The 54439-nt window shown below is 60.3% G+C and carries 57 protein-coding genes (2 of these 57 running past the window's edge); 33 read left to right on the top strand and 24 right to left on the bottom strand.

Annotated elements, in window-relative coordinates; genetic code table 11:
* On the top strand, window positions 1-450 hold the 3' portion of the coding sequence (locus ACYZUC_RS30435) for a class II 3-deoxy-7-phosphoheptulonate synthase (protein WP_008031425.1). Its footprint begins 897 nt before the window's first position; 450 of the gene's 1347 nt are visible here — the last part of the coding sequence; its start codon lies beyond the left edge, outside the window; its stop codon occupies window positions 448-450.
* 104 nt (window positions 451-554) lie between these two features.
* On the opposite strand, the gene ACYZUC_RS30430 is transcribed toward ACYZUC_RS30435, so the two are convergent.
* Both ACYZUC_RS30430 and ACYZUC_RS30425 read right to left on the bottom strand, forming a co-directional pair.
* On the bottom strand, window positions 555-1784 hold the full coding sequence (locus tag ACYZUC_RS30430) for a winged helix-turn-helix domain-containing protein (RefSeq protein ID WP_461992394.1): 1230 nt from the start codon (window positions 1782-1784) through the stop codon (window positions 555-557).
* 64 nt (window positions 1785-1848) lie between these two features.
* The gene (locus ACYZUC_RS30425) at window positions 1849-2064 is read right to left on the bottom strand and encodes a DUF1127 domain-containing protein (protein ID WP_157709631.1); all 216 of its coding nucleotides are present in this window, start codon (window positions 2062-2064) and stop codon (window positions 1849-1851) included.
* Between the two features lie 95 nt (window positions 2065-2159).
* Between ACYZUC_RS30425 and ACYZUC_RS30420 the strand changes: the two genes are divergently transcribed.
* Window positions 2160-3014, top strand: coding sequence for a LysR substrate-binding domain-containing protein (locus ACYZUC_RS30420; protein WP_461992391.1), 855 nt, complete (start codon window positions 2160-2162; stop codon window positions 3012-3014).
* Here ACYZUC_RS30420 and ACYZUC_RS30415 read toward each other — a convergent pair.
* Window positions 3004-3753, bottom strand: coding sequence for a sulfite exporter TauE/SafE family protein (locus ACYZUC_RS30415; RefSeq protein WP_461992389.1), 750 nt, complete (start codon window positions 3751-3753; stop codon window positions 3004-3006). The two genes, ACYZUC_RS30420 and ACYZUC_RS30415, sit on opposite strands and share 11 nt — an antisense overlap.
* A gap of 110 nt (window positions 3754-3863) precedes the next feature.
* Here ACYZUC_RS30415 and ACYZUC_RS30410 point away from each other — a divergent pair, with 110 nt between their 5' ends.
* The 4 genes from ACYZUC_RS30410 (at window position 3864) to ACYZUC_RS30395 (ending at window position 7148) form a co-directional block, all read left to right on the top strand.
* Entirely contained in the window at window positions 3864-4820 is a 957-nt protein-coding gene (locus tag ACYZUC_RS30410) for a LysR family transcriptional regulator (protein ID WP_008031414.1), read from the top strand.
* A 69-nt stretch (window positions 4821-4889) separates the two neighbouring features.
* Window positions 4890-5351, top strand: coding sequence for a MarR family winged helix-turn-helix transcriptional regulator (locus tag ACYZUC_RS30405; RefSeq protein WP_008031411.1), 462 nt, complete (start codon window positions 4890-4892; stop codon window positions 5349-5351).
* A 331-nt stretch (window positions 5352-5682) separates the two neighbouring features.
* Window positions 5683-6102 carry an organic hydroperoxide resistance protein gene (locus tag ACYZUC_RS30400; RefSeq protein WP_008031409.1) on the top strand — a complete coding sequence of 140 codons (420 nt, stop codon included), beginning with the start codon at window positions 5683-5685 and terminating at the stop codon, window positions 6100-6102.
* A 32-nt stretch (window positions 6103-6134) separates the two neighbouring features.
* Window positions 6135-7148 carry an alpha/beta hydrolase gene (locus tag ACYZUC_RS30395; RefSeq protein WP_461992386.1) on the top strand — a complete coding sequence of 338 codons (1014 nt, stop codon included), beginning with the start codon at window positions 6135-6137 and terminating at the stop codon, window positions 7146-7148.
* Window positions 7149-7304: 156 nt separating this feature from the next.
* On the opposite strand, the gene ACYZUC_RS30390 is transcribed toward ACYZUC_RS30395, so the two are convergent.
* On the bottom strand, window positions 7305-7874 hold the full coding sequence (locus ACYZUC_RS30390; RefSeq protein ID WP_007943632.1) for an elongation factor P: 570 nt from the start codon (window positions 7872-7874) through the stop codon (window positions 7305-7307).
* Window positions 7875-7922: 48 nt separating this feature from the next.
* A complete protein-coding gene (gene earP / locus ACYZUC_RS30385; RefSeq protein WP_461992384.1) occupies window positions 7923-9080 on the bottom strand; it encodes an elongation factor P maturation arginine rhamnosyltransferase EarP in 1158 nt (385 codons plus the stop codon).
* A 124-nt stretch (window positions 9081-9204) separates the two neighbouring features.
* On the opposite strand from earP, the gene ACYZUC_RS30380 reads away from it, so the two are divergent.
* Together ACYZUC_RS30380 and ACYZUC_RS30375 are read left to right on the top strand one after the other, a co-directional pair.
* On the top strand, window positions 9205-9615 hold the full coding sequence (locus tag ACYZUC_RS30380) for a hypothetical protein (RefSeq protein ID WP_461992382.1): 411 nt from the start codon (window positions 9205-9207) through the stop codon (window positions 9613-9615).
* A gap of 2 nt (window positions 9616-9617) precedes the next feature.
* Complete coding sequence (locus tag ACYZUC_RS30375) at window positions 9618-10100, top strand: GreA/GreB family elongation factor (RefSeq protein ID WP_461992381.1); 483 nt, start codon at window positions 9618-9620, stop codon at window positions 10098-10100.
* Window positions 10101-10107: 7 nt separating this feature from the next.
* On the opposite strand, the gene cysB is transcribed toward ACYZUC_RS30375, so the two are convergent.
* From cysB to ACYZUC_RS30350, 5 genes are all read right to left on the bottom strand, one after another.
* Window positions 10108-11082, bottom strand: a complete 975-nt coding sequence (cysB, locus tag ACYZUC_RS30370) for an HTH-type transcriptional regulator CysB (RefSeq protein ID WP_008031398.1) — start codon at window positions 11080-11082, stop codon at window positions 10108-10110.
* A gap of 113 nt (window positions 11083-11195) precedes the next feature.
* Window positions 11196-11699 (bottom strand): universal stress protein, encoded by a 504-nt coding sequence (locus tag ACYZUC_RS30365; RefSeq protein ID WP_461992378.1) that lies wholly within the window; start codon window positions 11697-11699, stop codon window positions 11196-11198.
* Between the two features lie 94 nt (window positions 11700-11793).
* Window positions 11794-12699, bottom strand: coding sequence for a 5'-nucleotidase (locus ACYZUC_RS30360; protein ID WP_414910748.1), 906 nt, complete (start codon window positions 12697-12699; stop codon window positions 11794-11796).
* Between the two features lie 25 nt (window positions 12700-12724).
* On the bottom strand, window positions 12725-13681 hold the full coding sequence (locus tag ACYZUC_RS30355; RefSeq protein WP_461992376.1) for a putative 2-dehydropantoate 2-reductase: 957 nt from the start codon (window positions 13679-13681) through the stop codon (window positions 12725-12727).
* Entirely contained in the window at window positions 13678-14064 is a 387-nt protein-coding gene (locus ACYZUC_RS30350; protein ID WP_461992374.1) for a thioredoxin family protein, read from the bottom strand. The genes ACYZUC_RS30355 and ACYZUC_RS30350 overlap by 4 nt, the downstream gene beginning before the upstream one ends.
* Between ACYZUC_RS30350 and ACYZUC_RS30345 the strand changes: the two genes are divergently transcribed.
* Window positions 14063-14506, top strand: a complete 444-nt coding sequence (locus ACYZUC_RS30345) for a PilZ domain-containing protein (protein WP_461992372.1) — start codon at window positions 14063-14065, stop codon at window positions 14504-14506. The two genes, ACYZUC_RS30350 and ACYZUC_RS30345, sit on opposite strands and share 2 nt — an antisense overlap.
* A gap of 162 nt (window positions 14507-14668) precedes the next feature.
* Window positions 14669-15745, top strand: a complete 1077-nt coding sequence (locus ACYZUC_RS30340) for a 3-deoxy-7-phosphoheptulonate synthase (protein ID WP_150631053.1) — start codon at window positions 14669-14671, stop codon at window positions 15743-15745.
* 60 nt (window positions 15746-15805) lie between these two features.
* Here the strand turns inward: ACYZUC_RS30340 and ACYZUC_RS30335 are convergent, their stop codons facing one another.
* The gene (locus ACYZUC_RS30335) at window positions 15806-16093 is read right to left on the bottom strand and encodes a GNAT family N-acetyltransferase (protein WP_008031384.1); all 288 of its coding nucleotides are present in this window, start codon (window positions 16091-16093) and stop codon (window positions 15806-15808) included.
* Between the two features lie 644 nt (window positions 16094-16737).
* On the opposite strand from ACYZUC_RS30335, the gene oprI reads away from it, so the two are divergent.
* Complete coding sequence (gene oprI, locus ACYZUC_RS30330; RefSeq protein WP_003172710.1) at window positions 16738-16989, top strand: outer membrane lipoprotei OprI; 252 nt, start codon at window positions 16738-16740, stop codon at window positions 16987-16989.
* Window positions 16990-17112: 123 nt separating this feature from the next.
* Here oprI and ACYZUC_RS30325 read toward each other — a convergent pair whose 3' ends face one another.
* From ACYZUC_RS30325 to ACYZUC_RS30315, 3 genes are all read right to left on the bottom strand, one after another.
* Complete coding sequence (locus tag ACYZUC_RS30325) at window positions 17113-18084, bottom strand: L,D-transpeptidase family protein (protein WP_461992369.1); 972 nt, start codon at window positions 18082-18084, stop codon at window positions 17113-17115.
* Between the two features lie 944 nt (window positions 18085-19028).
* Window positions 19029-19322: a hypothetical protein gene (locus ACYZUC_RS30320; protein ID WP_003226812.1), complete on the bottom strand. Its 294-nt coding sequence runs from the start codon at window positions 19320-19322 to the stop codon at window positions 19029-19031.
* A gap of 56 nt (window positions 19323-19378) precedes the next feature.
* Entirely contained in the window at window positions 19379-19984 is a 606-nt protein-coding gene (locus tag ACYZUC_RS30315; protein WP_461992366.1) for an arylesterase, read from the bottom strand.
* Window positions 19985-19994: 10 nt separating this feature from the next.
* Between ACYZUC_RS30315 and ACYZUC_RS30310 the strand changes: the two genes are divergently transcribed.
* Genes ACYZUC_RS30310 through greB form a run of 3 tightly spaced genes read left to right on the top strand, consistent with a single transcriptional unit; the run spans window position 19995 to window position 23714 of the window.
* A complete protein-coding gene (locus ACYZUC_RS30310) occupies window positions 19995-20678 on the top strand; it encodes an ABC transporter ATP-binding protein (RefSeq protein ID WP_226299940.1) in 684 nt (227 codons plus the stop codon).
* A complete protein-coding gene (locus ACYZUC_RS30305; protein ID WP_461992363.1) occupies window positions 20678-23182 on the top strand; it encodes an ABC transporter permease in 2505 nt (834 codons plus the stop codon). Before ACYZUC_RS30310 ends, ACYZUC_RS30305 begins: the two co-directional genes overlap by 1 nt.
* A 34-nt stretch (window positions 23183-23216) precedes the next feature.
* Entirely contained in the window at window positions 23217-23714 is a 498-nt protein-coding gene (gene greB, locus ACYZUC_RS30300) for a transcription elongation factor GreB (RefSeq protein ID WP_008031876.1), read from the top strand.
* Between the two features lie 3 nt (window positions 23715-23717).
* Here greB and ACYZUC_RS30295 read toward each other — a convergent pair whose 3' ends face one another.
* From ACYZUC_RS30295 to ACYZUC_RS30285, 3 genes are all read right to left on the bottom strand, one after another.
* The gene (locus tag ACYZUC_RS30295) at window positions 23718-24026 is read right to left on the bottom strand and encodes a class I SAM-dependent methyltransferase (RefSeq protein WP_223437624.1); all 309 of its coding nucleotides are present in this window, start codon (window positions 24024-24026) and stop codon (window positions 23718-23720) included.
* A gap of 248 nt (window positions 24027-24274) precedes the next feature.
* Window positions 24275-24709, bottom strand: a complete 435-nt coding sequence (locus tag ACYZUC_RS30290) for a DoxX family protein (protein ID WP_008031879.1) — start codon at window positions 24707-24709, stop codon at window positions 24275-24277.
* Between the two features lie 105 nt (window positions 24710-24814).
* Complete coding sequence (locus ACYZUC_RS30285; protein WP_461992360.1) at window positions 24815-26236, bottom strand: MltF family protein; 1422 nt, start codon at window positions 26234-26236, stop codon at window positions 24815-24817.
* 235 nt (window positions 26237-26471) lie between these two features.
* Here ACYZUC_RS30285 and ACYZUC_RS30280 point away from each other — a divergent pair, with 235 nt between their 5' ends.
* The gene (locus ACYZUC_RS30280; RefSeq protein ID WP_253404270.1) at window positions 26472-27278 is read left to right on the top strand and encodes a TatD family hydrolase; all 807 of its coding nucleotides are present in this window, start codon (window positions 26472-26474) and stop codon (window positions 27276-27278) included.
* Between the two features lie 124 nt (window positions 27279-27402).
* On the opposite strand, the gene ACYZUC_RS30275 is transcribed toward ACYZUC_RS30280, so the two are convergent.
* Window positions 27403-28632, bottom strand: coding sequence for an acyl-CoA dehydrogenase (locus ACYZUC_RS30275; RefSeq protein WP_008031886.1), 1230 nt, complete (start codon window positions 28630-28632; stop codon window positions 27403-27405).
* Between the two features lie 152 nt (window positions 28633-28784).
* Here ACYZUC_RS30275 and ACYZUC_RS30270 point away from each other — a divergent pair, with 152 nt between their 5' ends.
* The 3 genes from ACYZUC_RS30270 (at window position 28785) to ACYZUC_RS30260 (ending at window position 31361) form a co-directional block, all read left to right on the top strand.
* Window positions 28785-29714 (top strand): LysR family transcriptional regulator, encoded by a 930-nt coding sequence (locus ACYZUC_RS30270; protein ID WP_008031887.1) that lies wholly within the window; start codon window positions 28785-28787, stop codon window positions 29712-29714.
* Between the two features lie 221 nt (window positions 29715-29935).
* Complete coding sequence (locus tag ACYZUC_RS30265) at window positions 29936-30334, top strand: MerR family transcriptional regulator (RefSeq protein ID WP_150631041.1); 399 nt, start codon at window positions 29936-29938, stop codon at window positions 30332-30334.
* Window positions 30335-30461: 127 nt separating this feature from the next.
* Entirely contained in the window at window positions 30462-31361 is a 900-nt protein-coding gene (locus tag ACYZUC_RS30260) for a hydroxymethylglutaryl-CoA lyase (protein ID WP_192229214.1), read from the top strand.
* Window positions 31362-32028: 667 nt separating this feature from the next.
* On the opposite strand, the gene ACYZUC_RS30255 is transcribed toward ACYZUC_RS30260, so the two are convergent.
* The gene (locus tag ACYZUC_RS30255; protein ID WP_461992356.1) at window positions 32029-33726 is read right to left on the bottom strand and encodes an AMP-binding protein; all 1698 of its coding nucleotides are present in this window, start codon (window positions 33724-33726) and stop codon (window positions 32029-32031) included.
* A gap of 295 nt (window positions 33727-34021) precedes the next feature.
* Between ACYZUC_RS30255 and ACYZUC_RS30250 the strand changes: the two genes are divergently transcribed.
* From ACYZUC_RS30250 to ACYZUC_RS30235, 4 genes are all read left to right on the top strand, one after another.
* The gene (locus ACYZUC_RS30250; RefSeq protein WP_017339825.1) at window positions 34022-35185 is read left to right on the top strand and encodes an isovaleryl-CoA dehydrogenase; all 1164 of its coding nucleotides are present in this window, start codon (window positions 34022-34024) and stop codon (window positions 35183-35185) included.
* Window positions 35186-35197: 12 nt separating this feature from the next.
* Complete coding sequence (locus ACYZUC_RS30245) at window positions 35198-36805, top strand: carboxyl transferase domain-containing protein (protein WP_461992354.1); 1608 nt, start codon at window positions 35198-35200, stop codon at window positions 36803-36805.
* A gap of 124 nt (window positions 36806-36929) precedes the next feature.
* On the top strand, window positions 36930-37745 hold the full coding sequence (locus tag ACYZUC_RS30240) for a gamma-carboxygeranoyl-CoA hydratase (protein WP_461992352.1): 816 nt from the start codon (window positions 36930-36932) through the stop codon (window positions 37743-37745).
* Window positions 37745-39694 carry an acetyl/propionyl/methylcrotonyl-CoA carboxylase subunit alpha gene (locus ACYZUC_RS30235; protein ID WP_461992350.1) on the top strand — a complete coding sequence of 650 codons (1950 nt, stop codon included), beginning with the start codon at window positions 37745-37747 and terminating at the stop codon, window positions 39692-39694. The genes ACYZUC_RS30240 and ACYZUC_RS30235 overlap by 1 nt, the downstream gene beginning before the upstream one ends.
* A gap of 39 nt (window positions 39695-39733) precedes the next feature.
* On the opposite strand, the gene ACYZUC_RS30230 is transcribed toward ACYZUC_RS30235, so the two are convergent.
* Complete coding sequence (locus ACYZUC_RS30230) at window positions 39734-40381, bottom strand: LexA family protein (protein WP_461992348.1); 648 nt, start codon at window positions 40379-40381, stop codon at window positions 39734-39736.
* 130 nt (window positions 40382-40511) lie between these two features.
* Here ACYZUC_RS30230 and ACYZUC_RS30225 point away from each other — a divergent pair, with 130 nt between their 5' ends.
* Window positions 40512-40853, top strand: a complete 342-nt coding sequence (locus ACYZUC_RS30225; RefSeq protein WP_461992346.1) for a DUF6124 family protein — start codon at window positions 40512-40514, stop codon at window positions 40851-40853.
* A gap of 487 nt (window positions 40854-41340) precedes the next feature.
* Window positions 41341-42492, top strand: coding sequence for a M14 family metallopeptidase (locus tag ACYZUC_RS30220; protein WP_008031906.1), 1152 nt, complete (start codon window positions 41341-41343; stop codon window positions 42490-42492).
* A 117-nt stretch (window positions 42493-42609) separates the two neighbouring features.
* On the opposite strand, the gene ACYZUC_RS30215 is transcribed toward ACYZUC_RS30220, so the two are convergent.
* Window positions 42610-43155 carry a cytochrome b gene (locus ACYZUC_RS30215; RefSeq protein WP_461992344.1) on the bottom strand — a complete coding sequence of 182 codons (546 nt, stop codon included), beginning with the start codon at window positions 43153-43155 and terminating at the stop codon, window positions 42610-42612.
* The gene (locus ACYZUC_RS30210) at window positions 43152-44237 is read right to left on the bottom strand and encodes a catalase family peroxidase (protein WP_461992342.1); all 1086 of its coding nucleotides are present in this window, start codon (window positions 44235-44237) and stop codon (window positions 43152-43154) included. The genes ACYZUC_RS30215 and ACYZUC_RS30210 overlap by 4 nt, the downstream gene beginning before the upstream one ends.
* Before the next feature lie 157 nt (window positions 44238-44394).
* Here ACYZUC_RS30210 and ACYZUC_RS30205 point away from each other — a divergent pair, with 157 nt between their 5' ends.
* Both ACYZUC_RS30205 and ACYZUC_RS30200 read left to right on the top strand, forming a co-directional pair.
* Window positions 44395-44901 (top strand): RNA polymerase sigma factor, encoded by a 507-nt coding sequence (locus ACYZUC_RS30205; RefSeq protein WP_223452571.1) that lies wholly within the window; start codon window positions 44395-44397, stop codon window positions 44899-44901.
* Window positions 44898-45650 carry an anti-sigma factor family protein gene (locus ACYZUC_RS30200; protein WP_461992340.1) on the top strand — a complete coding sequence of 251 codons (753 nt, stop codon included), beginning with the start codon at window positions 44898-44900 and terminating at the stop codon, window positions 45648-45650. Before ACYZUC_RS30205 ends, ACYZUC_RS30200 begins: the two co-directional genes overlap by 4 nt.
* Before the next feature lie 113 nt (window positions 45651-45763).
* On the opposite strand, the gene ACYZUC_RS30195 is transcribed toward ACYZUC_RS30200, so the two are convergent.
* Window positions 45764-46600, bottom strand: coding sequence for an IclR family transcriptional regulator (locus ACYZUC_RS30195; protein WP_008031920.1), 837 nt, complete (start codon window positions 46598-46600; stop codon window positions 45764-45766).
* A 242-nt stretch (window positions 46601-46842) separates the two neighbouring features.
* On the opposite strand from ACYZUC_RS30195, the gene ACYZUC_RS30190 reads away from it, so the two are divergent.
* The 7 genes from ACYZUC_RS30190 to ACYZUC_RS30160 all read left to right on the top strand — a co-directional run bounded on the left by ACYZUC_RS30190 (window position 46843) and on the right by ACYZUC_RS30160 (window position 54168).
* Window positions 46843-47862 carry an ABC transporter ATP-binding protein gene (locus tag ACYZUC_RS30190; RefSeq protein WP_461992337.1) on the top strand — a complete coding sequence of 340 codons (1020 nt, stop codon included), beginning with the start codon at window positions 46843-46845 and terminating at the stop codon, window positions 47860-47862.
* Window positions 47859-48728 (top strand): ABC transporter permease, encoded by an 870-nt coding sequence (locus ACYZUC_RS30185; protein ID WP_461992335.1) that lies wholly within the window; start codon window positions 47859-47861, stop codon window positions 48726-48728. Before ACYZUC_RS30190 ends, ACYZUC_RS30185 begins: the two co-directional genes overlap by 4 nt.
* A gap of 6 nt (window positions 48729-48734) precedes the next feature.
* Window positions 48735-49529 (top strand): ABC transporter permease, encoded by a 795-nt coding sequence (locus ACYZUC_RS30180; protein WP_192229204.1) that lies wholly within the window; start codon window positions 48735-48737, stop codon window positions 49527-49529.
* A 7-nt stretch (window positions 49530-49536) separates the two neighbouring features.
* Window positions 49537-49827 (top strand): (2Fe-2S)-binding protein, encoded by a 291-nt coding sequence (locus ACYZUC_RS30175; protein ID WP_461992333.1) that lies wholly within the window; start codon window positions 49537-49539, stop codon window positions 49825-49827.
* Between the two features lie 808 nt (window positions 49828-50635).
* Window positions 50636-51991 (top strand): FAD/NAD(P)-dependent oxidoreductase, encoded by a 1356-nt coding sequence (locus tag ACYZUC_RS30170; RefSeq protein ID WP_461992331.1) that lies wholly within the window; start codon window positions 50636-50638, stop codon window positions 51989-51991.
* On the top strand, window positions 51988-53103 hold the full coding sequence (locus ACYZUC_RS30165) for an NAD(P)/FAD-dependent oxidoreductase (RefSeq protein ID WP_461992329.1): 1116 nt from the start codon (window positions 51988-51990) through the stop codon (window positions 53101-53103). Before ACYZUC_RS30170 ends, ACYZUC_RS30165 begins: the two co-directional genes overlap by 4 nt.
* Before the next feature lie 18 nt (window positions 53104-53121).
* A complete protein-coding gene (locus ACYZUC_RS30160; protein ID WP_461992327.1) occupies window positions 53122-54168 on the top strand; it encodes an ABC transporter substrate-binding protein in 1047 nt (348 codons plus the stop codon).
* 135 nt (window positions 54169-54303) lie between these two features.
* Here the strand turns inward: ACYZUC_RS30160 and ACYZUC_RS30155 are convergent, their stop codons facing one another.
* Window positions 54304-54439 carry the final stretch of a Csu type fimbrial protein gene (locus ACYZUC_RS30155; RefSeq protein ID WP_461992325.1) on the bottom strand. 839 nt of this gene lie beyond the right edge of the window, so 136 of the gene's 975 nt are visible here — the last part of the coding sequence; the start codon falls outside the window, past its right edge; the stop codon is at window positions 54304-54306.

Genomic DNA, 54439 nt, shown 5'->3' with positions numbered 1-54439 from the left:
ATTCGCCTGATCGACGTGCTCAACCCGGACAACGATCCAGGTCGCTTGAACCTGATCGCACGGATGGGCGCGAACAAGGTTGGCGATCATTTACCGCAGCTGATCCGCGCGGTGCAGCGTGAAGGCAAGCAAGTGCTTTGGAGTTCCGATCCGATGCACGGCAACACCATCAAGGCCAGCAGCGGCTACAAGACCCGCGACTTTGCGCAGATTCTTGGCGAGGTGAAGCAGTTCTTCCAGGTGCACGAAGCCGAAGGCACCTATGCCGGCGGCATTCACATCGAGATGACCGGGCAGAATGTTACCGAGTGCATTGGCGGTGCGCGACCGATCACCGAGGACGGGTTGTCGGATCGGTATCACACCCATTGTGACCCGCGGATGAATGCGGATCAGTCGCTGGAATTGGCGTTTTTGATTGCCGAGACGTTGAAACAAGTCCGCCGTTAAACCGCGTTGCGGCCTTCGCGGGCAAGTCGGATCGCCGCACCGCTCGCTCCTACAAGGGATCGCGAAACCCTGTAGGAGCGAGGCTTGCCCGCGAAGGCGTCAGCTCAGGCACCGCCAATACCGGCCAATGCCACCCGCAACCGCCCCGCACTCGCCCGCGGGCAATTCAACTGCACCCGCTCCAATCCCAGCCAATCCGCCATTCGCCGCAAATTCACCGCCAACGCCAGCATCCCTTCCTCATCCAGCCCCGGCTCTTCCTCATGCACTGCATGCACCGCCAACCGCCCCAACGCCCGCTCCGCACGCAAATCCACCCGCGCGGCAATCCGCTCGTTGTATAAAAACGGCAACACGTAATAGCCGTAGACCCGTTTGTCCGGCGGCGTATAAATCTCCAGCCGATAGCGAAAATCGAACAAACGCTCGGTACGGCTGCGCTCCCAGATCAGCGAATCGAAGGGTGACAACAAGGCACTGGCCTCGACCTTGCGCGGCACTTTCGGCTCTGGCAAACAAAAGCCCGGTTGCCGCCAACCCTGAACTTCACAGGTCAGCAGATCCCCGGCTTCCACCAGCTCCGCAAGGCGCGGACGCGCATCACCCGGGCTGAGACGAAAGTAATCTCGCAGGTCTTTTTCCGTCGCCACACCCAAGGCATTCGCGGCGTGCAACAGCAGCCCGCGCTGGGCCTCGTCCTCCGCGAGCAACGGTTGCTGCAGAATCGCCGCAGGAATCACCCGCTCAGGCAAATCATAGAGCCGCTCGAATCCACGCCGCCCGGCCACGGTCACTTCCCCGGCGGCGAACAACCATTCCAGCGCATGCTTCTCCGCGCTCCAGTCCCACCATGGTCCTGCCCGCTCTTGACGGGTCGAAAGGCTGCCGGCGCCCAGCGCTCCGAGTTCTTCAACCGAGGCCAGCACCCGCCGGACAGTGTCCTGTTGCTCACGCCCGAAACGTGCCAGTTGCTGATAGATATCTTCGCCACGACTCGCGCGCTGCATGCGCCAGCGCATCAACGGGTACATCGACAACGGCAGCAACGAGGCTTCATGGCCCCAGTATTCGAACAGCGTGCGTCGCCGGCCCGAACTCCAGGCAGCCTGGTCGAGTAAGTCGGATGAGTAATTGCCGAGGCGGGAAAACAAGGGAAGGTAGTGCGAACGCACCAACGCATTGACCGAATCGATCTGCAAGATGCCCAGCCGCTCGATCAGGCGATTGAGCTGCACCGTTTTAATCGTCGCTGGCGGCTGGCGCCCGTTGAACCCTTGGGCGGCCAGCGCCAGGCGTCGAGCCTGTTTGATGGAAAAGGACAGCGTTGCGGGCATGAGCATCTCCTTGTCTGCTCGCAACCTACCTCACCGAGAGTCGGTTTGTGTAGTTGTGGCTTACTCATTTGTGCATCGGGTCATTCCAGAAGGGTTTGACCGACTCGAACTCTACGTCCGCACGGCTCATGCCGATGTCCTTCAGCGCTTCGTCGCTCAGACTCGCCAGCAACTCGCGTTCCCGGTGAAGTTCGTACCAGCGACTGAATTTATGCAGCAGATCGGACACCAGGTGCACCGAGTGTTTTTCTACGGCTGGATACTCATGTTGACCTTTCATCTTGTTGCCCTCCGTTTGGATGGCTCCAGTCTCGCCCCAGGTCTAAGATCAATCCAACGAATGTTTCTGATGTCACATATCTCGGAGATTGATGAATGTCAGCCTTCCCAAGTATCGACACCGAAGTGCTGCGTACCTTTGTTGCCATCGCCGATCAGGGCGGTTTTACCCGCGCAGGGGAATTGGTCAACCGCACGCAGTCCGCCGTCAGCATGCAAATGAAGCGGCTGGAAGAGGACGTGTTGCAGCGCCAACTGTTCCAGCGTGACGGACGGCAGGTGCGGCTGACCGCTGAAGGCCAGGTGCTGCTGGGTTACGCCCGGCGCATCCTCAAGTTGCACAGCGAGGTGTTCAACACCCTGCGCGAGCCGCACATGGTCGGCACCGTGCGGATCGGCACCCCGGACGATTACGTGATGCGTTTTCTGCCGGGGATTCTGCGGCGATTCGCCCAGTCCTATCCGCTGATCCAGATCGAGGTGCATTGCGAATCGTCAAAACAACTGCTGATGCGTCAGGATCTGGACCTGTCCATCGTCACCCGCGAGCCGGGCAATGAAATTGGCGAGTTGTTGCGCAAGGAGCGCTTTGTCTGGGCCGAGGCGCAATGCTACAGCGCCCATGAGCAGACGCCGTTGCCACTGGCGATGTTCAACAGCGATTGCTTCTGCCGCTTATGGGCCTGCAATGCCCTGGACGCCATGGGTCGCGATTATCGCGTGGCCTATAACAGTGACAGTCTGTCGGCGATCATGGCGGTGGTCAGCGCCGGCTTGGCGGTGACCGCGCAACTGGAAAGCCTCGTCACTCCCGACATGCGCATCCTCGGTGAAGCCGAAGACCTGCCCTTGCTGCCCGAAGCAAGCATCATGCTGGTGCGCAACCTGCACAATCCGTCACCGATTACCGAATGCCTGGCCGAACACATCGTCGACGGCTTCAAACTTTAAACGCGAGCATCACCGCGCACAGCACCAGGAAGCCACAGAACAACCCGCGCAGGAGGCGCTCCGGCATGGCGTGGGCGATCTTCACGCCCCAACTGATGCTCAGCAGTCCACCCACGGCCAACGGCACGCCGATCATCCAGTCCACTTGATGATGCACGGCATAGGTGACCAGCGTGACGCCTGTGCTGGGTAATGCCAGTGCCAGCGACAACCCTTGGGCCACCACTTGGCTGGTGCCGAACAGGCTGGTCAGCACCGGCGTTGCCACCACCGCCCCACCCACGCCAAACAATCCGCCCATGGTCCCGGAGGCCGCGCCGAGCACACCCAGCCATGGCCAGGCGTAATTCATCTGCGAAGAAGCCGGCGCATTGGCGTAGAACATTCGCAACAGGTTGTAGGCCGACAGCGCGATCAGGAAGGCGACAAATCCGACGCGCATGGTTTGCGCATCAATACCCACGGCCCAGATGGAGCCGGCCCAGGCAAAGCAAAACCCCATCGAGGCCAAGGGCAGCGCGTGACGCATTTCGATTTTGTTGCGCTGGTGATATCGCCATAGCGCCAGCATCACGTTAGGGACGACCATCACCAACGCGGTGCCCTGGGCAATTTGCTGATCAAGACCGAACAACACGCCGAGCAACGGAATCGCGATCAGACCGCCGCCAATGCCAAACAAGCCGCCGAGGGTTCCCAGGGCTGCGCCAAATACCAGGTACATCAAAAACTCGATCACGGCCGATTTCCTTTTATCTCAGGCCATTCATCCTACGCAGTCGGCGCTGGCGGGGAAACGCACAGCAACGCACAATGGCTGTGCCAACTTCGCATAAGCATTGATACGCCATGAACCCTAATCAATTGACCGAGCAACTCGGGCTGTTCCTCGACGTGCTGGAAACCGGCAGCTTTTCCGCCGCCTCTCGCCGTCATCCACTGACCCCTTCGGCTGTGGCGCGGCGCATCGACAGCCTGGAAAGCGCAGTCGGCAGCCAGTTGTTCATCCGCAGCACCCATGCCGTCCGCGCGACCCCGGCCGGCGTGGCGTTTGCCGAGCGTGCGCGGCGGATCGTGGCGGAATTGCAACTGGCCCGCGCTGAGGCGGTGTCCTTGAGCAGCGCGCCGGAAGGCTTGATCCGGATCGACGCGCCCGCCGCGTTCGGCCGACGGCATCTGGCGCCGGTGATCGCTGATTTTCTGATGCTCTACCCCGGCCTCGACGTGCAACTGCACCTGATTGACAGTTTTGTCGACATGCAGGGTTTGAACCTGGGCAAGGTCGATTTGGTGTTGCGTGCCGGGCAAATGGCCGATACCCGGCTGGTGGCCACGCCGCTGGCGAGCATGGTGCGCATCGCCTGCGCCAGCCCCGCTTACCTGCAACGCCGAGGCGTGCCGACCGATCCAGCGCAGTTGAGTGATCACGACGGCCTCGACTGGGACGGCCTGGCGCCACCGTTTGCCTGGCGTTTCGAGCAAAACGCAGAAATGCATTTGCATCGTCCCGGGCGCATCCGCATGAGCGCCAACAATGCCGAGGCGCTGGTCTGCGGTGCGCTGGCCGGGCTCGGTATCGCGCATTTGCCGACCTGGTTGACCAGTGAATACCTGTTGCGCGGCGAACTGCTGCCGCTGTTCTGTGAACACGGCCTGCCACCGCCGGAAACCACCGGCATCTATGCGTTGCGCCTGGAGCAACAACCCAACCCGAGGAGTCGTTTATTGCTGGAGTACCTGAAAGTCCGTTTCAGCCCTGTCCCGCCATGGGATCTGGCGCTGCGAACCAATCTGGACCGGCACTAGGGCAGAATTATCTGGCGCATTAAAGATTCGCCCGCTAGATTCATGAAGATCACTGATCAAGGCTTTGAGATGAACACCGAACGCGACACCACGGATAACTGCGACGACCTGCTGCTGGACAACCAGGCCTGCTTCGCCCTGCACTCCACTTCACTGCTGATGACCAAGGTCTACAAGCCGCTGTTGCAAGCGCTGGGCCTGACCTATCCGCAGTACCTGGCGATGATGGTGTTGTGGGAACGGGACGGTTTGACCGTAGGCGAAATCAGCACGCGTTTGCTGACCGATCCCGGCTCGTTGACCCCGCTGCTCAAGCGCCTGGAAGTCGAAGGCTTGCTCAGCCGCACTCGCAGCCGTGAGGACGAGCGAGTGGTGATTGTCGAGCTGACTGAACAGGGTCGCGCGTTGCGGGACAAGGCCCGGGGCGTGCCCCAGTGCATCCTCGGCGCCAGCGGCATGACGCTTGAGCGGCTGCAAAAACTGCAAGCGGAGCTGCAAGTGCTGCGCAGCAATCTGCAGGACAGCCTTTAAGCGATCACCTGATAGATCGCGTTATCGTTCTTCGCGGGCAAGTCGGATCGCCGCACCGCTCGCTCCTACAGGTCATGTGCGGTCTGTAGGAGCGAGGCTTGCCCGCGAAAGCATCCTCGACGCCATAAAAAAATTCCTGCCTATCACTCCCACACCAAAGCCTCTACATCAAGCCTCTCCCCGCCGAATGCATACCCTGCGCATGCTTTCAGGAAAACTTTTTAAAAATTTATCTTGCGCACTAATTATTAGCGCGATACATTCATCTCGCACTTACTTAGCGCGCAAACATTTAGCGCAAATCACTCAAACCTGAAACGAGGCCTACATCATGCAAACTCTCTACACCGCAATCGCAACCTCCACTGGCGGCCGTGACGGTCGTGCGGTTTCCAGCGACAATATCCTCGACGTCAAACTCGCCACTCCAAAAGAACTTGGCGGTGCTGGGGGCGCGGCCACCAACCCAGAACAACTGTTCGCTGCCGGTTACTCGGCTTGCTTCATCGGCGCGCTGAAATTCGTCGCCAGCCAGACCAAACGCAGCATCCCGGCCGACGCCTCGATCACTGCCCACGTCGGCATCGGCCAGATTCCTGGCGGCTTCGGTCTGGACATCGACCTGCACATCAGCCTGCCGGGTCTTGAACAAGCCGATGCGCAAACCCTGGTCGACGCGGCCCACCAAGTCTGCCCGTACTCCAACGCCACCCGTGGCAACGTCGAAGTGCGCCTGCACGTAACCGTCTAACCGTCGACTCCAAGACCGAACAGGAAACCAACATGAACACTTTCAGCAAAGTCTTGACCGGTACCCTTCTCGCCCTGTCCATCCACAGCGCATTCGCGGGCGACGGGGTTGAACACAACACCCAGGCGTTCCTCGATGTCCTGAATGCCGGCACCGGCAAACCGATGGAACAGCTTTCACCGAAAGATGCCCGGGCCATTTTGGTCGGCGCGCAAGCCGGGGTGAAACTGACGCTGCCAAAAGCAGACGTCAGCCAGAAGACCATTCAAGTCGACGGCCAACCGCTCAGCCTGACCATCGTCCGGCCGGCCGGGGTCAAAGGCGAGCTGCCGGTGTTCATGTTCTTCCACGGCGGCGGCTGGGTGCTGGGGGACTTCCCGACCCACGAGCGGCTGGTTCGGGATCTGGTCACGGGTTCGGGGGCGGCAGCGGTGTTCGTCAACTACACCCCTTCGCCGGAAGCGCATTACCCGGTGGCGATCAACCAGGCTTACGCGGCCACTAAATGGGTGGCCGAGCACGGCAAAGAGATCAACGTCGACGGCAAGCGACTGGCCGTGGCCGGTAACAGCGTCGGCGGCAACATGGCGGCCGTGGTTGCGCTGATGGCCAAAGACAAAGGCACCCCGGCGATCAAGTTCCAGGTGCTGTTGTGGCCGGTGACCGATGCGAGCTTTGAAACGGCGTCTTACAACCAGTTTGCCGAGGGGCACTTCCTCACCAAAAACATGATGAAGTGGTTCTGGGACAACTACACCACCGACGCCAAGCAACGTAACGAGATCTACGCCTCACCGCTGCGGGCGACCACCGCACAACTCAAGGGCTTGCCACCTGCGCTGGTGCAGACGGCCGGTGCTGATGTGCTGCGCGATGAGGGTGAAGCCTATGCGCGCAAACTGGATGAGGCCGGTGTGCCGGTCACGGCGGTGCGTTACAACGGCATGATTCACGATTATGGTTTGCTGAACGTAGTGAGCCAGGTGCCGGCGGTGCGCTCCGCAATGCTGCAAGCATCCGAAGAACTGAAGCAACACTTGAAATAGTAACGTCCCTGTAGGAGCGAGGCTTGCCCGCGAAAGCGGTGTGTCAGAAAAGACGCCTTCGCGGGCAAGCCTCGCTCCTACAGGGGTTGGTGTGTAGTTTGCAGGCACAAAAAAGCCCGACTCAATGGTCGGGCTTTTTCATTCCTGAAGCAGTGCTTATTTAGCACGGCCTTTGTAGGAACCGCCTTCGCGGGTATCGATCTCGATCATGTCGCCGATTTCGATGAAGTCAGCAACCGACAGCTCGGTACCGTTCTTCAGTTTGGCAGGCTTCATTACCTTGCCGGAAGTGTCGCCGCGAGCGGAACCTTCGGTGTAGTCAACCTGACGCACGATAGTGGTCGGCAGTTCTACGGAAACCAGACGCTCTTCGAAGAAGATCGCTTCGCAAACATCGGTCATGCCTTCTTCAACGAAAGGCAGAACGGCTTCGATGTCTTCAGCGTTCAGTTCGTACATGGTGTAGTCGGTGGTGTCCATGAACGTGTAGGTGTCGCCGCTGATGAAGGACAGGGTCGCTTCTTTGCGGTCGAGGATTACGTCGTCCAGTTTGTCGTCAGCGCTGTAAACGATCTCGGTCTTGTAACCGGTCAGCAGGTTTTTCAGCTTGGTCTTCATGATCGCGCTGTTACGACCGGATTTGGTGAATTCAGCTTTCTGAACCAACCATGGATCGTTTTCGAGACGGATCACGGTACCGGGTTTCAGTTCTTTACCAGTTTTCATTGCGAATATCCGAATTTGGATGGGATTTACAAAAATCTAGGCCGCGTATCATATCCAATTTACATAAAACTGTACCAGCGCTGCGGCAAGATCAGCCTGCAAAGCCTGTTCCAGACACCACGCTTCGGCGTGTTTTTGCAGTTCTGGCCAGTGTTTACGGGTCGTAGCCCAATGGCCGGACATATCATGCCCGGCATTCCACTCTCGCCAAAGACCGCTGATCGCCTCGCGGGCAGGCGCAGACAGGCCTTTTGTGTAGAGCGTGAGAAAGGCTTCGAGCTTGTCCAGGTGAATGTCTTCGTCCTGCCGATAGATGTGCCAGAGCAGCGGCCGCCCTGCCCATTGCGCGCGGACAAACGAATCTTCGCCGCGCACGGCGTTGAAATCGCAGCACCAAAGCAGGTGATCGTATTGATCCTGTCGGACGAACGGCAGCACTTGCACGGTCAAGGCATCGCGTACATGCACCGCGTCAGCCGCCAAACCCTCGACACCGAGCCAACGTTCGACATCACCGAGAATCCGCCCTTCGGGCACCAGCAGATGCGTGGGCACTGGATCGGCGGCCATGACATCCAGCCAACTGGCCAGGCCGGCATTTTCGTAGGCGAACAGCGAAATCAACTGCGCGCCTTGCGCACGATCAATCCCTAAACCTTGCAGGAATGCGCGCTGAGCCTCGGGGTCTTGCTGAAATTGCCGACGCCGTTCCAGCAATCCGCTTTCACGCAGCAAGCCACCGGTGCCCTTTTGGAACCCCGGAAAGAAAAAGAATTTCTGCACGTTTTTGTACTTCACCGACGGCAAGCCGTGGCAGCCAACGACCCAATCCTCAGCGCTCAGGTAGTCGAGGTTCATCCACAGCGGCGGCTTCTCCCGCGCCGCCATGGCCTCCATATAAGCACTCGGCAACTGGCAGGCGAACGCGGCGATTACCACATCAGCCGCGTCAGTCGGCTGCCAGTCGGCCGTCCACTGGCGCACCTCGACGCCCTCCTGCCACTGCTGTGAAAGGTTGAGATCAATGGCTGGGCACAAACGCTCGAAGGCCCGCAGATCATCGACCCACAAACGCACGTCCACCGCATGTTCGGCCACCAATTGGCGGGCCAGGCGCCAGGTCACACCGATGTCGCCAAAGTTATCGACCACGGTGCAAAAAATATCCCAGCGCCTGCGGTTTTTCATTTGAGGCAGTTCAGGCATTCCAGGCTCCCGTTGGCAAAGGCGCCGATTGTCCGCATAAATTACCCCGTGCAGAAGAGCCGACGGCGATTAATCTTCATGCGACAATCGCCACTCGCCCGCGACCACCCGCCAGGAGGCAGTCATGCCCTACCGTCCCAATCCGCGCCGCCGCTTGCCGATCCAGCTCAATGCCCTGCAACTGACGGGCAGTATTGCTCTCGGTATATGGCTGGGTTTCCTCGCGATCGCACTGACCTGCTGGCTCGCCTCGCGCCTGTTGTTCAGTGAGCAACTGGCGCCCGTCGCGCAAGCGGTGGAGCAATTGGCCAAGCCGCCGATGGTGGTGCAACCGGTGCCGGACATTCCGCCGCAGAGCCCGATTTTCCAGCAGTACGAAGAGAACCTGCGCAAGAACGAACAGGCACAACGGCTGGATCAGGCGCGCAGCAGCAACCGCAATCTGTCGAACCCCAATTGCCAGTTCTGGCTGCAACAGGACCGCACCGCACCGAGCGAAAAAAGCCGCGCCAATGTCCTGCAATTCTGCGATTGATCATGAATAAAAAGACTGTCCACCAACTGATTATCGACAAGCTGCGGATCGATCTCGACATTGCCGAGCGTGCCGCGCAAACCGCTTACGAAACGGCGACCCACGAAGAAAACATCGCCGAAAACAAGTACGACACCCTGGGCCTGGAGGCGTCATATCTGGCGGCCGGGCAGGCAAAGCGCGTGGAGGAAATCAGGCAGTCACTGACGCTGTGCCAGAACCTGACGCTGCGGCCTTATGATGACCAGCGCGGCATCGAAGTCGGCGCCCTGCTCGGCCTCGAAGACGAAAAGGGACGTGAGCAATGGCTGTTCCTGGCGCCCGACGCGGCGGGTTTGAAGGTCGATCTGGTGGGGCAATGGATTACCGTCATCACCCCTCGCTCGCCACTGGGCAAAAGCCTGCTGGGCAAGTTCGAAGGGGACGAGGTGGAGATTCTGGTGGCGGGTACTCGGCAACAGTTTTCTGTTACCGAGGTGGTTTAGCGGGAGATCAATGAACCGGCAGTTCGACGCCGTCGAACAGCTCTTCCAGTTCCTGCTTGTTGTGGCACTGAATGGCTTTGGCCATGACTTCGCGGGTCAGGTGCGGGGCAAACTTCTCGATGAAGTCGCACATGAAGCCACGCAGGAAGGTGCCGCGACGGAAACCGATTTTGGTGATGCTGGATTCGAACAATTCGCTGGCATCGAGCACCACCAGATCATTATCGAGTTTGGTATCGACCGCCATTTTCGCCACGATGCCCACGCCCAACCCCAGGCGAACGTAAGTCTTGATCACGTCGGCGTCGGCGGCGGTGAACACCACTTTCGGCGTCAGGCCGCGATGGCTGAAGGCTTCGTCGAGTTTCGAACGGCCAGTGAAACCGAATACATAAGTCACGATCGGGTATTCGGCCAGCGCTTCGAGGGTCAGCTTCGACAGCTTGGTCAACGGGTGGCCCTGAGGCACGACCACGCAGCGGTTCCAGCGATAGCACGGCATCATCACCAGGTCACCGAACAGCTCCAGCGCTTCAGTCGCGATGGCGAAATCGACGGTGCCGTCAGCGGCCATTTCGGCGATCTGCATCGGCGAACCCTGGTGCATGTGCAGCGCAACGTCCGGGTATTGCTTGATGAAATTGCTGATCACCGGTGGCAACGCATAACGCGCCTGGGTGTGCGTGGTGGCGATCGACAGGGTGCCTTTCTTCTCGTTGGAGAATTCCTGGGCGATCTGCTTGATGCTTTCAACCTTGCGCAGAATCTCGCCGGCGGTGGTGATGATGCGCTCGCCGGCCGGGGTGACGCGGGTCAGGTGCTTGCCGCTGCGAGCAAAAACCTCGACGCCCAATTCGTCTTCCAGCAGACGGATCTGCTTGCTGATGCCCGGTTGCGAGGTGTAAAGGCTTTGGGCTGTAGCGGAAACGTTGAGGTCGTGGTGCGCCACTTCCCAGATGTAGCGCAATTGTTGAAGCTTCATATGAATCCCTCAAAGCAGGTAGACGCCACGGGCATCAGCGACGGTATATAACTATATTAATGGTTTGAAGAATAAATCTAGAACTTTTTTATCAAACTGCCACTATTCGTGGACTAGCGGTCCCCTTGGCGACGGCGTTCCACCAGCGGCACCAGATAGACCGGGACCCTAGCCAACTGCAACACCCGCGCTGCGGTCCGGCCCAAAGGCGTTTCCGCGCCAGCACCATGGCTATGACTACCTACGATCAACAAATCCACGGAGAGTTTCTGCGCCTGTTCGAGAATCACCTGCGACGGATCGCCCTGAAGCACCCGCACCGCTTGTATCCGCTCCAGATCCTGCTCCCCTTCATCCCCCAGTTCTTCACGAAAACTGTCGAGCACGCGCTGCTCGATATTGGCGATCACGGTGTTCAGGCCCTGACTGTGAAACTCGTTCAGCGCCTGCTCATCGAGGTAACTCTGAAGCACCGATTCGGCAAACAGCCCCATGGGTTCAACCGCGTGCACCACATACAGGTCGGCATTGAATGTTCGAGCCAGCGCCAGGGCATGCTGCATCACCAAAGGGGCGTACAGGCCGAGGTCAGTGGCATAAAGCATCGAACGAATCATATGACCTCCTCGAGTGCCAACATGGCGGAGATTGATTCAGCTTAGCAGTGCCTTGGCGAGTGCGACGTCCCGCGTAACGCGTTGAACGGCGGGCTTAAACCTTTTGCTCATTGCTTATGCCATGCGGCACATGGCCGGTAGCGACCACCTCGCGGGCCAACTCGCAATGACCGGCCTGATCGTCGAAAAACACGTCAGCGGCAAAGGCTTCAAGGAAAGCGGATTTGGTCAGGCCACCCAGAAACAGCGATTCGTCCAGACGAATATCCCACTCGCGCAGGGTCCGAATCACCCGTTCATGAGCCGGTGCAGAACGCGCGGTGACCAGCGCGGTACGGATCGGGCAGGCGTCCTCCGGGAACTCGCGCTGCAACAGATTGAGCGCCGCGAGAAAGCCCTTGAACGGCCCTCCGCGCAAAGGCTCGCGGGCGCTTTCGCGTTCGCTGGCCTGGAACGCTTCAAGGCCGCCGGCCTGATAAACCCGCTCCGACTCGTCGGAAAACAGCACGGCGTCACCGTCGAAGGCAATCCGCAACTCATCGCTGGCCGCACGGCTGGCGCCGCCCGACAGAATGGTCGCTGCCGCGAATCCGGCATCCAGTGCGCTGCGCACGTCTTCGGCATGGGTCGACAGGAACAGGTCACAACCAAACGCCTTGAGGTACGGATAGGGACTGCGCCCGCCGACAAATGCCGCGCGCGAAATCGCCAGTCCGTAATGGTGAATCGAGTTGAACACCCGCAGCCCGGTGTCGGCGCTGTTGCGCGACACCAGGATCACCTCGACCCTGGCGCGGCCGAGGCTGGCGTTCAGGTTCAAGAGTTTTTCAACGAGAGGGAATGCATCGCCGGGCTCGAGGATTTCGTCTTCGTGCTCGATCTGATATTGCCGATAAGCCTCGACGCCGCTCGACAAATAAACCTTGTGGCTTTCGCTCAGGTCGAACAGCGCACGCGAAGAAATCGCCAGTACCAGTTTGTCGTCAATCGTCTTTGCCATGCCCTTCCCCCTCGGGTTGATCGACTCAGGTGTTGCGTCGATCGATAAAACTCAAACTGCGATACAGCGCTTCGATTCTCGGCAATTCGCGCCCGGCAGCCTTGGCCGCCGCCAGTGGCCGGGCGTAAATGGCCGCCAGTTCCAACGGTCGCTTGTGCAAAAAGTCGTGGTGCATGCTCGGCCAGTAGTCCGGCATTTTCTCGGTCATCATGAACAGATAATCGGCATAACCGGCCGGCATGTCGTGACCGCAGGCCTTCGCGCCCAGGACCACTTCGGCCATCAAGACCTTGATCAGTTCGCGGCTGTCGGCGTCGGCCATCAACGCTGTGGTACCCGCACCGAGCAGAACCGAGAGGCCGTTGTAAGGAATATTCCAGACCAGTTTTTGCCAGCGCGCCTGTTGCAGGTTCGCCATGGCCTGGGAATCGATACCGGCGCTGCGGAACAACCCGGCACCCTCCTCGACAATCGCCATGCGCGCCTGCTCATCGCCAGCGGGGCCACTGTGGTAGCCGACGTTCACCGCGCCGAGGGCCTGATGGGTGATCGCGCCCGGGCCGGTGCGATGCACGCAGATCAGACATAGCCCGCCGAGCAGGTGCAGCGTATCGGGAAGCAATGCCCGCAGACTGTCTTCGACGTCCAGGCCGTTTTGCAGCAACAGCACCCTGGCATTCGGCGCTGCGGCTTGAATGATCGCTGGCGCCAGATCGGCATTGCTGGTGGTCTTCGCGCCCACCAGCAGCCAGTCGCAGGGCGGCATGTCTTCGGCCGACGAATAGGCCTGAACCGGATTCAACGTCAGCGCGCCATGCGGTGCACTGTCGACGTGAAGTCCGTGCTCGGCCACCGCCGAAAACTCGCTGCGCAGCAGAAAGTGCACATCGAAGCCGGCACGCGCCAGCATGACCCCGTAAAACCCGCCGATCGCACCGGTTCCGATAATACCGATGGTCGGTTTGGCAACTGCAGCCGTCATGGCAACTCCTCTGCTGTTCTCGTCAACGCCTGACCGACGGCTTCATTCAGCTCGGTAGCGGTCAGGCGTGATCTTAGTGCCCCGAAGAACTCACCGTCGCGCACCACAAACAGCGCCGGCAAATGAAAGACCTGATAACGCTCGACCACCCCGCCGTTGTCCCCGGCATCGATCCAGCACAAGCGATCGACATCCAGAGCGAGCCTGGGCAATTGCTCTCGGGCAAAACGGCAACTAGCGCAGCCGACGCTGGTGAAAACAACCAGCGAAACGCCGCTCATCGCCAGCAACCGTTGGTCGGCGTCGAAATCGGTCAGTGCCAATTCGACCACTATACTGGGGGAAACAATGTCAGATGGCCGACACATGGAGTCCGTGCTCATGGGACGTTTTATTCCTCATCCTGACGATGTACCCGTCGAATTAACGTTGCTGAAACCTGAGTGTATTTCACGACGACAGCTGCACACTATCAGCCTCGGGGGCATGGCTTGCAATTACCACCGCGCCTGGCGCCACGGTACGGCGCTGGAGGTTCGCATACCGACCTTGAACCCCGATATGCGTTTTCTGGGCTACGTGGCCTGGTGCTTGCGGCGCAAACACGGTTATCTGGTGGGCATTGCCTTTGTTGACGAGCAGATGATGTTCAGCGCCCGAATGGGCGAACAGGTGTGTCAGATTGAGCGTTACTGTCGCCTGCATGACGCCCACGACGACCTGCAGGAAACCCAGGCGCTGGCCCTCGAATGGGTCCAGCAGCACGCCGACGAGTTCTCCCACGACACGGTTCGCAAGGCATTTGCGCAGGCGGTACTGGATTAAGGGACGTTATCAATTCGTTGCGAATGGCCCTTAAACCGCTGTCTGCCCATTGTCGAGCCACGGTGTAACGCGCTAAGGTTCCGCTCCCCGACGCGCTTAATTTGCTGTGCTCCGCCGCGCGGGTTCGCTGGCGGCCGGCACCCGTGACCTGACGAGTAAACGATGGCTGATTTACCGATCAACGACCTAAACGTCGCCTCCAACGAGACGCTGATCACTCCTGACCAGCTCAAGCGTGATATCCCTCTGAGCGACGCTGCCCTGCGCACCGTCACCAAGGGTCGCGAAGTCATTCGCAACATTCTCGATGGCACCGACCACCGCCTGTTTGTCGTCATCGGGCCGTGCTCGATCCACGACATCAAGGCTGCCCACGAATACGCCGAGCGCCTGAAAGTGCTGGCCGCGGAAGTGTCCGATACGCTGTATCTGGTCATGCGCGTGTATTTCGAGAAGCCACGCACCACTGTCGGCTGGAAAGGCTTGATCAACGACCCGTACCTGGACGACTCCTTCAAGATTCAGGACGGTCTGCACATTGGTCGTCAGTTGCTGCTGGACCTGGCCGAAATGGGCCTGCCGACCGCGACCGAAGCCCTTGACCCGATCTCTCCGCAATATTTGCAGGACCTGATCAGCTGGTCGGCCATCGGCGCGCGCACCACCGAATCCCAGACTCACCGCGAAATGGCTTCCGGCCTGTCCTCGGCGGTCGGCTTCAAGAACGGCACCGACGGCGGCCTGACCGTTGCGATCAACGCCCTGCAATCGGTTTCCAGCCCGCACCGCTTTCTGGGGATCAACCAGGAAGGTGGCGTGTCGATCGTTACCACCAAGGGCAATGCCTACGGTCACGTGGTGCTGCGCGGCGGCAACGGCAAGCCGAACTACGATTCGGTCAGCGTCGCACTGTGCGAACAAGCGCTGAACAAAGCGAAGATCAAGCCCAACATCATGGTCGACTGCAGCCACGCCAACTCCAACAAGGACCCGGCCCTGCAACCGCTGGTGATGGAGAACGTCGCCAACCAGATCCTCGAAGGCAACCAGTCGATCATCGGCCTGATGGTCGAAAGTCATCTGAACTGGGGCTGCCAGGCGATCCCGAAAGACCTCGCCGACCTGCAATACGGCGTGTCGATCACCGACGCCTGCATCGACTGGTCCGCCACCGAAAACACCTTGCGCAGCATGCACGCCAAGCTCAAGGATGTGCTGCCTAAACGTGATCGCACCTGATCACTGTTCAGCGCACACAAAAACGCCGGGCTTAACCCGGCGTTTTTTTATGTGTTCGTTTTACTGGCTCAGCTTGGCCGCATGCCGCTGGTGGCGCTCCATGTAGCGCTCCACGTAGGAACACGATGGAATCACGGTGTAGCCCATTTCCTCGGCGTACTCCAGCGCCTTCTCGGTCAAGGCTGCCGCAATGCCGCGACCACGCAATGCATTGGGCACGAAGGTGCGATAGATATCCAGAGTCTGTTTCCCCAGATCCATATAGGTCAGGTAGGCACGATGACCGTCCACATTGGTCTCGAACTGATGACCTGCCTGGTCATGGTTGATGGACAACGCCTCGCTCATCACAACTCCTCTGCGGGTCTTGAATTCTGACCCCTACCTTACCGATGTTTTTCCGGCGAAGGAACATCTACGCCACCCCCGTGCCTGAATGGACACCGAGAAGAGCTGCACCGATCTCGCGCAACCGAGCACGTATCAAATAGTAGGCACCATTGGCATAAATGCTCAAGGTGCGCTCGTCATCACGCTGGGTTGGGCGGGTGCTGCTCCGGGTTACGCAGGGACGGCTCGACCGAAGCGCTCTGCGGGTCGATAGCCTGAACATCGCCGGATGTTGAGACTTAAGACGAGCGCCCCTCTATTAAGTCACCTCAACTAGGCGAAAGAGTTTGAGAGGTGTCGCGCAAATTCCGAACAAAAGTGTAGACGAATCCATCTAGACAGACTTTAGCCAAGATGGAGAAAACAGTCCTGCCACCGGGAACTTTTTCGTGCCAACTCGCTCAGCTCGGGCCTCGCAGCTGGATATTTTTTAATCAATCGCAAGTAAAAGTTGCTCGAAAAAGAATCAACGCCTACAATTTTTTTTGCTTCTTGCTTTACGTCAGTTTACTTACGACAAGTAATGGGTAGTATGTACGCCGGCTATTTCCTCACTCTGAGGAGACAGCTACTTTAATAGAAAGTCCTTGAAGGGGAACACGATGAACAACGTTCTGAAATTCTCTGCTCTGGCTCTGGCCGCAGTTCTGGCTACCGGTTGCAGCAGCGTATCGAAAGAAACCGAAGCACGTCTGACCGCTACTGAAGACGCAGCTGCTCGCTCCCAGGCTCGTGCAGACGAAGCTTACCGTAAAGCTGATGAAGCTCTGGCTGCTGCTCAAAAAGCACAACAGACTGCTGACGAAGCTAACGAGCGTGCTCTGCGCATGCTGGAAAAAGCTAGCCGCAAGTAATAATCCTTCGGGGTTGTTATCAAGCCGACCCATTTTTTGGGTCGGCTTTTTTATTGCCCGGCGTTTGTCCAGGCAATAAAAAACCCGCCGACGCTCTCAGCGCCGGCGGGTTCTGTTCAAGCCTTACTGCAACGGATCGATCGGTGCACTCGTCACCATCGGCGCAGAAGTATTCGGCACGGCGATTTCCACCGGCAGGCCATCTTCAGCGGCGACCACATCACGCACCACATCCCAGTTCATGCGCAGGTTGTTGGTGATGTCTTCGCGCTTGAGCATCGCGTTGATCACAGCCGTGTGCTTGTCGACGACCGACGGGTTGCCCTTGTCGTCCAGCGGCGTGTGCGCTTCCAGATAAACCTTGCCGCCACTCACGCCGAACTTGTACGGGTCGTTGAGAATGCGCACCGACGTGCCGACCGGTACCATGCCCGCCATTTCCAGCACGTTGTTGTTAAACATGCGGAAGCAGCCGTGGCTGGTGCGCATGCCGATGCCGAACTTCTTGTTCGAACCGTGGATCAGGTAGCCCGGTGTGCCCAGGGTGAATTTGAACGGGCCCAGCGGGTTGTCCGGGCCGGCCGGCACGACGTTCGGCAGCGGATCGCCGTCAGCCGCGTGCTCGGCCTTGATCGACGCTGGAGGCGTCCAGGTCGGGTTCGGTGTCTTCGCAACGATGCTGGTGTGGGCAATCGGCGACCCCCAGCCTTCACGACCGATACCCAGCGGGAAGGTGTAGACCACGTTCCGGCCTTTCGGGAAGTAGTAGAGGCGGTATTCAGCCAGGTTGATGACGATGCCTTCACGTGGGCCTGGCGGCAGGATGAAGCGCGTCGGCAGCACGATCTCGGTGCCGGCACCCGGCAACCATGGATCGACGCCCGGGTTGGCCGCGACCATTTCCGAGTAGCCCAGATCGTAGGTGGTGCCAAGGTCGGCGAAGGTGTCTTCGTACTTGGCCTTGATCACTTGCACCTGGCCGATGATGTCTTCACCGGGCGGTGGCAGGGGTAGCTCCAATGCTGCTACGGGGCCTGCCGCACAAAGGGCGGCAAGAGTCAGGCAGCGGGTGACGGCAGGAAAGCGCGGCAACATCCGGAAAATCCTTCGCATAATCGACTGGGGTTTAAGAACGCAATTGTACACCGACGCTCTGGTATTCGGGGAGACGCACCGATAGAGCGTGGATTGGCTGCGATATTTTTTCAGGGGTACATATCCATTTCTGCGGCAACGGCCGCTAATGGTTCCGCTTTTACAGCGGGTCACTTGGAAAAGCGCCAAGTAACCAAGCGCTCTTGCCCCTTTCGTTCGGTGCCTCGCTAAGGCTCGGCATGCCCTCTCGAGGGGGCGCTCAGATCAAAAGCGGAAGGCGAGCTAACGCTCGGCCTGATGAGTGGTGGAAATCAAAAGCGTATGGGATTCCCTGTAGGAGCCGGCTTGCCGGCGAAAAGCGTCTGGGCGACGCGTTCATTCAGACAGCCCGCGTTATCGTTGACGTCCATCGCCAGCAAGCTGGCTCCTACAATTTTGAATCGTGCGAACCCAATCCCTGTGTAGGAGCCGGCTTGCTGGCGATGGCGGTGGGTCAGTCGACGTATGTATTGGCTGGGCAGACGCTATCGCCAGCAAGCCGGCTCCTACAGGGGATCGGTGTTCATGTCCGGAATGAGTGAACGCATCAGAGAAGGACAACGCGGACAACTGAAGAGCCAGGTCGGCTTTCAGGCCGCCTCGGCGGCTGTGGCGGTAGTCGCCCCCTCGAGAGGCTAAGTGGAGGTTCTGCGCAGTGGGCAACCCGGCATGGATGCCGGGTTAGCCGCGCACGGCCAAGGATGGCCGATCGCGGCGGGCCCACGGAGCAGGACCGGAGCGAGGGCACCCTGAGCCTAAGCGAAGGGCCGAACGAAAGGGGCAAAAGCGCTTGGTTACTTGGCGCTTCTCCAAGTGACCCGCTGTAAGAGCGGAACCAATAGCCGCCATTACCGCAAAAACGGATATGCCCCCAACCCAACCCAACCCAACCCCGCATCAAGCCATCAAAGCTCGAACCGCAGCTCCGGCCAGATCGGCGAAGTACCGCGCTTTTGCGACTCCAGAATGGCCCGGCACAACGAACACAGCCGCTGGTCCTGGAACACCCGGCGATCAACGCTCGACCAGCGCGGTTGCGCGGGCAACAGGCTGCCGCACAAGGTTCGATCGGCCGAACCGCCCAGCTCCAGCTGACGGGTCACCAGATGTACCCGCACTTCCTGGCAGGCGAACAGATCCAGCTGTTCGTCAGGCTCGATCAGTTGATAGGCAAAAAGTGACCAGGCAGGACGCGGCATCGGGGGCTCCAAATCGGGGGCGCCACCTTAGCCGAAACACCGCCGCTAGAAAAGCGTCAAAGCAGCGGTTTCAGTGTCGGCCAGACATTTTCCAGCAACTTGTCCTGAGCGCCCGCAGTCGGGTGCAAGCCGTCTGACTGCATCAGGTCAGGATGCCCGCCCACGCCCTCGAGGAAAAACGGCACCAGCGGGATTTTTTTCTCGGCGGCGACGTTGCTGAAAGCCTCGGTGAAGATTTTGTTGTAGCGCGCACCGTAGTTTGGTGGCAGTTGCATGCCCAGTAGCAGCACTTTGGCACCACTGGCCTTGGAGCTGTTGATCATCGCTGCAAGGTTTTGTTGCAATTGTGTTGGCAGCATTCCGCGCAGCCCGTCATTGCCGCCCAACTCGAGGATCACCAACTCCGGTTTATGCTCTGCAAGCAGCGCAGGCAGGCGCGCCCGGCCTCCGGCGCTGGTGTCGCCGCTGATGGACGCATTGACCACCTTATCGTCGAAACCTTCGCGCTTGAGCCGTTGCTCAAGCAGCGACACCCACCCCTCGCGGGTATCCAGTCCGAAACCGGCGCTGATACTATCGCCAACGATCAGGACAGTACCCGCCGCTGCGTTCTGGGCCATGCACATCAAGGCCAGGCCAGCACTCAAAAACCACACTCGCATCGGATTCTCCATGGGCGCAAGCATTCTCACCGCGAAGAACCTCAGCAAAGTGGTTCCCAGCGCGGAAGGTGATCTGACTATCCTGCACGAACTCAGCCTGGAACTGAACAAGGGCGACAGCCTGGCCATCGTCGGCGCGTCCGGCTCGGGGAAATCCACCCTCCTCGGCCTGCTCGCCGGCCTCGACTTGCCGAGCAGCGGTGAAGTCACCCTCGCAGGCCAGGGCCTGAGCAATCTCGATGAAGACCAACGCGCGCGCATTCGCGCCGAACACGTCGGTTTTGTCTTTCAGTCATTCCAGTTGCTCGACAGTCTCAACGCCTTGGAAAACGTCATGTTGCCGCTGGAACTCGATGGCCGCAAAGACGCCCGTGAGCGCGCCACCGAATTGCTGCAACGGGTCGGTTTGGGCCAGCGCCTGACTCACTCGCCCCGCCAGCTCTCCGGTGGCGAGCAGCAACGCGTGGCGATTGCCCGTGCGTTTGCCGCCGAGCCCGATGTGCTGTTCGCCGACGAACCCACCGGCAACCTCGACAGCCACACCGGCGAGCGCATCAGCGATTTGTTGTTCGAACTGAACAAGGAACGCGGCACTACCCTGGTGCTGGTGACCCACGATGAACGCCTGGCACATCGCTGCCGGCGCCTGATCCGCCTTGAAGCCGGCCTGCTGGTCGCCCCTCTGGAGCCTTGATGGCACGCCTGCCGCTGTTGCGCCTGTTCAGTCTCGCCATCCGCCAACTGCTGCGCGACGCCCGCGCCGGTGAGTTGCGGGTGTTGTTCTTCGCTTTGCTGGTGGCGGTGGCGGCGAGTACCGCCATCGGTTACTTCGGCGCCCGCCTGAATGGCGCCATGATGCTGCGCGCCACCGAGTTTCTCGGCGCCGACCTACTGCTCGAAGGCAGTTCCCCAGCACGGCCCGAACAGATCAAAAGCGGCACGGATCTGGGCCTCGAACATGCGCAGGTGGTGGAGTTCTCCAGCGTAATCGCCACCGACAATGGCATTCAGCTGTCCAGCATCAAGGCCGCCGACGGCGTCTATCCACTGCGCGGTGAGCTGAAAAGCGCCGCTGCGCCCTTCGCTGCGGAAGAATCCGGAGGCGGACCGAAACCCGGCGAAGCCTGGGTTGAAGCGCGACTGCTGACCGCGCTGGATTTGAAGATCGGCGACAGCATCGACGTCGGCATGCGCACCCTTAAACTGGCACGTGTACTGACCTATGAACCGGATCGTGCCGGCAACTTCTACAGCCTGACGCCACGGGTGCTGATCAACCTCAGCGATCTCACGGCGACCGGCGTGGTGCAGCCCGGCAGCCGCGTCAGCTACCGCGAACTCTGGCGCGGCAAGCCCGAAGCGCTGGAAACCTACCGTCAATTGATCAAACCCGGCCTCGCCGCCAATCAACGCATTCAAGACGCCCGCGATGGCAACCGGCAGATCGGCGGCGCACTGGGCAAAGCCGAGCGCTACTTGAACATGGCGAGTCTGGTCGCGGTGCTGTTGTCCGGCGTCGCGGTGGCGCTGTCGGCGACGCGCTTCGCCACCCGCCGCTTCGATGCCAGTGCACTGTTGCGCTGTCTCGGGCTGTCCCGCCGGGAAACCATGGTGCTGTTCAGTTTGCAGCTGACGGTTCTCGGACTGTTGGCCAGCATCAGCGGTGCCTTGCTCGGCTGGCTGGCGCAGCTCGGGCTGTTCGCGCTACTGCATGATTTGTTGCCGACCGATGTTCCTCCGGGCGGCCTGCTTCCGGCCATCGCCGGGATCGGCACCGGACTGGTAGCGCTGGCCGGTTTTGCCTTGCCGCCACTGGCTGCATTAGGGCGGGTCCCGCCATTGCGCGTATTGCGCCGCGACATGCTGCCGATTCCTTCCAGCACCTGGATGGTCTACGGCGCAGCACTGGGCGCTCTCGGGCTGATCATGTGGCGCCTGAGCCTGGATTTGGTACTGACCTTCGCCCTGCTCGGCGGCGGCGTGATCGCGGCGCTGGTGCTGGGCGGCTTGCTGTTGCTGCTACTGAAGAGCCTGCGCCGAATGCTCGCGCGCGCTTCGTTGCCGTGGCGTCTCGGCCTGGGTCAATTGCTGCGTCATCCACTGGCGGCAGCCGGCCAATCGCTGGCCTTCGGTCTGATCCTGCTGTCCATGGCGCTGATCGCTTTGCTGCGCGGCGAATTGCTGGACACCTGGCAAAACCAGTTGCCGAAAAACGCGCCGAATTACTTCGCGCTGAACATCCTGCCGGCGGAAAAACAGGCATTCACCGATCGCCTGATCGAACTGTCGGCACAATCGGCGCCGTTGTACCCGGTGGTGCCGGGGCGATTGATCAGCATCAATGGCGAACCGGTGCAGGACATCGTCAGCAAGGACTCGGCCGGTGATCGGGCGATTCAGCGCGACCTCAGCCTGACCTGGGCGGCAGACCTGCCGGCCGGCAACAAACTCACCGCCGGCAACTGGTGGGGCGATCAGGCGCCGGACGACGTACCCGGCGTGTCGGTGGAAGGCAAAGTCGCCGAGAGCCTGAAGCTCAAGCTCGGCGATCACTTGGTCTTCACCGTCGGCGGGGTCAATCGCGAAGCGAAGGTCACCAGCCTGCGGGAGATCAACTGGGACAACTTCCAGCCGAACTTTTTCATGATTTTCCAGCCCGGCACATTGAAGGATCTGCCAGCGACCTACCTGACCAGTTTCTATCTGGCGGCGGGTCACGATCAGCAGATCGTCGACCTGTCCCGCGCCTTCCCGGCGGTGACCATTCTGCAAGTCGAAGCCTTGCTGGCGCAGCTGCGCAGCATCCTCGCCCAGGTCACCCTGGCGGTGGAGTACGTGTTGTTGTTTGTGTTGGCGGCGGGGATGGCGGTGCTGTTCTCGGGCCTGCAAGCCACGCTGGATGAACGCATTCGCCAAGGCGCATTGCTACGAGCTCTGGGGGCCGAGCGCCAGTTGCTGGTCAAGGCCCGACGGATCGAGTTCGGCCTGCTTGGCGCGGTCAGCGGGTTGCTGGCGGCACTGGGCTCGGAGCTGGTGAGCCTGGTGCTGTACCGTTACGCCTTCGACTTACCGTGGCACCCGCATCCGTGGCTGCTGGTGTTGCCACTGATCGGCGCCGTGCTGATCGGCGGTGCCGGCGTGTTTGGCACCCGACGTGCCTTGAACGCCAGCCCCCTGACAGTCTTGCGCGAGGGTTGATAGACTCAACTCCTCTCAACCACAAGAAGTTGCCATGAGCCGTTATCGCCCTCCCCGCACCGCTGGCACCGCGCTGATCACCCCTGAAGGTGAAGCGCGGATGCGGGCCGAGTTCCATGAACTCTGGCATGTGCGCCGACCGCAAGTCACGCAATCGGTCAGCGAGGCCGCGGCGCAGGGTGATCGCTCCGAGAACGCCGAATACACCTACGGCAAAAAGATGCTGCGCGAAATCGACAGTCGCGTGCGCTTTCTCACCAAGCGCCTGGAAGCACTCAAGGTGGTCAGCGAAAAGCCCAGCGATCCGAACAAAGTCTATTTCGGGGCCTGGGTCACCATCGAAGATGAGGACGGCAAAGAGTCGCGCTACCGCATCGTCGGGCCGGATGAACTGGACTTGAAACTGGGCCTGATCAGCATCGACTCACCGCTGGCACGCGCCCTGATCGGCAAGGCGCTGGACGCCGAAGTTCGGGTGCAGACGCCTACCGGCGAACAGTGCGTGTATATCGTGGCGATTGATTACCCATAAGCTTTAACGCCGGGTGATCAGCCCTTGCCGGGCGACGCGGGTCAGTTGTTTGATCATCTCTGGCGCGTCTTCAAGGGCGGGCGACTGAATCACCGCCAGGTCGAAACTGTCGCTGGCAAAACGCGCCAGTGACTCACCGTCTTCGACAAACTGGATCAGGAAAGCTGCGGGCCCACCGGTGCGACGTGGCCAACCATCAAGGTAACGCAGGAGCGTCGGCTGATGTTTGCCGCCAAGCAGGATTTTTGGATTGCGCTGGGTCAGATGTGCCGTGATCGGCGCGGGGCGTACAACGGGGTTTAGTGCATTCATCGTGTCGTGTCTCTGCCTCAAAAGTCTGCATGGCAGGTGAGAGGCAACACCGAACCAGCGCTTTAGCGGTATTTCGAAGCCTGTTTCAAGCTTCTATCGGCAACTGAATGAGTCACCTGGCGCCCCGCAAGTAGCTGTTTAAATCGGCGCATGGGCAGCATCCTAGAGAAGCTGACCGGACAGTGTCAAGAATGACGCACAACAAAAAAGGCCCGCGCAATGCGGGCCTTTTCGTTGAGCCAGAGCGATCAACCAGCGATGGCGCGATCAACCGACAGCTTGCCGGCGCCTTCGAACAACACCGCGATGCTGCCCCCCAGCAGGGCCAGGGCGAATTCATAACCGTTGTTGGCCATGAACAGACCGTTGCTGATATGCACGCTGAAGATGGCGACCAGCGACAGGAACGTCAGGCCAAGTGCCGCAGGGCGGACCAGCAAGCCGATGATCAAGGCCAGACCGGCGAAGAACTCGGTACCACCGGCCAACGTGGCCATCAGGTAACCCGGTGCCAGGCCGATGCTTTCCATGTACTGCGCGGTGCCCGCCAGACCGTAGCCGCCGAAAGCGCCGAAGAGTTTCTGCGAGCCGTGGGCCGCGAAGATGATGCCGACGAAAATCCGCAGGACAGTCAGGCCGTAGCCAGCGCGGGTGAACAGTACCTTGTTGATCAGTGAGCTCATGCTGTGTCATCCATTGTGTGTTTGTGTGTTGGTTGGCCGCTATATTAATCAATAAATTAAATGCTAAAAGCGCAAATTTTTCGCCATAACAATCAGTTTATTCGATTACTTCCGTAAGGCTACTTTCTGCCCCTGGGGCTCCAACGACTCCCGCTCCCGATCGAACGCCAAGTAATACTTGTTCACGCTATTAACATAGCTGACGGGTCCCATTCCCACCTGCTCCATGGCGATGCGCTCGACCTGGAAGAACCATTGATTGGGATTCAAGCCTCGCCGACGCGCCTCAGCGCGCATGCCCTGAACCCGCTCCGGCCCGATGTTGTAAGCCGCCAGCACAAACGCCATGCGCTCACGCTCGTTGAGTTTGGGGCTGGCAAAAAACTTGCGGCGGATCATCGCCAGGTATTTGGCCCCGGCCTGCACATTGGCATCGAGGTCCTGAATGTTGTTGACCCCTACCCGCTGGGCCGCGGACGGAGTGATCTGCATCAGGCCAGTGGGGCCACCGCCGCTTCGTGCGCTGGGTTGCAGCGCAGACTCCTTGAAGGCCAATGCCGCCAGATTCAACCAATCCATGCCTTGGGCATCGGCGTGTTTCTGCAATACCGGTCGAAGTTTTTCCAGGCGCTGGCGATCGGTCTTGGCCAGTGGGTAATGCACTTGATAGAGGCGTCGATAGATGCGCAGGAACGCCGCGTCCTGATCCGAAGGCTTTTTGTACCCGATCAGGAAGCGATCGATGCTCGCCCGCAGCATCGAGGCATCGCGGCGTACGAACCAGAACTCTTCCCCCGGCTCGCTGATCAACACCTGCCGATCGAAACGCAACTTGGGCAGGATCTTGCCCCAGCGTTCGGCAATCGGCTGCTCGACGATGGTCAGGTGAAAAATCCCGCCCTGAACCATTTCCAGCACGTCTTCGACCGCCAGACTCGGATCGACCCACTCGATCTTCACCGGTGCCAGTTTGTGCAAGGCAAGCTTTTGATTGATCTGACTGATCGCGTCCCCGGCGGCGCTGCCGGTGGGCAACGCCAGTGTTTTACCGGACAGTTGTTCAAGGCGGGTGTAGCGTTTCTCGCCCTTGATTCCGACCAGGACCAGAGGAATGTCGCTGGCAATCGGTTCGCTGGTGCTGACGGCGTAGCCCGGTTGCAGATCGAGCAACTCGCCCGGCGCAACCAGATCCCCCTCCCCGCGCTGCAACGCGCCGAGCAGTTGATCCTTGGCTTTGGGAATGATCTTGAGCGTCACTTCCTGACCGTCACGGGCATGACCATTGAGGTATTGCTCGAAGGCACGCAAGCGATGGTATTCGACGCCGATGGCCTGGCCCTGGACTTCGCCGGAGCTGTTGCGACTCTGGTTGACCAGCACCTTCAGCACTCGGCTGCTGCGGATTTCCTGCAGATCGCGCACCTTGGCCGCCGGCACGGCTTGCAGCGGGCCGGCCAACCGCGCAACCGCCGGCATCGGCAGCAGCAACGAACCACACAGCAGTAACAAAATCGAGGGACGTGTCATCCACTCTCCGGAAAGAATACTGGGCCAATTTCAAAAAAATGTTTGAAATCGAACGACAGAAACAGAGCGCCTTGAGCGCTGGCAAAGTGCGAAAGACTGGCACAGTGATGGCATGCTGACCACCCCAGCTTGTCTCGCGGCATCAAAAGACAGCTTTAACTCGTTGTAGTTCTTGGCTTTTCTTATAAATCTACAGCTCTGATATGCTTTCCGGCCTTTGGTCCGAGGTAGCACCATGCAACTCATCGATATCGGCGTCAACCTGACCAACCCCAGTTTTGCCGACAAACACCAGGCTGTACTCGACCGCGCCTATGCCGCCGGAGTCTGCCAATTGGTGCTCACCGGCACCAATGTCGAAGGCAGCGAACAGGCGCTGGAGCTGTGCCGGCAATTGGATGAAACGGCGCAACGGTTGTTCGCCACTGCCGGCATTCACCCTCACGCAGCCAGCGACTGGAACGCCGACAGCGCCCAGCGTCTGCGCAGTTTGCTCAAAGAGCCGAACGTAGTAGCGGTGGGTGAATGCGGGCTGGATTTCAATCGCGATTTCTCGCCGCGCCCGCAACAGGAAAAAGTCCTCGAAGAACACTTGGCGATGGCGGTCGATCTGCAACTGCCGGTGTTTCTCCACGAACGTGATGCCAGTCAGCGCTTGCTGGAAATCCTGCGCGATTACCGCGACCAATTGCCGGCCGCCGTGGTGCATTGCTTCACCGGCGAAAAGAAGGCGCTGTTCAGCTACCTCGACCTGGACTTGCACATCGGCATCACCGGCTGGATCTGCGACGAGCGTCGGGGCACGCATTTGCATCCGCTGGTGAAAGAAATCAAACGCGGGCGGTTGATGCTGGAGAGCGATGCGCCGTATCTGCTGCCGCGCAGCTTGCGGCCCAAGCCGAAAAATGGTCGCAACGAACCAGCATATCTGACTGAAGTGCTGCGGGAAGTGGCGTTGCATCGCGGGGAAAGCGAGGAAGAGCTGGCCGCCCATAGCACCGCCTGCGCGCGGGCTTTTTTTGGGCTGCCAATAGTCGACTGAGATCCTATAGCTTTTAACTGTAGGAGCGAGCCTGCTCGCGATGGCGGACGGACATTCAAAATCAATTTTGACTGTTCAACCGCAATCGCGAGCAGGCTCACTCCTACAATAAGCCTCGTTCGTTTTAGTGACTGCTGCGCATCATTTCCTTTGGCACATACTTGCCGATCTCGAACTTGCCGATCGCCGCACGGTGCACTTCATCCGGGCCGTCGGCCAGGCGCAGCGTGCGCTGCATCGCATACATGTAAGCCAGCGGAAAATCGTTGGAAACCCCTGCCCCGCCATGGATCTGGATCGCCCGGTCGATGACGCGCAACGCCACGTTCGGTGCCACCACCTTGATCTGCGCGATTTCGCTTTTCGCCACTTTGTTGCCGACGGTGTCCATCATGTACGCCGCTTTCAAAGTCAGCAGGCGCGCCATGTCGATCTCCATCCGCGAGTCGGCAATCTTGTCGATGTTGCCACCCAGACGCGCCAGAGGTTTGCCGAACGCGGTGCGATTCACCGAGCGCTTGCACATCAGTTCCAGCGCACGCTCAGCCATGCCGATCGAACGCATGCAGTGGTGAATCCGGCCCGGGCCAAGGCGACCCTGAGCGATTTCGAAGCCGCGCCCTTCGCCCAACAGGACGTTTTCGTACGGCACACGGACGTTTTCGAACAGCACTTCGGCGTGACCGTGAGGCGCATCGTCGTAACCGAACACCGGCAGCGGACGAACGATCTTCACGCCCGGTGCATCCACCGGCACCAGAATCATCGAGTGCTGGGCGTGGCGCGGCGCATCAGGATTGCTCAGGCCCATGAAGATCAGAATCTTGCAGCGCGGATCGCAGGCACCCGAGGTCCACCACTTTTTGCCGTTGATCACCCACTCATCACCGTCACGCACGGCGCGGGCGGCCATGTTGGTGGCATCGGACGAAGCCACGTCCGGTTCGGTCATGGCGAACGCCGAGCGGATCTCGCCGCGTAGCAGCGGTTCGAGCCAGCGTTGCTTCTGTTCTTCGTTGGCGTAGCGCACCAGCACTTCCATGTTGCCGGTGTCGGGCGCCGAGCAGTTGAATGGCTCAGGCCCCAGCAGCGAGCGGCCCATGATCTCTGCCAATGGCGCGTATTCGAGGTTGGTCAGGCCGGCGCCGAGTTCGGACTCAGGCAGAAACAAATTCCACAGGCCTTCAGCCTTGGCCTTGAGTTTCAGTTCTTCCATGATCGCAGTCGGCTGCCAGCGGTCGCCCTCGGCAACCTGGCGCTCGAACACGGCTTCGGCGGGATAAACGTAGGTGTCCATGAACGCGGTCACGCGCTCACGCAGTTCTTGCACCTTGGGCGAATAAGCGAAATCCATGAGCAGCTACCTTCTGGGGGGAGGTTGTTTAGGTCATGCAATCGATGCTAGAACAGCTACGAAAATTTACCTAGCCTATTCTCGGCGTGTATTAACATTCATCACCGATATATGATCGGCTGATTGAGAACCAACAATAAGAGTGCAGCGCAATGAATCTGAGCAAGGTCGACCTCAACCTTTTCATCGTCTTCGACGCGATCTACACCGAAGCCAACCTGACCCGCGCCGGACAGATTGTCGGCATTACTCAACCGGCTGTTTCGAACGCTCTGGCCCGCCTGCGCGAGACGTTCAACGATCCGTTGTTCGTGCGTACGGCCCAAGGCATGGTGCCAACGCCGATGGCGCAAAACATCATCGGCCCGGTGCGCAACGCCCTCTCACTGCTGCGGGTGTCGGTGCAGGAAAGCCGCATCTTCAACCCGTTGCAGGCGGTCAAGACGTACCGCATCAGCATGACCGACCTCACCGAAGCGGTGATCCTGCCGCCCTTGTTCCAGCGCCTGCGCCGCCTGGCGCCGACGGTGATCATCGAAAGCTTTCTGTCCAAGCGCCGCGAGACCACCAAGGAACTGGCGGCCGGGCGACTCGACTTTGCGGTGGACGCGCCGCTCAACACCGACCCGCAAGTGCGTCACGTCAAGTTGATGGAAGACCGTTACGTGTGCGCCATGCGCAAGGGCCATCCGCTGGCAACCAAAGAGAAATTCACCCTCGATGACTATCTGTCACTGACGCACATCCATATTTCCAGCCGCCGCAGCGGTCTGGGCCATGTCGACCTGGCGCTGGGAAAGATGGGCATCCAGCGCAAGATTGCCCTGCGCTCCCAGCATTACTTGATGGCGTCGCAGGTATTGCAGCAGACCGACATGGTCATGACCGTGCCGGAGCGCTTCGCCCGCCGCCATGATTTGTACTCGGTGAACCTGCCGGTCAACGATGTGCCGCCGGTGGAAACTCACCTTTACTGGCACGAAAGCACCGACCAGGACCCGGCCAACCGCTGGATGCGCGAGCAGATGATCGAGTTGTGCCAACAGGTGACGGCGCATGAGAAGAAGCTCGATAAGGTGTAGGGCATTTCACCGAGTGATCGTTCTTCGCGGGCAAGTCGGATCGCCGCACCGCTCGCTCCTACAGGATTTATGTTTGCCGCAATTATTGGGCACGACATTTAATCTGTAGGAGCGAGGCTTGCCCGCGAAGAGGCCCGCAAGAACACTGAAATCTCACGCCCCTTGACGTAAACGTCAACCTGCCATTAGCTTAGCGCCATGACCTTTTTTTGAGCGCTTCCATGAGCAGCCAGACCTATAGCATTTCCGACCTCGCCCGCGAGCTCGACATCACCACGCGGGCCATTCGCTTCTATGAAGAGCAAGGTTTGCTCAGCCCCGAGCGACGCGGCCAGGAACGCATCTATTCGCCCCGTGACAAGGTCAGCCTGAAACTGATCCTGCGGGGCAAGCGCATTGGCTTCTCACTCGCCGAATGCCGCGAGCTGATCGAACTCTACGACCCCACCGGCGGCAATCAGAAACAGCTGCAAACCATGCTGAACAAAATCGCCGAGCGTCGCGAACAGTTGGAGCAGCAGATGCTTGATATCGAGCAGATGAAGCTGGAACTGGACACCGCACAGGAGCGCTGCACCCAGGCGCTGGAACAGACGATGAAAAGCCAGCCGGTCCTGTAGGAGCTGGCTTGCCAGCGATGGCGTCGCGTCAGTCGACATCTATGTTGAAGGTGCTACCGCGATCGCGAGCAAGCTTGCTCCTACAGGGTTCATTCGGCATTCAGATAATCAACAAAGGTCGATTCCCATGTCCCTTCCCTCCCACGTACGCCTGGTCGAAGTCGGCCCTCGCGACGGTCTGCAAAACGAAGCTCAACCGATCAGCGTTGCCGATAAGGTGCAACTGGTCGATGCACTCACGGCCGCGGGCCTCGGCTATATAGAAGTCGGCAGTTTCGTTTCGCCCAAATGGGTGCCGCAGATGGCCGGATCCGCCGAAGTCTTCGCGCAAATCCAGCGCAAACCGGGCGTGACCTATGGCGCCCTCGCCCCCAACCTGCGCGGCTTCGAAGATGCGATCGCCGCCGGGGTCAAGGAAGTCGCAGTGTTCGCGGCGGCGTCCGAAGCGTTTTCCCAGCGCAACATCAATTGCTCGATCAGCGAAAGCCTGGAGCGTTTTGCACCGATCATGGAAGCCGCCAGACAGCACGGCGTCACCGTGCGCGGTTACGTGTCCTGTGTGCTGGGCTGTCCTTATGAAGGTCACGTCAAACCCGAACAAGTTGCCCTGGTCGCCCGCGAGCTCTATGCCATGGGCTGCTACGAAGTCTCGCTGGGGGACACCATCGGCACCGGCACGGCGGGCGCGACGCGCAAGATGTTCGAAGTGGTTTCGGCCGACGTGCCACGGGAGAAACTGGCCGGGCACTTCCACGACACCTACGGCCAGGCCATGGCCAATATCTACGCCAGCCTGCTCGAAGGGATCTCGGTGTTTGACAGCTCCATCGCCGGCCTCGGCGGCTGCCCCTACGCCAAAGGCGCCAGCGGTAACGTCGCCACCGAAGACGTGGTTTACCTGCTCAATGGCCTCGGCATCGAAACAGGTATCGACCTGGACGCCTTGATTCTGGCCGGTCAGCAGATTTGCACGGTACTGGGGCGCCCAACCGGTTCGCGCGTGGCCAAGGCTCGCAGCGCGCAGTGAGTGCGCTGATGTGTCCAGGTGTTACCGCTGCGTCTGGAACGTGGGGGATAAGCGAGTAACACGGAAACAAATTGTAGGGGTTTACCTGAGCGAAAAATCTTACAAAAACACAAGCCATTGATTTTAAAGGGTTTTTAAAAGTTGGCACGGCTTCTGCTATCTCTACTGCATAACAAGAACAAAAAAAGCGGCAAACCTAATAAAAATAAGACGTAACGACTCTGACATAACAAAAACAACACGGCAGAGACGCAGCTAACAGATTTTTTTGGAGAAGGTGTGCTTTTCAGGGTGCTTTTCGGAGTAACCCGCAACCGGGCAGAGAACAATAAAACTACCCTCAGGTAGCTCCCGAACTGGTTGGATCGCTTAGCGAAAAAGTAGATCAGCGCTCAAAAAAATACGTTTGCTCTTGATCCCGGATGGGGATCGACAAAAACAGCGGTAAAGGGTCACGGTTGCCAAAAACAAAAACAGACCGCCCCTCAATAATAAAAAAAGAGCATGCGCAACGAAAAATTAAAGGGGAGCCTCGGCTCCCCTTTGTGCTTTCTGTGATTCAGCAAAAACGGTATCTGTAGGAGCGAGGCTTGCCCGCGAAGGGAACGCCGCGGCCTCACAGGGACACCGCGTCATCGTTCTTCGCGGGCAAGCCTCGCTCCTACGATTAATCTTTACCGATGCGCAACTCCGCGATGCTGATCTCGCGCATCCGGAATTTCTGGATCTTGCCGGTCACGGTCATCGGAAACTCTTCCACAAACTTGAAGTAGCGCGGTGTCTTGAAGTGCGCGATGCGCTCCTTGCACCAGGTTTGCAGCTCTTGTTCGGTGGCACTGTGTCCGGGGTGGAATTTGATCCAGGCGACGATCTCTTCGCCATAACGCGAACACGGGATGCCGATCACTTGCACGTCCGCCACGGCCGGGTGAGTGAAGAAGAATTCTTCCAGCTCCCGCGGGTAAATATTCTCACCGCCACGGATGATCATGTCCTTGTTGCGTCCGGCAATGCACACGTAACCCTCGTCATTCATGCTCGCCAGATCACCGGTGTGCATCCAGCCCGCCTGATCGATGGCTTCTGAAGTGCCTTGCGGGTTGTTCCAGTAGCCGAGCATCACGCTGTAGCCACGGGTGCAGAGTTCGCCGATGGTGCCGCGCGGTACCAGGTTGCCCGCCTCGTCGATGATTTTGCTTTCAAGCTGCGGCTGGGTGCGACCGACCGTGGTGACGCGCAATTCCAGTTCGTCTGAAGGACCGGTCTGCAACGACACCGGACTTGTTTCCGTCATGCCGTAGGCAATCTGCACTTCGTTCATGTGCATTTCGCTGATCACCCGACGCATCACTTCGATCGGACAGGTCGCGCCGGCCATGATCCCGGTACGCAGGCTCGACAGATCAAATTGCGCACGTTGCGGCTGATCGAGCATGGCGATGAACATGGTCGGCACGCCATACAGTGCGGTGGCCTTTTCTTCGGCGACGGTGGTCAGGGTCAGCAGCGGATCGAAGGCATCGTTGGGGTAAATCATGGTGCTGCCGTGGGTGATGCAGCCGAGGTTGCCCATGACCATGCCGAAGCAGTGATACAGCGGCACCGGGATCACCAGCCGATCATTGGCGGTCAGGCCGAGGCTTTCGCCCACCATGTAACCGTTGTTGAGAATGTTGTAGTGGCTGAGAGTCGCGCCCTTCGGAAAACCGGTGGTGCCTGAGGTGTACTGGATGTTCACGGCCTGGTCGAAATGCAGGCTGTCGCCCCGCTCGCGTAACTGCTCGCTGGATACACCCGCTGCGAGATCGCTCAGTTGCGACCACGGCAGAAAACCTGATGGCGGCTGCGCATCCAGGCTGATCACGCCGCGCAAGTCCGGCAGACGTTCGCTCTGCAACTGGCCGATGGATTGCTCCGCCAGCTCGGGCACCAGGCCTTGCAGCATGCCGTGGTAATTAGAGGTCTTGAACGCGCCCGCGCAGACCAGCCATTTGCAGCCTGACTGCTTCAACACGTATTCGAGTTCCGAGCTGCGATACGCCGGGTTGATGTTGACCAGGATCACGCCGATCTTCGCGCTGGCGAACTGGCTGATGCACCACTGCGCACAATTCGGCGCCCAGATGCCGAGGCGATCACCGGTCTGCAACCCCAGCGCGAGCAGTGCCCGGGCATGAAGGTCCACGGCGTCGGACAGTTGCTGCCAGGTGTAGCGCAACTGTTGATGGCGCACGACCAGCGCCTCGCCCGTCGGATACTGCGCGACGGTGTTATCAAATGCCTGACCGATGGTCATCGCCAGCAAGGCTTTGTCCTGAGAACCACGGGTATAGCTGCGCTGCGGGCTTACACTGGGTTGATCCATGACGACCCCTATTGTCTTTATTAGTGGGTGTTACGGCGGCCCCCTGTGGGAGCGGGCTTGCTCGCGAAAGCGGTTTGTCATTCAACATAAATGTCGACTGATCCGGCGCTTTCGCGAGCAAGCATCGCTCCTACAAGTTTGGTCCGCTTTCTATCTTGAACTGGCTCTACTCTCGCTCAAGTTGACGTTAACGTAAAGGGTGATTGACAGCCATTCGTCACAGGCTTACGTTAACGTAAAGGTGAGAGCCAAATCACGACCCTCCCCGCCCTACAAAAAAGCCAAAAGGTGACCCATGAGCTACCCATCCCTGAACTTTGCCCTCGGTGAAACCATCGACATGCTGCGCGATCAGGTTCAGTCCTTCGTCGCCAAAGAGATCGCCCCGCGCGCCGCTCAGATCGACATCGACAACCTGTTCCCCGCCGACCTGTGGCGTAAATTCGGCGACATGGGCCTGCTCGGCGTGACCGTTCCGGAAGAGTACGGCGGTGCTGGCCTGGGTTACCTGGCCCACGTGGTCATCATGGAAGAAATCAGCCGCGGTTCGGCGTCGGTCGCCCTCTCCTACGGCGCGCACTCCAACCTTTGCGTGAACCAGATCAACCGCAACGGCAATCACGAACAGAAAAGCAAATACCTGCCGAAGCTGATCAGCGGCGAGCACATCGGCGCCCTGGCCATGAGTGAACCGAATGCCGGTTCCGACGTGGTCTCGATGAAATTGCGCGCCGACAAACGTGGTGATCACTACGTGCTCAACGGCAGCAAAACCTGGATCACCAACGGTCCCGACGCCAACACCTATGTGATCTACGCCAAGACCGACCTGGAAAAAGGCCCGCACGGCATCACCGCTTTCATCGTCGAGCGCGACTGGAAAGGCTTCAGCCGCAGCAACAAGTTCGACAAGCTCGGCATGCGCGGCTCCAACACCTGCGAGCTGTTCTTCGATGACGTCGAAGTGCCGGAAGAAAACATCCTCGGCGTGCTCAACGGCGGCGTGAAAGTGCTGATGAGCGGCCTCGACTACGAACGTGTCGTTCTGTCCGGCGGCCCGACCGGGATCATGCAGGCGTGCATGGACCTGATCGTGCCGTACATCCACGACCGCAAGCAGTTCGGGCAAAGCATCGGCGAATTCCAGCTGATCCAGGGCAAAGTCGCCGACATGTACACCCAACTCAACGCCAGCCGCGCCTACCTTTATGCGGTGGCCCAGGCCTGCGAGCGTGGCGAAACCACGCGCAAGGACGCTGCCGGCGTGATCCTCTACAGCGCCGAACGCGCCACGCAAATGGCCCTCGACGCGATCCAGATTCTCGGCGGCAACGGTTACATCAATGAATTCCCGGCCGGTCGTCTGCTGCGTGACGCCAAGCTGTACGAAATCGGCGCCGGCACCAGTGAGATCCGTCGCATGCTGATCGGTCGCGAACTGTTCAACGAAACCCGCTAAACGGAGCTGTCCATGGCTATCCTGCATACCCAGCTCAACCCCCGTTCGGCGGAGTTTGCCGCGAACAGCGCGGCGATGCTCACCCAGGTCGACGCCTTGCACACCCTGCTCGCGCAAGTGCAGCAAGGTGGCGGTCCGAAGGCGCAAGAACGCCACACTTCGCGGGGCAAATTGCTGCCACGCGAGCGGATCAATCGCCTGCTCGATCCGGGCTCGCCGTTTCTCGAAATCAGCCAATTGGCGGCCTACGAGGTGTATGGCGAAGACGTGCCGGCCGCGGGCGTGATTGCCGGGATCGGTCGAGTGGAAGGTGTCGAGTGCATGATCGTGGCCAACGATGCCACCGTGAAAGGTGGCTCGTATTACCCGCTGACCGTGAAAAAACACCTGCGCGCCCAGACCATCGCTCAGCAGAACCGCTTGCCGTGCATTTATCTGGTGGATTCCGGCGGCGCCAACCTGCCGCGTCAAGATGAAGTGTTCCCGGACCGCGAGCACTTCGGGCGGATCTTCTTCAACCAGGCCAACATGAGCGCCATGGGCATTCCGCAAATCGCGGTGGTCATGGGCTCGTGCACTGCCGGTGGCGCTTACGTGCCGGCGATGGCCGACGAAGCGATCATGGTTCGCGAGCAGGCGACTATCTTCCTCGCTGGCCCACCGCTGGTGAAAGCCGCGACCGGTGAAGTGGTCAGCGCCGAAGATCTGGGCGGCGCCGATGTGCACTGCAAGATTTCCGGGGTCGCCGACCATTATGCCGAGAGCGATGAACACGCCTTGGCCATTGCCCGACGCAGCATCGCCAACCTCAACTGGCGCAAGCTCGGCGAACTGCAACAACGCACGCCCATCGCCCCGCTCTACAGCAGCGACGAGTTGTATGGCGTGGTGTCGGCGGATGCCAAGCAACCGTTCGATGTGCGCGAAGTAATCGCGCGGCTGGTGGACGGTTCGGTGTTCGACGAATTCAAGGCACTGTTCGGGACCACGCTGGTGTGCGGTTTTGCTCACTTGCACGGTTACCCGATCGCGATCCTCGCCAACAACGGCATCCTCTTCGCCGAGGCCGCGCAGAAAGGCGCGCACTTCATCGAACTGGCCTGCCAGCGCGGCATTCCGTTGCTGTTCCTGCAAAACATCACCGGCTTCATGGTCGGCCAGAAGTACGAGGCCGGCGGCATCGCCAAGCACGGCGCAAAACTGGTGACCGCCGTGGCATGCGCCAAGGTGCCGAAATTCACCGTGATCATCGGTGGCAGCTTCGGCGCCGGTAACTATGGCATGTGCGGACGGGCCTACGATCCACGTTTCCTGTGGATGTGGCCGAATGCACGCATCGGCGTGATGGGCGCCGAGCAAGCGGCAGGCGTATTGGTACAGGTCAAGCGCGAGCAGGCCGAGCGCGGTGGCCAGGGTTTCAGCGCCGAGCAGGAAGCCGAAATCAAGCAACCGATCCTCGATCAATACGAAGAACAGGGCCACCCTTACTACTCCAGCGCACGGCTGTGGGACGACGGCGTCATTGACCCGGCGCAGACCCGCGATGTGTTGGCCCTGGCCTTGTCCGCGTCGCTGAACGCGCCAATCGAACCGAGCCGCTTCGGCGTGTTCCGGATGTGATTTGACTTTGTAGGAGCGAGGCTTGCCCGCGAAAGCGGTTTGTCAGTCACATCGATGCTGGATGTACCGACGCCTTCGCGGGCAAGCCTCGCTCCTACAGAATAGAGTTGTGGAGACGGACAATATGAGCGACTTCAACACCCTCGAGCTGCAGACCGACCCGCGTGGTTTCGCGACCCTGTGGCTCAGCCGGGAAGAAAAGAACAACGCGTTCAACGCCGAGATGATCCGTGAACTGATCCTCGCGCTGGACAAGGTCTCGACCGACGCCAGCCTGCGCTTTTTGCTGGTGCGCGGACGTGGCAAGCATTTCAGCGCCGGCGCCGACCTGGCGTGGATGCAGCAATCGGCCGAGCTCGATTACCACACCAATCTGGACGACGCCCGGGAACTGGCGGAGTTGATGTACAACCTGGCCAAGTTGAAACTCCCGACGCTGGCCGTGGTACAAGGCGCGGCTTTCGGCGGCGCGCTGGGCCTGATCAGTTGCTGCGACATGGCCATTGGCGCCGACGACGCGCAGTTCTGCCTGTCGGAAGTACGCATCGGCCTGGCACCGGCGGTGATCAGCCCGTTCGTGGTGCAAGCCATCGGCGAACGCGCGGCACGCCGTTATGCCCTGACCGCCGAGCGCTTCGGTGGGCAACGCGCTCGGGAAATCGGTTTGTTGTCGGAGAGTTATCCGGGCAATGAGCTGGAGCAGAAAGTCGAGCAATGGATCGACAACCTGCTGCTCAACAGCCCCGCAGCCATGCGCGTCAGCAAGGATTTGCTGCGTGAAGTCGGCAACGGCGCGCTGACCCCGGCGCTGCGTCGCTACACCGAAAATGCCATCGCGCGCATCCGCGTCAGCCCCGAAGGCCAGGAAGGCCTGCGCGCCTTTCTGCAAAAACGTCCGCCGAGCTGGCAGGCCGAAACCACCCCCAAGGAGCCGCGTTGATGAGCGCACCTGTCATTACCTCTCTGCTGGTGGCCAACCGTGGCGAAATCGCTTGCCGGGTCATGCGCACCGCCAAGGCCCTGGGCCTGACCACCGTCGCCGTACACAGCGCCACCGACCGCGAAGCACGGCACAGCCGCGAAGCGGACATTCGCGTTGACCTCGGTGGCAGCAAAGCCGCCGACAGCTACCTGCAAATCGACAAATTGATCGCCGCCGCCAAGGCCAGCGGCGCGCAGGCGATTCATCCGGGTTACGGTTTTCTGTCCGAGAATGCCGGGTTCGCCCGTGCGATCGAAGCGGCGGGGTTGATCTTCCTCGGTCCGCCCGCCTCGGCCATCGATGCCATGGGCAGCAAATCCGCCGCCAAAGCCTTGATGGAAACCGCTGGCGTGCCACTGGTGCCCGGTTATCACGGCGAAGCTCAAGACCTCGACACCTTCCGCGACGCCTGCGAACGCATCGGTTATCCGGTGCTGCTCAAGGCAACGGCGGGCGGTGGCGGCAAAGGCATGAAAGTGGTCGAGGACGTCAGCCAACTGGCCGAAGCCCTCGCCTCGGCCCAGCGTGAAGCGCAATCCTCGTTCGGCGATTCGCGGATGCTGGTCGAGAAATACCTGCTGAAGCCGCGCCACGTGGAAATCCAGGTTTTCGCCGACCAGCACGGCAATTGCCTGTACCTCAACGAACGTGACTGCTCGATTCAGCGTCGGCATCAGAAAGTCGTCGAAGAAGCGCCCGCACCGGGCTTGAGCCCGGAACTGCGTCGCGCCATGGGCGAAGCCGCGGTGCGTTCGGCGCAGGCCATCGGTTATGTCGGCGCCGGCACCGTGGAGTTCTTGCTGGATGCGCGCGGCGAGTTCTTCTTCATGGAGATGAACACACGCCTGCAAGTCGAACACCCGGTCACCGAAGCCATCACCGGCCTCGATCTGGTGGCCTGGCAGATTCGCGTGGCACGCGGTGAAGCGCTGCCGATGACTCAAGATCAAGTGCCCCTGATCGGCCATGCGATCGAAGTGCGGCTGTACGCCGAAGACCCGGGCAATGATTTCCTGCCGGCTACCGGGCGCCTGGAGTTGTACCGTGAATCGGCTCAAGGTCCGGGACGTCGGGTCGACAGCGGCGTTGAAGAAGGTGACGAGATTTCGCCGTTCTACGACCCGATGCTCGGCAAGTTGATTGCCTGGGGCGAGGATCGCGAACAGGCGCGCCTGCGCTTGCTGAGCATGCTCGATGAGTTCGCGATTGGCGGGCTCAAGACCAACATCAACTTCTTGCGTCGAATCGTTGGTCATCCGGCGTTTGCGGCGGCCGAACTGGATACCGGGTTCATTCCACGTTACCAGGAGCAGCTGCTGCCAGCGCCCTCGCCGCTCAGTGATGAGTTCTGGCAAGCCGCAGCGCAGGCGTTTTCCCAAAGCCAACCGGACACGACCCGCGCTGATGACCTGAGTTCGCCTTGGGGTATCGGCACTGGGTTCCGTGCCGGATTGCCGACAGAAATCACCCTGCATTTGAGCTGCGAAGGTCAGGACCGTGTGCTGACGCTGGGCGCTACCCGATCGGCGCAACTCGCGGGCGAGCAACTGCTGACCGAACACAATGGCGTGCGCCGCCAACATCGGGCAATCCGTCGCGACGGCGTTGTGTATCTGCAATGGGATGGTGAATTGCGCCGCATCGAGTCCTACGACCCGATCAGCGCCGTCGAAGCCAGTCACAGCCATCACGGCGGACTGACTGCGCCCATGAACGGCAGCATCGTGCGGGTGCTGGTGGAGGCCGGGCAAACGGTCGAAGCCGGGGCGCAATTGGTGGTGCTGGAGGCGATGAAGATGGAGCACAGCATTCGTGCACCACACGCCGGGGTGATCAAAGCGCTGTATTGCCAGGAAGGCGAGATGGTCAGCGAAGGCAGTGCGTTGGTCGAGCTGGAAGAAGCCTGAAATGCGGATCGGTCCTACGCCTTGCGAGGACCGATCTGATCAGAACCTGGCCGTTGCCTGAACCACTACGCCGATGATTCGGCAGGCTTCGGTGTAAAGGGCTTTCGGATATGTCGGATTGAGCGGGACCAGATAACGCTGCCCGCTCTCTTCGATCAGTTTGCGGAACGTCGCTTCAGTGCTGTCCGGCCATTGGGCGATCACCAGTTTTCCGGGCTCCGGCACAATGGCCGGGTCCACCAGGATCATCATGCCCTCGGCGATACTGACGCCGCTCGGTGCAGTCATCGCATCGCCCACCACGGTCAACCAGAACGCCGCGCCCTGAGCGTGGTAGTCGGTCAGTTCGAAACGCGCCGTGTCATAGACCGTCGGCTCACCGTCACGCACCTCGCAGGATTCGCGCCAGTCGCTGACCGGGTAACGGAAGTACGGGTTGTACTTGCGCACCAGATCCTGGCTTTCCTCCTTCGCAATGTCCGGCTCGCGGATCACCAGCGCCACCTCGAGAAACTCCATGCCCAGTGCATGCAGCACACGGTTCATGTCATCGATGCCCGGCTGGCGACGTTTGTTCAGCCAATGGCCGACGCCGCCCTGGGACATCCCCAGGCGGTCGGCGAGTATTTCCTGAGTGACTTTGAGTTCACTCATCTTGGCCTTGACCAATTCAATCCATTTATCCATGTGCGGCACGATACGTGGGCGCCTCCGGCCAGCAAAACACAACTTGTAGTATTTAAATTCTCGTCACAAATACAGTTCGTACTACGATTGGATCACGGATTTGAATCTAACACGGAGCTTTGCCATCGCCATGACCATCCCCAGCAATGACTTGCCAGACATACAGATCGACACCTCCCTCACCTCGCCAAAAGGCTCGGCCGCCGCGCAGCGCGCCCTGGACTATTACTTGAAACCAGCTGTGTCCGAAGCGGTGGAAGAGGAGCGTTTTTTTGATGTGAACCGCAATGTCAGTAGCGAGGAAGCACTGGTGCGAGCTTCAGACCTGTTGCGCTGCGCCGCCGCCACGGCGTACGAGTCGGCGAACAATCTGCAAGGCGTGCACCGGGATCTGGCGTTTTCGACGGTGCATATGATCGATATGGCCAAGGCGTTGCTGGACCGATCCCTCGACGGGGATCATCACGCATAAGGCAGGCAGGGATATTTCGCGGGGCGCGGGAAAGAATTTTCCAATCGCGCAGATAAAATCGTTTGACTTGCAAACGAGAATGATTATTATTGCATGCAGCTGGTCGCGAGATCAGTCGATTGTCCAAGTGACCTTAGGTCGGTCTCCTGGACTATCTCCTCATCAGGCTAATCACGGTTTTTGACCCGGCTTTTTGCCGGGTCTTTTTTTTGCCAGTTATTCTGGCTTTACCTTCAGGCTAATGAAGTCTTTGGGTGCTGCAAATTCGATGGCGCGGATAATATCAAAAGAATATCTGTTGGCAAGAGAAGCCCGACAACATTGGCTCAAACTAACGAAAAATAGCACTTGAGAATCAATCGCACAGTCTCTAAGCTGCGACGGCGTCAAGGAGGACGCCCCCCTTTTACCCCCGCAATTTCCCCCGGTTTTTCCCTTCCCAGCGTGTAAAGTATCAGCCATAAAAAATCATATTCAGGAATCGATTATGACCGTGGCTAGATCTTCTTTCGACATCAGCGCCAACTTTGACAGCGGCAACATTGAAGTGCTGGACATCAGCAATCCGTTGCAAGCCCTGCTGGCCATCAAGCCAGACACCCGCAGCCAGCATTTTCAGTGGTTTCACTTCAAGGCCAGCGGTTTGCACGTCGGACAGGAACACTGGTTTCGTCTGAACAATGCCAGCAAATCCTCTTACAACAAAGCCTGGGACGGCTATCAGGCAGTGGCGTCCTACGACCACGTCAACTGGTTCCGGGTGCCGACCATCTTCGAAGGCGACTGCCTGCGTTTCAGCCTCGAAGCCACGGCCACCCACGCCTGGTTTGCCTACTTCGAACCCTACAGCCGTGGCCGCCATGACTGGTTGATCGAACAGGCGCTGACCAAGGCCGGCACTGAACTGCTGGCCACCGGCAAGAGTGTCGAAGGTCGTGACATTCAGTTGCTGCGCAAAGGCACCGGCGCCGAAGGCCGGCGCAAGGTCTGGATGATTGCCCAGCAACACCCCGGGGAACACATGGCCGAGTGGTTCATGGAAGGTGTGATCGAACGCCTGGAAAGGCACGACGATCCAGTGTTGAACAAACTGTTGGCCAGCGCCGACCTGTACCTGGTGCCGAACATGAACCCGGACGGTGCCTTTCACGGTCACCTGCGCACCAACGCCATGGGCCAGGACCTCAACCGCGCCTGGCAGAGCGCCAGTCAGGAGATCAGTCCGGAAGTGCTGTTCGCTCAGCAACAGATGGAAAAGTACGGCGTCGACCTGTTCCTCGACATCCATGGCGATGAAGAAATCCCCTACGTGTTCACTGCCGGTTGCGAAGGCAACCCAGGCTACACGCCGCGGATCGAAAAACTCGAAGAGCATTTCCGCAGTCATCTGAAACACCTGACCAAGGACTTCCAGACCAAGCACGGCTACACCCGCGACGAGCCGGGCAAAGCCAACATGACCCTGGCGTGCAACAGCGTCGGTCAGAAATTCGACTGCCTGTCGTTGACCCTGGAGATGCCGTTCAAGGACAACAACGACAAGCCGGATCCGTTGACTGGCTGGTCCGGCAAGCGTTCGAAGCAGCTGGGCAAGGATGTGCTGACGACCGTGGCGGACATGGTCGATACCTTGCGCTGATCCTCCGCAATGGCTGCATGCCAGGCATGCAGCCACGCCTCATTCGGCCGCCACTCGCACACAATCCTCCGGCCCCAAAGCTTGATCTACAGCGTGCGCCCCAAAGCGCAAAGCCGGTTAACCGCGATCCTTGCCCCGCAGCATGCTGTCTAGCACCTCATCACGCCGCACCCAACCGTGAAACAACGCCGCCGCCAGATGCAGCAGCACGGTCAGAAACAGCAGGTACGCCAGATACCCGTGCGCCTTGCGCAAGAACGCAAACACCTGCGCATTCGCCGGCACAATCGACGGCAACTGCAACGAACTGCTGAGCATCACCGGGTCGCCCGCCGCCGAAATCATCGCCCAGCCGAGCAGCGGCAGGATAAACATCAAGGCATACAACAAGACATGCGAAGCCTTGGCCGCCAGCGCTTGCCAGCCCGGCAAGTCTGCCGGCAAAGGAGGTTGCCGGGTGGAAAAGCGCACGGCGAGGCGCACGATCACCAGCAGCAGAATGGCGATACCCAACGGTTTGTGCAGATGGATCAGCCACTCGTGCCGCTCAGAGACGGAAGCGACCATGCCCGCGCCGATGAACAGCATGGCAATGATCATCAGCGCCATCAGCCAGTGCAGCAGTCGCGCCAGCGGCGCGAAGTGGTTCGGTTGGTTGCTCATTGTTGAGCCTCCTGTTTGGCGGCGGGCAACTGGCTGACTTCACTGGTGCGGCGCAAGTAGGAACTGGCGTAACCGGCGGAGCGAGCGGCGAGCAACGGGTCGTCGGAACCTTCGATACCGGCGGGCAATACCAGCGGGTCGTAGTTGATGTCCCGGCATTCGCCATTGAGTTGTGGCTGGGTGCTTTCGAGCACCAGCGTGCCGGCGTTCACCACTTTGCGACCGTCGGGCCAGGCCTTGCTGGCGTCGTTGACCGGATCACCGGGGTTGGCCAGCGTAATGTTCAACTGCCAACGCAGCGGCCCCAAGGCAATCCGTTGAAGCAGGTCTTTCTCGAGGAAATCGCCACCCTCCGGCGCCGTGGCACCTGCCGCGTCCTGCACCAACGGCACCATGCTCCAGCGCACCGCTTGCTTTTGCCCGGCGGCGTTGACCAGGTAAAACGCATTGACGCTGTTGTAGGTTTCCGTCACGTAACTGGCGGACGGCTTGGCGGTTTTGATCCAGGCCAGGAACGGTCCGGCTTCCGGGTGCGCACCAAAGAACGCCGGCACCGCTGCCGGGTTCGGTTTGCCGGTGGCCGGGTCCGGCGACTGGGCTTGCTGCAATTGATAGAACGCTTCCGGCGTGCCCACCGGGAACACTGGCATGCTGTTCATCCCGGTGCGCCACTGTTGGCCGTTGGCCTGGGTGAAGCGCAGCGCCAGGCTGCGGATCGGCACGGCGCTGTCCGGCGCGTAAGGGTTGCCGGCCGGCAAGGCAAAACGCCCGACCACCGGGGTCCGCGCCTCATTGAACACCTGAGCGCTGGAATAGCTGCGCGCCTCGCCACTGCTCTCGAAATGCCCGATCACACACACGCCTTTGGAGTGATTGCGCCGGAAGCCCGGGTGCACGCCGTTGTTGGTTTCCAGCACGTTGATCAGCTTTTTCGGGGTCAGTCGCTGTGGGTCAAAGGTGCCGTTGACGTAGGCAAATGCCCCGGCCACTGCAGCGACCACCACGGCAATACCGGCCAGACGCAACGTCAGGCTCGCGGCACTCAAGGGGGGCCGGTTGGGCGGTGATGAGCGATCTACCATGAAAGACTCCAGGGCCATCGGCCACAAGTGAGAAGGATCAAGCAGACGAACCCCGCGAGGGTTTATTCCATCGCGCGGTATTTATTTTTTTGGGCGTGGAATAACCTCGTGTGCCGGGCGTCTTCCTAGTCCCAGCGTAGTGACTAGTCAGAATGTGATGAACGATATCGACGAACAACTGAGTGAAATCATTCCCAGATTGCGCCGGTTTGCCGTGTCGTTGACGCGCAACCCCAGCAGCGCCGACGACCTGGTGCAGTCGTGTCTGGAGCGGGCGCTGTCGAGCTGGGGCGACAAACGCCCCGAAGGCGACTTGCGCGCCTGGCTGTTTTCGATTCTGTATCGGCAATTTCTCGACGCTCACCGGCGCTCCCGGCGTTATGCGCGGATGCTCGAATTCTTTACCGGACGGGACGATACCCAGCCGTCGGTAGAACGCACCGTGATCGCCCAATCGACCCTGCAAGCCTTCGATCAGCTCGGCACCGAACAGCGTGCGCTGCTGCTCTGGGTGTCGGTCGAAGGCCTGAGTTACAAGGAAGTCGCCGAGATTCTCGACGTCCCCGTCGGCACCGTCATGTCGCGCCTGTCCCGCGCCCGCCAGGCCTTGCGCCAACTCAGCGACGGCGAAATCACCCGCCCTTCCCTGCGGAGACTCAAATGATCAGCATGCCCCCGAGCGAGCGTGACCTGCACGCGTATGTGGACCACCAGCTCAATGATGACGACCGACGTCTGGTAGAGACTTTTCTGGCCGGCAACGTGGAAATATCCGCACAGGTCCGCGCCTGGCAGCAGGACGCCCAACAATTGCGCGCGGCCCTGAGCGGTGCGTTGCAGCAACCCGCCAACCCGGCCCTCGACCCGGCACTGATTCGCCAACGCCTCAAACGCCAATCTCGCCGCCATCTGGCCAGCGCCGCGGTGTTGCTGATTGCCGTGAGCATCGGCGGCTTCAGCGGTTGGAAGGCGCGGGAGATGACCCTCCTCAGCGCGGCGTCGCCGATGGCCGATGCGATGCAGGCTTATCGGCTGTTTGCCCAGCAAGGCATGCTGCCGGCCGATTACAAGGTCAGCGATGACGGCGATATGCAGGGCTGGCTCGACCGCTATTTCACGCAGGCCCATCGCTTGCCGGACCTTTCCGGCGCGGGGTTCAAACCGGTCAGCGGGCGCTTGCTCAGTACCGAGCAAGGACCGGCGGCGATGGTGGTTTATGAAGACCGTAGCGGGCACAAAGTCAGCTTCTACGTGCGCCCGCCAGGACCGAAAAACTTCATGCTGCCGAGGGGCAGTCGCAGTGACGGCGGGTTGCAGGCTGAGTACTGGTCGGGGAGTGGTTACAACTACGCGATGGTCAGCCCGAGCGATACGCCGACGGCGCAGATGCTCAAGCAAACCGTGCAATTCTGATCACCCCTTGTAGGAGCCGGCTTGCCGGCGATAGCGGTGTATCAGTCGATATTGATGTGACAGATAAACCGCCATCGCCAGCAAGCCGGCTCCTACAGGGATTTGCGGTGTGTTCAGCTTTGGCCGAAGACTTGGGACGGCCTGCGCAGCAACGGATCAAACGGATTGATCCGCGGCCCGATCAGCGCCGCTTCGCGCTTGAGCATCTCCACCACTGTCGGCAAGCGATCCGGGCCCAATCGGTCACTCACGGTAGCCACACTCAACGCCGCCACCGCTCGCCCCTCGCGATCCAGAATCGGCACCGCCACGCCGGCCATGCCTTGCAGCACGCCGGTGTTGCGCCCGGCATAACCGAGAGCGCGCACGTTCTCGACTTCCGAACGCAGGAACACCTCGTCGTACAGGTGAAAATCCTTCAGCCGCGGGAGGTTGTAATGGATCACCGTGTCGCGCTCCTCTTCCGGCAGGAACGCCAGAATCGCCAGACTGCCCTGCCCCACGCCCAGCGCCACCCGCCCGCCGATGTCGCCGGTAAAGGTGCGAATCGGAAACGGCCCTTCACTGCGGTCCAGGCAGATCGCATCAAACCCGCTGCGCGCCAGCAGAAACAAAGAATCCCCCAGCGAAGCCGACAACCGCAGCAACGACGGCCGCACCAGTTCGCGCAGGTTTCCGGTATTACCGGCACGCGCCGCCAGCGCAAAAAAATCCAGACTCAGGCGATAGCGTTTGCTGCGCACGTCCTGCTCGACCATGCCCTCGTCCATCAGGCTGCGCAGCAAACGATGCGTGGTCGGTTGCGACAAACCAATGCGCTGGGCCAGTTGCGTCACGCGCTCCCCGCCCTCGACGGTGTCACCCAGACTGCGCAGCACCGCAAACAGCCGGGAGACCGCACCGACGCCGACTTCATTTTTGTTTTCATTCCGCTCAATGGAATCAGTCATGCCATTTCTCGACAATTAATTTACTCACTGAATGAAACTGAAAATAGTCATCGCTTCAGTGAAATAGGCCATTGAGCCCATCCTAGTCTTCGTCCTAATCTGCGTCCACAGGGGCGATTCGAACAACAGCGGCAGCCGACTCAAGTCGAGCGCCAACGCACCCCGCAACACCCTTTCGTATCTGCCCATACAAAAAAGCGCGACCTCAGGCCGCGCATAACAATCTCAGGTGGAGCGCAGTTATGGCTTTTGTGCAACTTGAAGGACTCGGCAAACGTTACGGCGAGATCGACGCCGTCGTCGCCACTAACCTCTCGGTCGAGAAAGGCGAGTTCGTGTCCCTGCTCGGCCCTTCCGGCTGTGGCAAAACCACCACCCTGCAAATGATCGCCGGCTTCGTCGAAGTCACCAGCGGGCGCATTCTGCTGGACGGTCGCGACATCACCCACGCCAAACCCGCCAGCCGTGGCTTGGGCGTGGTGTTCCAGAGTTACGCGTTGTTTCCGCACATGACCGTCAAAGACAACGTCGCCTTCGGCCTGCGCATGCGCAAAGTGCCCAACGGCGAGTTGCAGCAACGCGTGGATCGGGTGTTGAAACTGGTGCGTCTGGACCAGCACGCAGAACGTTACCCACGCGAACTGTCCGGCGGTCAGCGCCAGCGTGTAGCGCTGGCACGTGCCCTGGTGATCGAGCCGCCGGTGCTGTTGCTCGACGAGCCGCTGTCCAACCTCGACGCCAACCTGCGCGAAGAGATGCAGTTCGAGATCCGCCGCATCCAGCGCGAAGTCGGGATCACCACGTTGATGGTCACCCACGACCAGTCCGAAGCGCTGTCCATCAGCGACCGCGTGGTGGTGATGCAGGCCGGGCGCATCACCCAGATCGACGCGCCCTACACCCTTTACGAACACCCGCGTACCGAGTTCATTTCCGGCTTCGTCGGCAAGGCCAATCTGCTGCCCGGCGAGCGTGACAGTGCGGGTGTGGTTCAGGTGCGCAGCGGCGGTGAACTGACCCTGAGCCTGCGTCCGGAAAAAATCGATCTGCGGGACAAAGATCACGGCCGCCTGCAAGGCAGGATCGTCAGCCGCTTCTTTCTCGGCAGCCAATGGTTGTACGGCGTTTCGACCAGCCTTGGTGAACTCAGCGTGGTGCGCCGCAACGACGGCTCGGCACCGATGAACGAAGGCACACCGGTCGGCCTCGACTGGGACGCGGCGCTGCTGCGGGTGCTGAGTGTCGACGAGGTGTCGGCATGAGTACGCTCGTGGCCGTTCGCCAGGGACGTCAGGGTTATCTGTTGTCGGCACCGGCGCTGGCGTTGTACGTCTGCCTGCTGGTGGTCCCGCTGCTGCTGACGCTGGTGTTGTCGTTCAACGTCTTCGACTACAGCTCGGGCATCAACGGCGACGCCTACACCGTCGACCATTACAGCAGCCTGCTGGGTGATCCGTACTTCTACGAAATCTTTTTGCGCACGTTCTGGATCAGCGCCCTGACCACCCTGCTTTGCGTGGTGATCGGCGTGCCCGAGGCTTACATCCTCAGCCGCATGGGCGCGCCATGGCGTTCGATTTTCTTGATTCTGATCCTCACGCCGTTACTGATTTCGGTGGTGGTGCGCGCCTTCGGCTGGAGCCTGTTGCTCGGCGCAGACGGCTTGGTCAACCAGACCCTGCAAGCCTTCGGCGGCTCACCGATGAAGCTGTTGTACACGCCGTTCGCGGTGGTGATTGCACTGGTTCACGTGATGTTGCCTTTCATGATCATTCCGGTCTGGACCTCGCTGCAAAAACTCGACCCGGCCGCCGAACAAGCAGCGATGTCGCTGGGTGCGAGTCACTTCACGGTGATGCGCCAGGTGGTGTTGCCGCAAATCATGCCCGGCGTGCTGTCCGGCACGTTGATCGTGTTCGGCCTCGCGGCCAGCTCCTTTGCCATTCCCGGCCTGCTGGGCGGGCGGCGGATAAAGATGGTCGCCACGCTGATCTACGACCAATACCTGTCGGAGCTCAACTGGCCGATGGGCGCCGCCATCGCCGTCGCGCTGCTGTTGCTCAACCTGCTGATCATGCTGTCGTGGAACCGGATGATCGAAGGCCGCTACAAGAAGTCATTGGGATAACTCGTCATGTCCAAGAACGGTCCTTTCGCCCTGCTGTTCCATACCCTGGTGGTGGTGTTCATGCTGGCGCCGCTGGTGGTGGTCTGCCTCGTGGCGTTCACCCCGGAAAACACCCTGAGCCTGCCGACCACGGAGTTTTCCCTGCGCTGGTTCCGCGCGGTGTTCGAGCGCGCCGACTTTGTCGATGCGTTTTACAACAGCCTGATCCTGGCGTTTAGCGCGGCCAGCCTGGCGACGCTGATTGCGGTGCCGGCGGCGTTGGCAATCACCCGTTTCGAGTTTCCCGGACGGGACTTTTTCAATGGCCTGTTTCTGTCGCCGATCATCATTCCGCATCTGGTGTTGGGCGTGGCACTCCTGCGTTTGTTTGCGCTGATGGGCGTCAACGGCAGCTTCGCCTGGCTGATCTTTGCTCACGTGCTGGTGATCACGCCGTATGTGCTGCGACTGGTGCTGGCCTCAGCCATTGGCCTGGATCGCAGCGCCGAACACGCGGCGCAATCGCTGGGTGCCGGGCGCTTCACGCTGTTCCGCCAAATCACCTTGCCGATGATTCTGCCGGGGGTCGCCGGGGGCTGGCTGCTGGCGTTCATCAACAGTTTTGACGAGGTGACCCTGTCGATCTTCGTCACCTCGCCGGCCACGCAAACCTTGCCGGTGCGTATGTACGTGTACGCCACTGAGTCTATCGATCCGATGATGGCGGCGGTGTCGGCCCTGGTGATCGCGCTGACCGCGCTGACGATGATTCTGCTTGATCGGGTCTACGGCCTGGATCGGGTTCTGGTGGGTAAACAATGAGGGCGCCATGGCTCTGCTGAAACGACTGGCCGAAGGCGACCGCCCGGCCGTGAACTTTACCCTCGACGGCGCACCGGCCAGCGGGCTACTCGGCGACACCGTGCTGACTGCCGTGCTGACCTGCAGCGAACACTTGCGCGGCAGCGATTTCAGCGCACAGCCCCGCGCCGGGTTTTGCTTGATGGGCGCGTGTCAGGACTGCTGGGTCCGCCTGGGCGATGGCCGGCGAGTGCGCGCCTGTTCGACGCTGCTAGAAGCCGGCGAAAACATCAGCCGCGAACCGGGGCGATCGCTATGAACACACATTACATCTCCCCAAACCGGATCCCCTGTAGGAGCGAGCCTGCTCGCGATGGCGGTGTATCAGCCGCCATAGATGTTGGATGTGAGGCCGCCATCGCTAGCAAGCCAGCTCCTACAGGGGATCTGTGTCGAGCACAAAATTCGCGACCAACCCCAATCAACTGTAGGAGCCGGCTTGCTGGCGATCGCGGTGTGTCAGTCGATATCGATGTTGCATGTGAGGCCGCGATCGCTAGCAAGCCAGCTCCTACAGGGGATCTGTGTCGAGCACAAAACTGGTGGGCAACCCCAATCAACTGTAGGAGCCAGCTTGCTGGCGATGGCGGTGGGTCAGCCGACATCGATGTTGGATGTGAGGGCCTCATCGCCGGCAAGCCAGCTCCTACAGGGGAACGGCGTCGGCCACAAAATTCGCGACCAACCCCAATCAACTGTAGGAGCCAGCTTGCTGGCGATGGCGTTGTGTCAGCCGATATCGATGTTGCATGTGAGGCCGCCATCGCTAGCAAGCCAGCTCCTACAGGGGATCGGTGTCGGGCACAAAATTCGCGACCAACCCCAATCAACTGTAGGAGCCAGCTTGCTGGCGATGGCGGTGGGTCAGTCGCCATGGATGTTGAATGTAAGGGCCTCATCGCCGGCAAGCCAGCTCCTACAGGGGAACGGCGTCGGCCACAAAATTCGCGACCAACCCCAATCAACTGTAGGAGCCGGCTTGCTGGCGATGGCGGTGGGTCAGCCGACATGGATGTTGAATATGAAGACCTGATCGCGAGCAGGCTAGCTCCTACAGGGGGTTGGGTATGAAGTCGGTGGTTATTGTGGGTGCCGGGCCGGCCGGGATTCGTGCGGCGCAGACGCTGGTGGCGCATGGTGTGCGCCCGGTTTTGCTGGACGAAGCCGCGCGCGGTGGCGGGCAGATTTATCGGCGCCAGCCAGCGAACTTCAAGCGCTCGGCGGTCAAGCTGTATGGCTTCGAAGCGCGCAAGGCGAAGGCCTTGCACCAGACGATTGATGAGTTGCGCGAGCAGCTCGATTATCGCCCTGAAACCCTGGTGTGGAACGCCGAGGCCGGCGCGCTCGACACCTTGCACGAACGGCACGCCGCACGCTTGGAGTTCTCTCGGGTGATCGTCGCCACGGGCGCCACCGACCGGGTGTTGCCGGTGCAAGGCTGGACGCTGCCGGGCGTCTACAGCCTCGGCGCAGCGCAGATCGCCCTGAAATTCCAGGGCTGCGCCATCGGTGAGCGCGTGGTGTTCGCCGGCAGTGGACCGTTGCTGTATCTGGTGGCGTATCAATACGCCAAGGCCGGCGCGAACGTGGTCGCGGTGCTCGATAGCTCGCCGTTCAGCGCCCAGGCCCGCGCCCTGCCCGATCTGTTGTCGCAACCGGCCACATTGGCCAAAGGCATTTATTACCGCAGCTGGCTGACCGCTCACGGCATCCCGGTGCATCAGGGTGCAACCTTGAAACGCGTCGATGGCGAACACCGCGTGCAGTCGCTGAGTTGGGCCAACTCAAACGGTGAACATCAACTGCACTGCGACGCCGTGGCATTCGCCCATGGCCTGCGCAGTGAAACCCAACTCGCCGACTTACTCGGCTGCGCATTCGCCTGGAACCCGCTCAACCGCGCCTGGCTGCCGCAGCGTGACAACGCCGGTCGCAGCAGTGTCGCCGAGGTTTATCTGGCCGGCGACGGCGCCGGCATCATGGGCGCCGACGCGGCGGAAATGGCCGGCGAACGGGCCGCCCTCGCCTTGCTCGAAGACATGGGTCACGTGATTGCGCCCAAGCGTGGCGTGCAACTGGAGCAGGCACTTGAACGAATCGATAGCTTTCGCCAAGGCCTGGAACGCGCTTTCGTGTTTCCACAAAACTGGGCAGCCGACACGCCAGACGACGTGATGGTCTGCCGCTGCGAAGAAGTGCGCGCCGGTGACATCCGCGACGTCGTGCGCGAGGGCCATTGGGAAATCAATCGGGTCAAGGCCCATTGCCGGGTCGGCATGGGTCGCTGTCAGGGGCGCATGTGTGGCGCTGCCGCCGCAGAAATCATTGCCTGCGCCAGTCAGCGAAGCCTCTCTGACATCGGCCGCCTGCGGGCGCAGGCACCGATCAAACCGTTGCCGTTTGGTCTGGAGGTCGAGCCATGATCGAGGTTGATGCAGTGATCATTGGCGGCGGCATTGTCGGCGCCTCCGCCGCGCTCTTCCTGAGCAAGGCCGGGCGTCGCGTGGCGCTGCTGGAGCGTGACTTTTGCGGTTCGCACTCCAGCGGCGTGAACTACGGCGGCGTGCGACGTCAGGGCCGACCGTTGTCGCAACTGCCGCTGTCGCAACAGGCTCACGAGATCTGGGGGCAGTTGCCACAGTTGATCGGCATCGACGGTGAGTACCAGCGCAGCGGTCACTTGAAACTGGCGCGCAGCCTCAACGACCTGCGCGCGTTGCAGGACTATGCCGCCAGCAGTCTGGGTTTCGGCCTCGATTTGCAGGTGCTTGATCGCAATGAATTACGCACGCGTTTTCCGTGGGTCGGCGATGTCGCAGTCGGCGCTTCGTTTTGCCCGGATGACGGCCACGCCAACCCACGACTGGTTTCACCCGCATTTGCCCGGGCAGCACAGCGCCACGGCGCGCAAGTCCACGAACAATGTGCGGTGAGCGCCGTGGAGCACGACGGTCAGCGCTTTCGCGTCAGCACGAAAAACGGCTTAGAGCTGCACTCCCCTTGGCTGCTGAACTGCGCTGGCGCATGGGCCGGCAGCCTTGCCGCGCAGTTCGACGAAGCGGTGCCGATGCACGCCGGGCACCCGGCGATGTTGGTCACCGAACCCTTGCCATGGGTGATGAACGCCAGCACCGGCGTCGAGGGTGGCGGTATTTATGCGCGTCAGGTCGCGCGCGGCAATTGCGTGTTGGGCGGCGGCCAGGGGTTTGCCCTCGACGGCGCGCGCGCCCGCCCCGGTCAACACGCGGTGATCGAAATCCTGCGCCAAGCCGTGGAGCTTTATCCGTTTCTTGAAGGCGCCCAGGCGATTCGTACCTGGAGCGGCACCGAAGGTTACTTGCCCGATCGCCAACCGGTGATCGGTCACAGTGGCACTCAACCCGGTCTGTTGCACGCGTTCGGCTTTGCCGGCGCAGGTTTCCAGATCGGTCCAGCGGTGGGCCAGGCGCTCACCGAGATCATCTGCAGCGGCGCCTCAACCACGTCGCTGGATGCGTTTTCCATCACCCGGTTTCACTCCATCTCCGTTGCTTGATAGAGGAAGGTCGCGCCAATGAATAACGTCAAACGCACTGCAATGCTCGGACTTTCGTGCCTGAGCGCCCTGCTCACGGTCACCCAGGCCCAGGCCGAACCGACGCTTTACCTCGGCATGAACGGCGGGACCATGGAACGGCTCTACGCCGACAAGGTGCTGCCGGTTTTCGAGAAGGCCAACAACGTCAAAGTGGTGATCGTGCCCGGCACTTCCGCCGATATCCTGGCCAAGGTCCAGGCCAGCAAAGGCAACCCGCAAATGCACGTGATGTTCCTCGACGACGGCATCATGTACCGCGCCATCGCCATGGGCCTGTGCGACAAACTCGAAGACAGCCCGACCCTCGCGCAGATTCCGGCCAAGGGCCGCATCAAGGACCAGGCCGTGGCGGTCAGTCTCGGCGTCACGGGGCTGGCGTACAACACGCGGTTGTTCAAGGAAAAAGGCTGGGCGACGCCGACCTCGTGGATGGACATGGCCGACCCGCGTTTCAAGGACAAACTGGTGTTCCAGTCGATGGCTTCTTCGACCTTCGGCCTGCACGGTTTCCTGATGTTCAACCGGATTCAGGGTGGCAGCGAAACCGACGTCGAGCCGGGCTTCAAGGCGTGGCCGAACACCGTCGGACGCAACGTGCTGGAATACATTCCGAGCTCGGCGAAGATTTCCGAAATGCTCCAGACCGACGAAGCGGCGCTGTTCCCGCTGACGCCAACCCAGGTCACCGCACTGAAACTCAAAGGCATGCCGGTCGAATATGCGCAACCGAAGGAAGGCGCAGTGGTGCTCAACGTTGCCGAATGCGCCATCGCCAACAACACCCAACCGGAACTGGCGCAGAAACTCGCCGCGTTTCTGCTGACCCCCGAGGCGCAAGCCGCTGCACTTGAAGATGGCGATCAGATCCCGTCCAACCCGAACACCCCGACCACGGACAAGACCCGTGGCCAGGTCGAGGCGATGAAGCAGTATCTGACGACGGCGATTGCCATCGACTGGGACCAGGTCAACGAACAGCGCCCGGCGTGGAATGCGCGGTGGAATCGTAGTATCGAGCGGTAGTTATAAACTCAAAAAAACTGTGGGAGCGGGCTTGCCCGCGATGAGGCCGGTACATTCAACAAATGGTTGATTGTTCCGACGCTATCGCGGGCAAGCCCGCTCCCACAGGGTTCCGCGCCTGATTCACTGGCATCGTCAAAACCCCACATCCAGAATCACACTGTCCTGATACGTGCCCGCCGGCGGCGTGGTCTGGTCGGTGTAGATTTTCGCGTTGTAATTGAAGATCTGGCTCCCGGAGCCCAAACCGTTACCGGGATTGACCTCGGCA

The sequence above is a fragment of the Pseudomonas sp. GT1P32 genome, from assembly GCF_054897805.1.
Note: the sequence above shows the minus strand (reverse complement) of the source record. Positions and strands in the feature narration are given on the sequence as shown.

Bases quoted from the DNA above. Each gene is read 5' to 3' on its own strand.
- ACYZUC_RS30430 (WP_461992394.1), bottom strand. From the start codon at position 1,784: ATGCCCGCAACGCTGTCCTTTTCCATCAAACAGGCTCGACGCCTGGCG.
- ACYZUC_RS30425 (WP_157709631.1), bottom strand. From the start codon at position 2,064: ATGAAAGGTCAACATGAGTATCCAGCCGTAGAAAAACACTCGGTGCAC.
- ACYZUC_RS30420 (WP_461992391.1), top strand. From the start codon at position 2,160: ATGTCAGCCTTCCCAAGTATCGACACCGAAGTGCTGCGTACCTTTGTT.
- ACYZUC_RS30410 (WP_008031414.1), top strand. From the start codon at position 3,864: ATGAACCCTAATCAATTGACCGAGCAACTCGGGCTGTTCCTCGACGTG.
- ACYZUC_RS30405 (WP_008031411.1), top strand. From the start codon at position 4,890: ATGAACACCGAACGCGACACCACGGATAACTGCGACGACCTGCTGCTG.
- ACYZUC_RS30400 (WP_008031409.1), top strand. From the start codon at position 5,683: ATGCAAACTCTCTACACCGCAATCGCAACCTCCACTGGCGGCCGTGAC.
- ACYZUC_RS30395 (WP_461992386.1), top strand. From the start codon at position 6,135: ATGAACACTTTCAGCAAAGTCTTGACCGGTACCCTTCTCGCCCTGTCC.
- ACYZUC_RS30390 (WP_007943632.1), bottom strand. From the start codon at position 7,874: ATGAAAACTGGTAAAGAACTGAAACCCGGTACCGTGATCCGTCTCGAA.
- earP (WP_461992384.1), bottom strand. From the start codon at position 9,080: ATGCCTGAACTGCCTCAAATGAAAAACCGCAGGCGCTGGGATATTTTT.
- ACYZUC_RS30380 (WP_461992382.1), top strand. From the start codon at position 9,205: ATGCCCTACCGTCCCAATCCGCGCCGCCGCTTGCCGATCCAGCTCAAT.
- ACYZUC_RS30375 (WP_461992381.1), top strand. From the start codon at position 9,618: ATGAATAAAAAGACTGTCCACCAACTGATTATCGACAAGCTGCGGATC.
- cysB (WP_008031398.1), bottom strand. From the start codon at position 11,082: ATGAAGCTTCAACAATTGCGCTACATCTGGGAAGTGGCGCACCACGAC.
- ACYZUC_RS30365 (WP_461992378.1), bottom strand. From the start codon at position 11,699: ATGATTCGTTCGATGCTTTATGCCACTGACCTCGGCCTGTACGCCCCT.
- ACYZUC_RS30360 (WP_414910748.1), bottom strand. From the start codon at position 12,699: ATGGCAAAGACGATTGACGACAAACTGGTACTGGCGATTTCTTCGCGT.
- ACYZUC_RS30355 (WP_461992376.1), bottom strand. From the start codon at position 13,681: ATGACGGCTGCAGTTGCCAAACCGACCATCGGTATTATCGGAACCGGT.
- ACYZUC_RS30345 (WP_461992372.1), top strand. From the start codon at position 14,063: ATGGGACGTTTTATTCCTCATCCTGACGATGTACCCGTCGAATTAACG.
- ACYZUC_RS30350 (WP_461992374.1), bottom strand. From the start codon at position 14,064: ATGAGCACGGACTCCATGTGTCGGCCATCTGACATTGTTTCCCCCAGT.
- ACYZUC_RS30340 (WP_150631053.1), top strand. From the start codon at position 14,669: ATGGCTGATTTACCGATCAACGACCTAAACGTCGCCTCCAACGAGACG.
- ACYZUC_RS30335 (WP_008031384.1), bottom strand. From the start codon at position 16,093: ATGAGCGAGGCGTTGTCCATCAACCATGACCAGGCAGGTCATCAGTTC.
- oprI (WP_003172710.1), top strand. From the start codon at position 16,738: ATGAACAACGTTCTGAAATTCTCTGCTCTGGCTCTGGCCGCAGTTCTG.
- ACYZUC_RS30325 (WP_461992369.1), bottom strand. From the start codon at position 18,084: ATGTTGCCGCGCTTTCCTGCCGTCACCCGCTGCCTGACTCTTGCCGCC.
- ACYZUC_RS30320 (WP_003226812.1), bottom strand. From the start codon at position 19,322: ATGCCGCGTCCTGCCTGGTCACTTTTTGCCTATCAACTGATCGAGCCT.
- ACYZUC_RS30315 (WP_461992366.1), bottom strand. From the start codon at position 19,984: ATGCGAGTGTGGTTTTTGAGTGCTGGCCTGGCCTTGATGTGCATGGCC.
- ACYZUC_RS30310 (WP_226299940.1), top strand. From the start codon at position 19,995: ATGGGCGCAAGCATTCTCACCGCGAAGAACCTCAGCAAAGTGGTTCCC.
- ACYZUC_RS30305 (WP_461992363.1), top strand. From the start codon at position 20,678: ATGGCACGCCTGCCGCTGTTGCGCCTGTTCAGTCTCGCCATCCGCCAA.
- greB (WP_008031876.1), top strand. From the start codon at position 23,217: ATGAGCCGTTATCGCCCTCCCCGCACCGCTGGCACCGCGCTGATCACC.
- ACYZUC_RS30295 (WP_223437624.1), bottom strand. From the start codon at position 24,026: ATGAATGCACTAAACCCCGTTGTACGCCCCGCGCCGATCACGGCACAT.
- ACYZUC_RS30290 (WP_008031879.1), bottom strand. From the start codon at position 24,709: ATGAGCTCACTGATCAACAAGGTACTGTTCACCCGCGCTGGCTACGGC.
- ACYZUC_RS30285 (WP_461992360.1), bottom strand. From the start codon at position 26,236: ATGACACGTCCCTCGATTTTGTTACTGCTGTGTGGTTCGTTGCTGCTG.
- ACYZUC_RS30280 (WP_253404270.1), top strand. From the start codon at position 26,472: ATGCAACTCATCGATATCGGCGTCAACCTGACCAACCCCAGTTTTGCC.
- ACYZUC_RS30275 (WP_008031886.1), bottom strand. From the start codon at position 28,632: ATGGATTTCGCTTATTCGCCCAAGGTGCAAGAACTGCGTGAGCGCGTG.
- ACYZUC_RS30270 (WP_008031887.1), top strand. From the start codon at position 28,785: ATGAATCTGAGCAAGGTCGACCTCAACCTTTTCATCGTCTTCGACGCG.
- ACYZUC_RS30265 (WP_150631041.1), top strand. From the start codon at position 29,936: ATGAGCAGCCAGACCTATAGCATTTCCGACCTCGCCCGCGAGCTCGAC.
- ACYZUC_RS30260 (WP_192229214.1), top strand. From the start codon at position 30,462: ATGTCCCTTCCCTCCCACGTACGCCTGGTCGAAGTCGGCCCTCGCGAC.
- ACYZUC_RS30255 (WP_461992356.1), bottom strand. From the start codon at position 33,726: ATGGATCAACCCAGTGTAAGCCCGCAGCGCAGCTATACCCGTGGTTCT.
- ACYZUC_RS30250 (WP_017339825.1), top strand. From the start codon at position 34,022: ATGAGCTACCCATCCCTGAACTTTGCCCTCGGTGAAACCATCGACATG.
- ACYZUC_RS30245 (WP_461992354.1), top strand. From the start codon at position 35,198: ATGGCTATCCTGCATACCCAGCTCAACCCCCGTTCGGCGGAGTTTGCC.
- ACYZUC_RS30240 (WP_461992352.1), top strand. From the start codon at position 36,930: ATGAGCGACTTCAACACCCTCGAGCTGCAGACCGACCCGCGTGGTTTC.
- ACYZUC_RS30235 (WP_461992350.1), top strand. From the start codon at position 37,745: ATGAGCGCACCTGTCATTACCTCTCTGCTGGTGGCCAACCGTGGCGAA.
- ACYZUC_RS30230 (WP_461992348.1), bottom strand. From the start codon at position 40,381: ATGGATAAATGGATTGAATTGGTCAAGGCCAAGATGAGTGAACTCAAA.
- ACYZUC_RS30225 (WP_461992346.1), top strand. From the start codon at position 40,512: ATGACCATCCCCAGCAATGACTTGCCAGACATACAGATCGACACCTCC.
- ACYZUC_RS30220 (WP_008031906.1), top strand. From the start codon at position 41,341: ATGACCGTGGCTAGATCTTCTTTCGACATCAGCGCCAACTTTGACAGC.
- ACYZUC_RS30215 (WP_461992344.1), bottom strand. From the start codon at position 43,155: ATGAGCAACCAACCGAACCACTTCGCGCCGCTGGCGCGACTGCTGCAC.
- ACYZUC_RS30210 (WP_461992342.1), bottom strand. From the start codon at position 44,237: ATGGTAGATCGCTCATCACCGCCCAACCGGCCCCCCTTGAGTGCCGCG.
- ACYZUC_RS30205 (WP_223452571.1), top strand. From the start codon at position 44,395: ATGAACGATATCGACGAACAACTGAGTGAAATCATTCCCAGATTGCGC.
- ACYZUC_RS30200 (WP_461992340.1), top strand. From the start codon at position 44,898: ATGATCAGCATGCCCCCGAGCGAGCGTGACCTGCACGCGTATGTGGAC.
- ACYZUC_RS30195 (WP_008031920.1), bottom strand. From the start codon at position 46,600: ATGACTGATTCCATTGAGCGGAATGAAAACAAAAATGAAGTCGGCGTC.
- ACYZUC_RS30190 (WP_461992337.1), top strand. From the start codon at position 46,843: ATGGCTTTTGTGCAACTTGAAGGACTCGGCAAACGTTACGGCGAGATC.
- ACYZUC_RS30185 (WP_461992335.1), top strand. From the start codon at position 47,859: ATGAGTACGCTCGTGGCCGTTCGCCAGGGACGTCAGGGTTATCTGTTG.
- ACYZUC_RS30180 (WP_192229204.1), top strand. From the start codon at position 48,735: ATGTCCAAGAACGGTCCTTTCGCCCTGCTGTTCCATACCCTGGTGGTG.
- ACYZUC_RS30175 (WP_461992333.1), top strand. From the start codon at position 49,537: ATGGCTCTGCTGAAACGACTGGCCGAAGGCGACCGCCCGGCCGTGAAC.
- ACYZUC_RS30170 (WP_461992331.1), top strand. From the start codon at position 50,636: ATGAAGTCGGTGGTTATTGTGGGTGCCGGGCCGGCCGGGATTCGTGCG.
- ACYZUC_RS30165 (WP_461992329.1), top strand. From the start codon at position 51,988: ATGATCGAGGTTGATGCAGTGATCATTGGCGGCGGCATTGTCGGCGCC.
- ACYZUC_RS30160 (WP_461992327.1), top strand. From the start codon at position 53,122: ATGAATAACGTCAAACGCACTGCAATGCTCGGACTTTCGTGCCTGAGC.